Source organism: Nonomuraea sp. NPDC050227 (genome assembly GCF_044459705.1).
Taxonomy (GTDB): domain Bacteria; phylum Actinomycetota; class Actinomycetes; order Streptosporangiales; family Streptosporangiaceae; genus Nonomuraea.
Genome location: NZ_JBITJF010000001.1, coordinates 54,034 through 105,558, shown reverse-complemented (window position 1 = coordinate 105,558; position 51,525 = coordinate 54,034). Strand labels below are relative to the sequence as shown.

65 protein-coding genes and 1 tRNA gene (2 of these 66 cut by a window edge) are annotated in these 51,525 nt (G+C 69.0%); 29 read left to right on the top strand and 37 right to left on the bottom strand.

Annotation, left to right across the window (positions count from 1 at the left end):
* Positions 1-9: the beginning of a DUF2207 domain-containing protein gene (locus tag ACIBK9_RS00640; RefSeq protein WP_387679371.1), read on the bottom strand. Its footprint begins 1,596 nt before the window's first position; the window shows 9 of its 1,605 coding nt (coding positions 1-9); it begins with the start codon at positions 7-9; the stop codon falls past the left edge of the window.
* 27 nt (positions 10-36) lie between these two features.
* Positions 37-1,125: an FAD-dependent monooxygenase gene (locus ACIBK9_RS00635; RefSeq protein WP_397154086.1), complete on the bottom strand. Its 1,089-nt coding sequence runs from the start codon at positions 1,123-1,125 to the stop codon at positions 37-39.
* Between the two features lie 110 nt (positions 1,126-1,235).
* Here ACIBK9_RS00635 and ACIBK9_RS00630 point away from each other — a divergent pair, with 110 nt between their 5' ends.
* Positions 1,236-2,153, top strand: coding sequence for a TetR/AcrR family transcriptional regulator C-terminal domain-containing protein (locus ACIBK9_RS00630; RefSeq protein WP_397154084.1), 918 nt, complete (start codon positions 1,236-1,238; stop codon positions 2,151-2,153).
* Here the strand turns inward: ACIBK9_RS00630 and ACIBK9_RS00625 are convergent.
* Entirely contained in the window at positions 2,150-2,884 is a 735-nt protein-coding gene (locus ACIBK9_RS00625) for an alanyl-tRNA editing protein (RefSeq protein ID WP_397154082.1), read from the bottom strand. The two genes, ACIBK9_RS00630 and ACIBK9_RS00625, sit on opposite strands and share 4 nt — an antisense overlap.
* 115 nt (positions 2,885-2,999) lie before the next feature.
* On the opposite strand from ACIBK9_RS00625, the gene ACIBK9_RS00620 reads away from it, so the two are divergent.
* Positions 3,000-3,608, top strand: a complete 609-nt coding sequence (locus ACIBK9_RS00620) for an SGNH/GDSL hydrolase family protein (RefSeq protein ID WP_387679360.1) — start codon at positions 3,000-3,002, stop codon at positions 3,606-3,608.
* Positions 3,609-3,624: 16 nt separating this feature from the next.
* On the opposite strand, the gene ACIBK9_RS00615 is transcribed toward ACIBK9_RS00620, so the two are convergent.
* The 5 genes from ACIBK9_RS00615 to ACIBK9_RS00595 all read right to left on the bottom strand — a co-directional run bounded on the left by ACIBK9_RS00615 (position 3,625) and on the right by ACIBK9_RS00595 (position 6,337).
* Positions 3,625-3,984 carry a DUF2516 family protein gene (locus ACIBK9_RS00615; protein ID WP_352319719.1) on the bottom strand — a complete coding sequence of 120 codons (360 nt, stop codon included), beginning with the start codon at positions 3,982-3,984 and terminating at the stop codon, positions 3,625-3,627.
* 124 nt (positions 3,985-4,108) lie between these two features.
* Positions 4,109-4,519 carry a hypothetical protein gene (locus tag ACIBK9_RS00610; protein ID WP_357967190.1) on the bottom strand — a complete coding sequence of 137 codons (411 nt, stop codon included), beginning with the start codon at positions 4,517-4,519 and terminating at the stop codon, positions 4,109-4,111.
* A gap of 3 nt (positions 4,520-4,522) precedes the next feature.
* Positions 4,523-5,017 carry a helix-turn-helix transcriptional regulator gene (locus ACIBK9_RS00605; RefSeq protein ID WP_352355473.1) on the bottom strand — a complete coding sequence of 165 codons (495 nt, stop codon included), beginning with the start codon at positions 5,015-5,017 and terminating at the stop codon, positions 4,523-4,525.
* A 61-nt stretch (positions 5,018-5,078) separates the two neighbouring features.
* Positions 5,079-5,984: a M56 family metallopeptidase gene (locus tag ACIBK9_RS00600; protein ID WP_397154079.1), complete on the bottom strand. Its 906-nt coding sequence runs from the start codon at positions 5,982-5,984 to the stop codon at positions 5,079-5,081.
* A complete protein-coding gene (locus tag ACIBK9_RS00595; protein WP_352319711.1) occupies positions 5,981-6,337 on the bottom strand; it encodes a BlaI/MecI/CopY family transcriptional regulator in 357 nt (118 codons plus the stop codon). The genes ACIBK9_RS00600 and ACIBK9_RS00595 overlap by 4 nt, the downstream gene beginning before the upstream one ends.
* Before the next feature lie 88 nt (positions 6,338-6,425).
* On the opposite strand from ACIBK9_RS00595, the gene ACIBK9_RS00590 reads away from it, so the two are divergent.
* Positions 6,426-6,935, top strand: coding sequence for an O-acetyl-ADP-ribose deacetylase (locus ACIBK9_RS00590; protein ID WP_397154076.1), 510 nt, complete (start codon positions 6,426-6,428; stop codon positions 6,933-6,935).
* An 11-nt stretch (positions 6,936-6,946) separates the two neighbouring features.
* Here the strand turns inward: ACIBK9_RS00590 and ACIBK9_RS00585 are convergent, their stop codons facing one another.
* Positions 6,947-7,738, bottom strand: a complete 792-nt coding sequence (locus ACIBK9_RS00585) for a class I SAM-dependent methyltransferase (protein WP_397154074.1) — start codon at positions 7,736-7,738, stop codon at positions 6,947-6,949.
* 5 nt (positions 7,739-7,743) lie between these two features.
* Positions 7,744-8,490, bottom strand: a complete 747-nt coding sequence (locus tag ACIBK9_RS00580; protein WP_358289304.1) for an SDR family NAD(P)-dependent oxidoreductase — start codon at positions 8,488-8,490, stop codon at positions 7,744-7,746.
* A 94-nt stretch (positions 8,491-8,584) separates the two neighbouring features.
* Between ACIBK9_RS00580 and mshA the strand changes: the two genes are divergently transcribed.
* The 6 genes from mshA (at position 8,585) to ACIBK9_RS00550 (ending at position 13,081) form a co-directional block, all read left to right on the top strand.
* A complete protein-coding gene (gene mshA / locus ACIBK9_RS00575) occupies positions 8,585-9,862 on the top strand; it encodes a D-inositol-3-phosphate glycosyltransferase (RefSeq protein WP_358289301.1) in 1,278 nt (425 codons plus the stop codon).
* A 42-nt stretch (positions 9,863-9,904) separates the two neighbouring features.
* Positions 9,905-10,384, top strand: a complete 480-nt coding sequence (locus ACIBK9_RS00570; RefSeq protein ID WP_357967206.1) for a YbjN domain-containing protein — start codon at positions 9,905-9,907, stop codon at positions 10,382-10,384.
* 39 nt (positions 10,385-10,423) lie between these two features.
* Positions 10,424-11,167, top strand: a complete 744-nt coding sequence (locus ACIBK9_RS00565) for a phosphoglyceromutase (RefSeq protein ID WP_352355458.1) — start codon at positions 10,424-10,426, stop codon at positions 11,165-11,167.
* A gap of 196 nt (positions 11,168-11,363) precedes the next feature.
* The gene (locus ACIBK9_RS00560) at positions 11,364-12,089 is read left to right on the top strand and encodes a DUF433 domain-containing protein (RefSeq protein ID WP_397154071.1); all 726 of its coding nucleotides are present in this window, start codon (positions 11,364-11,366) and stop codon (positions 12,087-12,089) included.
* Between the two features lie 9 nt (positions 12,090-12,098).
* Complete coding sequence (locus ACIBK9_RS00555) at positions 12,099-12,536, top strand: hypothetical protein (protein ID WP_397154069.1); 438 nt, start codon at positions 12,099-12,101, stop codon at positions 12,534-12,536.
* 338 nt (positions 12,537-12,874) lie between these two features.
* Complete coding sequence (locus tag ACIBK9_RS00550) at positions 12,875-13,081, top strand: hypothetical protein (RefSeq protein ID WP_352319699.1); 207 nt, start codon at positions 12,875-12,877, stop codon at positions 13,079-13,081.
* Positions 13,082-13,106: 25 nt separating this feature from the next.
* Here ACIBK9_RS00550 and ACIBK9_RS00545 read toward each other — a convergent pair whose 3' ends face one another.
* The gene (locus ACIBK9_RS00545; protein ID WP_397154067.1) at positions 13,107-13,844 is read right to left on the bottom strand and encodes an SAM-dependent methyltransferase; all 738 of its coding nucleotides are present in this window, start codon (positions 13,842-13,844) and stop codon (positions 13,107-13,109) included.
* A gap of 201 nt (positions 13,845-14,045) precedes the next feature.
* The gene (gene phoU / locus ACIBK9_RS00540) at positions 14,046-14,690 is read right to left on the bottom strand and encodes a phosphate signaling complex protein PhoU (protein ID WP_352355448.1); all 645 of its coding nucleotides are present in this window, start codon (positions 14,688-14,690) and stop codon (positions 14,046-14,048) included.
* 132 nt (positions 14,691-14,822) lie between these two features.
* Between phoU and ACIBK9_RS00535 the strand changes: the two genes are divergently transcribed.
* On the top strand, positions 14,823-15,995 hold the full coding sequence (locus tag ACIBK9_RS00535; protein WP_387679874.1) for a sensor histidine kinase: 1,173 nt from the start codon (positions 14,823-14,825) through the stop codon (positions 15,993-15,995).
* Positions 15,992-16,684, top strand: coding sequence for a response regulator transcription factor (locus ACIBK9_RS00530; protein WP_352355444.1), 693 nt, complete (start codon positions 15,992-15,994; stop codon positions 16,682-16,684). Before ACIBK9_RS00535 ends, ACIBK9_RS00530 begins: the two co-directional genes overlap by 4 nt.
* Before the next feature lie 55 nt (positions 16,685-16,739).
* On the opposite strand, the gene ACIBK9_RS00525 is transcribed toward ACIBK9_RS00530, so the two are convergent.
* Entirely contained in the window at positions 16,740-17,321 is a 582-nt protein-coding gene (locus ACIBK9_RS00525) for a copper chaperone PCu(A)C (RefSeq protein ID WP_397154064.1), read from the bottom strand.
* A gap of 251 nt (positions 17,322-17,572) precedes the next feature.
* Between ACIBK9_RS00525 and ACIBK9_RS00520 the strand changes: the two genes are divergently transcribed.
* The 4 genes from ACIBK9_RS00520 to ACIBK9_RS00505 all read left to right on the top strand — a co-directional run bounded on the left by ACIBK9_RS00520 (position 17,573) and on the right by ACIBK9_RS00505 (position 19,389).
* Positions 17,573-18,055, top strand: coding sequence for a CarD family transcriptional regulator (locus tag ACIBK9_RS00520; RefSeq protein WP_043624891.1), 483 nt, complete (start codon positions 17,573-17,575; stop codon positions 18,053-18,055).
* 17 nt (positions 18,056-18,072) lie between these two features.
* Positions 18,073-18,543: a 2-C-methyl-D-erythritol 2,4-cyclodiphosphate synthase gene (gene ispF / locus ACIBK9_RS00515; protein WP_358289293.1), complete on the top strand. Its 471-nt coding sequence runs from the start codon at positions 18,073-18,075 to the stop codon at positions 18,541-18,543.
* 187 nt (positions 18,544-18,730) lie between these two features.
* Positions 18,731-19,021, top strand: coding sequence for a GlsB/YeaQ/YmgE family stress response membrane protein (locus ACIBK9_RS00510; RefSeq protein WP_352322343.1), 291 nt, complete (start codon positions 18,731-18,733; stop codon positions 19,019-19,021).
* A gap of 98 nt (positions 19,022-19,119) precedes the next feature.
* The gene (locus ACIBK9_RS00505) at positions 19,120-19,389 is read left to right on the top strand and encodes a GlsB/YeaQ/YmgE family stress response membrane protein (protein ID WP_352322341.1); all 270 of its coding nucleotides are present in this window, start codon (positions 19,120-19,122) and stop codon (positions 19,387-19,389) included.
* A gap of 105 nt (positions 19,390-19,494) precedes the next feature.
* On the opposite strand, the gene ACIBK9_RS00500 is transcribed toward ACIBK9_RS00505, so the two are convergent.
* On the bottom strand, positions 19,495-20,487 hold the full coding sequence (locus ACIBK9_RS00500; RefSeq protein WP_397154061.1) for a DUF2637 domain-containing protein: 993 nt from the start codon (positions 20,485-20,487) through the stop codon (positions 19,495-19,497).
* 29 nt (positions 20,488-20,516) lie between these two features.
* Here ACIBK9_RS00500 and ACIBK9_RS00495 point away from each other — a divergent pair, with 29 nt between their 5' ends.
* Both ACIBK9_RS00495 and cysS read left to right on the top strand, forming a co-directional pair.
* Positions 20,517-20,933 carry a PPOX class F420-dependent oxidoreductase gene (locus tag ACIBK9_RS00495; RefSeq protein WP_397154059.1) on the top strand — a complete coding sequence of 139 codons (417 nt, stop codon included), beginning with the start codon at positions 20,517-20,519 and terminating at the stop codon, positions 20,931-20,933.
* Between the two features lie 43 nt (positions 20,934-20,976).
* Complete coding sequence (cysS, locus tag ACIBK9_RS00490) at positions 20,977-22,368, top strand: cysteine--tRNA ligase (protein ID WP_397154057.1); 1,392 nt, start codon at positions 20,977-20,979, stop codon at positions 22,366-22,368.
* A 128-nt stretch (positions 22,369-22,496) separates the two neighbouring features.
* Here cysS and ACIBK9_RS00485 read toward each other — a convergent pair whose 3' ends face one another.
* Together ACIBK9_RS00485 and ACIBK9_RS00480 are read right to left on the bottom strand one after the other, a co-directional pair.
* Positions 22,497-22,748, bottom strand: coding sequence for a hypothetical protein (locus tag ACIBK9_RS00485; protein ID WP_397154055.1), 252 nt, complete (start codon positions 22,746-22,748; stop codon positions 22,497-22,499).
* A 76-nt stretch (positions 22,749-22,824) separates the two neighbouring features.
* Positions 22,825-23,589 carry a methyltransferase domain-containing protein gene (locus ACIBK9_RS00480; protein ID WP_397154053.1) on the bottom strand — a complete coding sequence of 255 codons (765 nt, stop codon included), beginning with the start codon at positions 23,587-23,589 and terminating at the stop codon, positions 22,825-22,827.
* Between the two features lie 428 nt (positions 23,590-24,017).
* Here ACIBK9_RS00480 and rlmB point away from each other — a divergent pair, with 428 nt between their 5' ends.
* Together rlmB and ACIBK9_RS00470 are read left to right on the top strand one after the other, a co-directional pair.
* Positions 24,018-24,989, top strand: a complete 972-nt coding sequence (gene rlmB / locus ACIBK9_RS00475; protein WP_397154051.1) for a 23S rRNA (guanosine(2251)-2'-O)-methyltransferase RlmB — start codon at positions 24,018-24,020, stop codon at positions 24,987-24,989.
* 20 nt (positions 24,990-25,009) lie between these two features.
* Positions 25,010-25,082 (top strand) — tRNA-Thr (locus ACIBK9_RS00470).
* 61 nt (positions 25,083-25,143) lie between these two features.
* Here the strand turns inward: ACIBK9_RS00470 and ACIBK9_RS00465 are convergent.
* The 8 genes from ACIBK9_RS00465 to ACIBK9_RS00430 form a co-directional block, all read right to left on the bottom strand.
* Positions 25,144-26,358, bottom strand: coding sequence for a tyrosine-type recombinase/integrase (locus ACIBK9_RS00465; RefSeq protein WP_397154049.1), 1,215 nt, complete (start codon positions 26,356-26,358; stop codon positions 25,144-25,146).
* Positions 26,355-26,546: a helix-turn-helix domain-containing protein gene (locus ACIBK9_RS00460; RefSeq protein ID WP_397154047.1), complete on the bottom strand. Its 192-nt coding sequence runs from the start codon at positions 26,544-26,546 to the stop codon at positions 26,355-26,357. Before ACIBK9_RS00460 ends, ACIBK9_RS00465 begins: the two co-directional genes overlap by 4 nt.
* The gene (locus ACIBK9_RS00455; RefSeq protein ID WP_397154045.1) at positions 26,543-28,147 is read right to left on the bottom strand and encodes a replication initiator; all 1,605 of its coding nucleotides are present in this window, start codon (positions 28,145-28,147) and stop codon (positions 26,543-26,545) included. The genes ACIBK9_RS00460 and ACIBK9_RS00455 overlap by 4 nt, the downstream gene beginning before the upstream one ends.
* Positions 28,144-28,299 carry a hypothetical protein gene (locus ACIBK9_RS00450; protein ID WP_397154043.1) on the bottom strand — a complete coding sequence of 52 codons (156 nt, stop codon included), beginning with the start codon at positions 28,297-28,299 and terminating at the stop codon, positions 28,144-28,146. The genes ACIBK9_RS00455 and ACIBK9_RS00450 overlap by 4 nt, the downstream gene beginning before the upstream one ends.
* Positions 28,296-29,714 carry an FtsK/SpoIIIE domain-containing protein gene (locus ACIBK9_RS00445; RefSeq protein WP_397154041.1) on the bottom strand — a complete coding sequence of 473 codons (1,419 nt, stop codon included), beginning with the start codon at positions 29,712-29,714 and terminating at the stop codon, positions 28,296-28,298. Before ACIBK9_RS00445 ends, ACIBK9_RS00450 begins: the two co-directional genes overlap by 4 nt.
* 84 nt (positions 29,715-29,798) lie before the next feature.
* Positions 29,799-30,113 (bottom strand): hypothetical protein, encoded by a 315-nt coding sequence (locus tag ACIBK9_RS00440; RefSeq protein WP_397154039.1) that lies wholly within the window; start codon positions 30,111-30,113, stop codon positions 29,799-29,801.
* Positions 30,110-30,376: a hypothetical protein gene (locus ACIBK9_RS00435; protein WP_397154037.1), complete on the bottom strand. Its 267-nt coding sequence runs from the start codon at positions 30,374-30,376 to the stop codon at positions 30,110-30,112. Before ACIBK9_RS00435 ends, ACIBK9_RS00440 begins: the two co-directional genes overlap by 4 nt.
* Positions 30,377-30,802 carry a plasmid replication, integration and excision activator gene (locus ACIBK9_RS00430; protein ID WP_397154035.1) on the bottom strand — a complete coding sequence of 142 codons (426 nt, stop codon included), beginning with the start codon at positions 30,800-30,802 and terminating at the stop codon, positions 30,377-30,379.
* Between the two features lie 201 nt (positions 30,803-31,003).
* Here ACIBK9_RS00430 and ACIBK9_RS00425 point away from each other — a divergent pair, with 201 nt between their 5' ends.
* Entirely contained in the window at positions 31,004-31,309 is a 306-nt protein-coding gene (locus tag ACIBK9_RS00425; RefSeq protein ID WP_397154033.1) for a hypothetical protein, read from the top strand.
* A 13-nt stretch (positions 31,310-31,322) separates the two neighbouring features.
* Here the strand turns inward: ACIBK9_RS00425 and ACIBK9_RS00420 are convergent, their stop codons facing one another.
* Positions 31,323-32,054, bottom strand: coding sequence for a GntR family transcriptional regulator (locus ACIBK9_RS00420; protein WP_397154031.1), 732 nt, complete (start codon positions 32,052-32,054; stop codon positions 31,323-31,325).
* Between the two features lie 249 nt (positions 32,055-32,303).
* The gene (locus ACIBK9_RS00415) at positions 32,304-32,588 is read right to left on the bottom strand and encodes a hypothetical protein (protein ID WP_397154029.1); all 285 of its coding nucleotides are present in this window, start codon (positions 32,586-32,588) and stop codon (positions 32,304-32,306) included.
* 345 nt (positions 32,589-32,933) lie between these two features.
* Here ACIBK9_RS00415 and ACIBK9_RS00410 point away from each other — a divergent pair, with 345 nt between their 5' ends.
* Entirely contained in the window at positions 32,934-34,223 is a 1,290-nt protein-coding gene (locus tag ACIBK9_RS00410; protein WP_397154027.1) for a hypothetical protein, read from the top strand.
* 396 nt (positions 34,224-34,619) lie between these two features.
* On the opposite strand, the gene ACIBK9_RS00405 is transcribed toward ACIBK9_RS00410, so the two are convergent.
* From ACIBK9_RS00405 to ACIBK9_RS00390, 4 genes are all read right to left on the bottom strand, one after another.
* Entirely contained in the window at positions 34,620-35,066 is a 447-nt protein-coding gene (locus tag ACIBK9_RS00405) for a hypothetical protein (RefSeq protein WP_397154025.1), read from the bottom strand.
* Positions 35,067-35,304: 238 nt separating this feature from the next.
* Positions 35,305-35,928, bottom strand: a complete 624-nt coding sequence (locus ACIBK9_RS00400; protein ID WP_397154024.1) for a hypothetical protein — start codon at positions 35,926-35,928, stop codon at positions 35,305-35,307.
* 317 nt (positions 35,929-36,245) lie between these two features.
* Entirely contained in the window at positions 36,246-36,572 is a 327-nt protein-coding gene (locus tag ACIBK9_RS00395; RefSeq protein ID WP_397154022.1) for a hypothetical protein, read from the bottom strand.
* Positions 36,573-36,932: 360 nt separating this feature from the next.
* Positions 36,933-37,397, bottom strand: a complete 465-nt coding sequence (locus tag ACIBK9_RS00390) for a hypothetical protein (protein ID WP_397154020.1) — start codon at positions 37,395-37,397, stop codon at positions 36,933-36,935.
* Positions 37,398-37,629: 232 nt separating this feature from the next.
* Between ACIBK9_RS00390 and ACIBK9_RS00385 the strand changes: the two genes are divergently transcribed.
* Positions 37,630-38,094: an RNA polymerase sigma factor gene (locus ACIBK9_RS00385; protein WP_387679871.1), complete on the top strand. Its 465-nt coding sequence runs from the start codon at positions 37,630-37,632 to the stop codon at positions 38,092-38,094.
* Positions 38,087-39,007 carry a hypothetical protein gene (locus ACIBK9_RS00380; RefSeq protein ID WP_397154018.1) on the top strand — a complete coding sequence of 307 codons (921 nt, stop codon included), beginning with the start codon at positions 38,087-38,089 and terminating at the stop codon, positions 39,005-39,007. Before ACIBK9_RS00385 ends, ACIBK9_RS00380 begins: the two co-directional genes overlap by 8 nt.
* A 716-nt stretch (positions 39,008-39,723) precedes the next feature.
* Here ACIBK9_RS00380 and ACIBK9_RS00375 read toward each other — a convergent pair.
* On the bottom strand, positions 39,724-40,473 hold the full coding sequence (locus tag ACIBK9_RS00375) for a DUF3027 domain-containing protein (RefSeq protein ID WP_397154016.1): 750 nt from the start codon (positions 40,471-40,473) through the stop codon (positions 39,724-39,726).
* Between the two features lie 791 nt (positions 40,474-41,264).
* On the opposite strand from ACIBK9_RS00375, the gene ACIBK9_RS00370 reads away from it, so the two are divergent.
* Entirely contained in the window at positions 41,265-41,414 is a 150-nt protein-coding gene (locus ACIBK9_RS00370; RefSeq protein WP_397154014.1) for a hypothetical protein, read from the top strand.
* 73 nt (positions 41,415-41,487) lie between these two features.
* Here the strand turns inward: ACIBK9_RS00370 and ACIBK9_RS00365 are convergent, their stop codons facing one another.
* Complete coding sequence (locus ACIBK9_RS00365) at positions 41,488-42,156, bottom strand: hypothetical protein (protein WP_397154012.1); 669 nt, start codon at positions 42,154-42,156, stop codon at positions 41,488-41,490.
* 406 nt (positions 42,157-42,562) lie between these two features.
* Between ACIBK9_RS00365 and ACIBK9_RS00360 the strand changes: the two genes are divergently transcribed.
* Positions 42,563-43,006 (top strand): hypothetical protein, encoded by a 444-nt coding sequence (locus tag ACIBK9_RS00360; protein WP_397154010.1) that lies wholly within the window; start codon positions 42,563-42,565, stop codon positions 43,004-43,006.
* A gap of 24 nt (positions 43,007-43,030) precedes the next feature.
* On the opposite strand, the gene ACIBK9_RS00355 is transcribed toward ACIBK9_RS00360, so the two are convergent.
* The 3 genes from ACIBK9_RS00355 to ACIBK9_RS00345 are packed head-to-tail and all read right to left on the bottom strand — an operon-like array spanning position 43,031 to position 45,350.
* Positions 43,031-43,735, bottom strand: coding sequence for a class I SAM-dependent methyltransferase (locus ACIBK9_RS00355; RefSeq protein ID WP_397154008.1), 705 nt, complete (start codon positions 43,733-43,735; stop codon positions 43,031-43,033).
* Positions 43,736-43,775: 40 nt separating this feature from the next.
* Positions 43,776-44,546: an arylamine N-acetyltransferase gene (locus ACIBK9_RS00350; protein ID WP_358289250.1), complete on the bottom strand. Its 771-nt coding sequence runs from the start codon at positions 44,544-44,546 to the stop codon at positions 43,776-43,778.
* A gap of 54 nt (positions 44,547-44,600) precedes the next feature.
* Positions 44,601-45,350 (bottom strand): class I SAM-dependent methyltransferase, encoded by a 750-nt coding sequence (locus tag ACIBK9_RS00345; RefSeq protein ID WP_358289247.1) that lies wholly within the window; start codon positions 45,348-45,350, stop codon positions 44,601-44,603.
* Positions 45,351-45,421: 71 nt separating this feature from the next.
* On the opposite strand from ACIBK9_RS00345, the gene ACIBK9_RS00340 reads away from it, so the two are divergent.
* Positions 45,422-45,991 carry a CGNR zinc finger domain-containing protein gene (locus ACIBK9_RS00340; protein ID WP_397154006.1) on the top strand — a complete coding sequence of 190 codons (570 nt, stop codon included), beginning with the start codon at positions 45,422-45,424 and terminating at the stop codon, positions 45,989-45,991.
* Between the two features lie 16 nt (positions 45,992-46,007).
* Here ACIBK9_RS00340 and ACIBK9_RS00335 read toward each other — a convergent pair whose 3' ends face one another.
* Positions 46,008-46,949, bottom strand: coding sequence for a D-2-hydroxyacid dehydrogenase family protein (locus ACIBK9_RS00335; protein ID WP_397154004.1), 942 nt, complete (start codon positions 46,947-46,949; stop codon positions 46,008-46,010).
* A 313-nt stretch (positions 46,950-47,262) separates the two neighbouring features.
* Positions 47,263-47,634 (bottom strand): hypothetical protein, encoded by a 372-nt coding sequence (locus ACIBK9_RS00330; RefSeq protein WP_358289241.1) that lies wholly within the window; start codon positions 47,632-47,634, stop codon positions 47,263-47,265.
* A gap of 292 nt (positions 47,635-47,926) precedes the next feature.
* Here ACIBK9_RS00330 and ACIBK9_RS00325 point away from each other — a divergent pair, with 292 nt between their 5' ends.
* The 3 genes from ACIBK9_RS00325 to cbiQ form a co-directional block, all read left to right on the top strand.
* Positions 47,927-49,783, top strand: a complete 1,857-nt coding sequence (locus ACIBK9_RS00325; RefSeq protein ID WP_397154002.1) for a glycosyltransferase family 2 protein — start codon at positions 47,927-47,929, stop codon at positions 49,781-49,783.
* Between the two features lie 74 nt (positions 49,784-49,857).
* A complete protein-coding gene (locus ACIBK9_RS00320) occupies positions 49,858-50,865 on the top strand; it encodes an energy-coupling factor ABC transporter permease (RefSeq protein WP_397154000.1) in 1,008 nt (335 codons plus the stop codon).
* A gap of 23 nt (positions 50,866-50,888) precedes the next feature.
* A protein-coding gene (gene cbiQ / locus ACIBK9_RS00315; RefSeq protein WP_358289233.1) for a cobalt ECF transporter T component CbiQ crosses the window boundary here: on the top strand, positions 50,889-51,525 show its 5' portion. It continues 119 nt past the right edge of the window; only the first 637 of its 756 coding nucleotides appear in the window; it begins with the start codon at positions 50,889-50,891; its stop codon lies beyond the right edge, outside the window.

The following is a 51,525-nucleotide window of genomic DNA, read 5'->3' as shown; positions in this document are numbered from 1 at the left end:
ACCCGTCATGGCGGGACATCGTAGCGGTTGCGGGTGTCAATCCAGGGTGATGGCGTCGGCCGCCCGGCGTACGCTCTCGGGCGAGGCGGCCATGCCCGGGTTCTCCAGGGCCAGAGCCTGGTTCAGGGCGACGTAGGGCCGCATGCGCCGCTCGTACCTGTCGAACGCCCCCTCGGCGGCCTGGCCCAGCTCCTCGGCCAGCACGTACGCCCCCACCAGGGCCAGGCTGGTGCCCTGCCCCGACAGTGGCGAGGGGCAGTGGGCGGCGTCGCCGATCAGCGCGACCCGGCCCTGCGACCAGCGGTCCATCTCCACCTGGGCCATGGCGTCGAAGTAGAAGTCGTCGGCCTGCCACATGGCCGCGAGCAGCTTGGGCGCCTCCCAGCGCAGCCCCGAGCAGTGCTCCTGGACCAGGCGCTTCTGCTGCTCGACGTCGCGGTGGTCGTAGTCGATCGGGCCCGCGGCGAAGCCCATGTTCACCTTCATCACCGCCGGCTCCCGGTCGCTGAACAGGCCGAACCCGGCCTCCCCCTCGCGGTGCCAGAGCTGCCAGTGGTCCAGGCCGAGGAAGTTGTCGGCGGTGTAGATGGAGACGTACATGCCGAGGTGCCGCAGGAAGCGCTGCTCCGGGCCGAACACCAGACGCCTGACGTTGGAGTGCAGGCCGTCGGCGCCGATCACGTGGTCGTAGCGTTCCCGGACGCCGCTGTCGAAGGTCACGTCCACGCCGTCGCCGTCTTGGGCGAGGGCGGCGATGGAGTCGCCGTAGCGGAAGGGGGCGTCGGTGACGGCGCCGACGATCGCGGTGAGGTCGTCGCGGGCGATCTCGACGTCCGGGCTGTCGAGCCGGCCGCCGCTGATCGTCTCCTCGGTGCTGCGCATGATCTCGTTGCCGTCGCCGTCGACCATGGACATGCCGCGCATGGTCGTCCGCGCGGCCCTGACCTGCTCCAGGATGCCCATACGGTCGGCCACGACCAGGGCGGCGCCGCGGAGGTCGACGGCCTGGCCGCCCTTGCGCGGGCGCGGCGCGCGCTCGACCAGCGTGACCTCGAAGCCGCGCCGCCGCAGCCAGTGAGCCAGGACGGGCCCACCGACGCTCGCTCCCGAGACCAGAACCTTCATGACGCGCTCCTTGCTGTTGACGTTGTACGCGGACTGAATGTACGTCGTACATACAGCAGCTCACAAGGGTTCACTGGTACGATCTGTACTAGTACAGAGAAAGGGTTGTGATGACCGCTCCGCCCTACGCGCGCATCGTCGAGGACATCAGGCGGCGCATCGCCGACGGCCGGCTCCGCCCCGGCGACCGGGTGCCCTCCACCAGGCAGCTCGCCCGCGACTGGGAGGTCGCGCTCGCCACGGCCGCCAAGGCGCTCACGGTCCTGGCCCAGGAGGGCGTGGTGGTCGCCGAGCCGCGCGTCGGCACGATCGTGGCCGAGATCCGCGGCGGCAGGGCGCGGCGGGCCCCCGTCCCGTCCGGCGACGACCTGACCCGCGACCGCATCGTGGCCGCGGCCGTCGAGATCGCCGACGCCGACGGCCTCGCCGAGCTGACCATGCGCGGCGTCGCGGGCCGCCTCGGCGTGGCCACCATGTCCCTCTACCGGCACGTCGGCGGCAAGGACGACCTGGTCATGCTCATGATCGACCACGTGATCAGGGAGTTCCCGCTGCCCGACCCGCCGCCCGACGGATGGCGGGCCAGGCTGGAGACCGCCGCCCGGGTGCAGTGGGCGGGCTACCGCACCCACCCGTGGATGGCCAGGGTCACGTCACTGACCAGGCCGCTGCCCTCGGCCAGCCTGATCGCCCACACCGAGTGGGTCATGCGCACGCTGGAGGGCTCGCCCCTCGATCCCGTCAGCAAGATGCACGTGCACACCCTGCTGTTCAGCTTCGTCCAGGGCCTGGCCGCCAACATCGAGATGGAGCAGCAGGCCCAGGCCGCGACCGGGCTGACCGCCGACGAGTGGATGACCAGCCGGGAGGGAGAGCTCCAGGCGCTGGCGGAGTCGGGGCGGCTGACCGCCTTCACCGGCGTCATCGAGGAGCTGGGCGGCGAGTTCGACCTCGACCTCGACCGGCTGTTCGCCTTCGGCCTCGACGCGCTGCTCGACGGGCTCGCCGGGCTGGTCGAGGGGCGCTAGTCGGAGATCGCGATGCGCAGCCGGCGGAAGCCGCGGCCCTTGCTCTCGATCTTGGCCACCCTGATGCGGCCGATCTGCTTGGTCGAGGCCACGTGGGTGCCGCCGTCGGCCTGCGTGTCGAGGCCCACGATGTCGACGATGCGCACGTCCTGGACGGCCTCGGGCACCAGGTTGCTGGCCGTGCGGATGATGTCGGGGATCTCGAACGCCTCCCGCCGCGGCAGCACGCGCACGTCGATGCGGCGGTCGGCGGCGATCTCGGCGTTGCACGCGTCCTCGACGGCCTCCTTGAAGCCGGGCGGCACCTCGGGCAGGTCGAAGTCCATGCGGGCGCTCAGCTCGTCCATGTTGCCGCCGGTGACCAGGCAGCCGTAGTCCCTGAACACCACGCCGCACAACACGTGCAGGCCCGAGTGCGTACGCATGAGCGCCGAACGCCGGGCGTCGGCCACCGCTGCCTCGACGACCGTGTCGGCGGGCGGGATCGGGTCGCCTTCGGCGGGGATCAGGTAGAGATCGTCGCCTTTGCGCACCCCGACGATGCGCGTCTCCACGCCCTGCCAGACCAGAACTCCGTGATCGGCAGGCTGGCCGCCGCCGCCTGGATAGAATGCCGACCTGCTCAGCACGATCCCCTCAGGCGTCGCGTCCAGCACGACGGCTTCGAAATCCCGCAGGCTCTGGTCGGACAGTTCGAGCCGCTGCGTGCGTCCGTGGAGGTCGGCGGTCATATCGGCAGCCTAGTGCCCCGGGGTGATTATGCGTGGCCTGATGCTTCGAGGAAGAATCGCCCCGGTCGTCGCACTAATGGGGATATTTGCTGGAATTTCGGCATGTACGAGTGCGGTGGCCCGGACGCCGCCGCAGCGGGCGCCCGAGGCCGTCCCTCCCGCCCGTCCGGCGGTTCCCGTGATGATGTTCGTGGGCGACAGCTTCACCGTCGGATCCGGCCCGGTGCCGCCCTGGCGGACCTACGCCTCGGAGTCGGCGCGGCTGCTCGGCTGGCAGCCGGTCATCGCCGGCGCCGGCGGCACCGGCTATCTCAACGAGGGCAAGGTGGGCCGCACGTTCCGGCGGTCGTTCGAGGAGGAGCTGGCCTGGCGGCCGGCCCCCGACGTGCTGGTCATCTCCGGCGGCCACAACGACCAGCGCTGGAGCACCGGGCAGGTGCGCGCGGCCGCCGCCGCCCTGCTCGCCGAGGTGCGCCGCCGCTGGCCGGTCACCAAGGTCGTGATGGTCGGCCCGATCTGGCTGGAGGACACCCCGGCCAAGGCCTACCGGGTGCGCGACGCCCTGGCGGAGGTGGCCGACGCCGCGGGCGTGCCGTTCCTCGACCCGATGCGCCGGAAATGGGTGACCGGCAGGCCGTCGGAGACGGTGCTGCCCGACGGCGTGCATCCCACGTTCGCCGGGCACGAGCGCATCGCCGCGTGGCTGGCGGCGGAGCTGGCCTGATCCGGGCGGCGCCGGCCTACCAGGGGCCGTAGGGGCCGCTGTTGCCGCGGCCCATGCCCTTGACCGCGGGCTTGACGTCGACGATGTAGATCGTGGCGGCGATGACGGCCAGGATGGAGAACAGGCCGAGCCCGTTGAGGCCGATGAACCGGAAGCCGCCGATCAGCATGAAGTCGTTGAAGTAGCCCAGCGCGCCGCCGCCGGACAGCAGGGTCGCCAGCGCGAGGATGAGCACCCAGATCTTCTTCTGCAGCTTGCCCGCCGAGACGAACGCGTTGGTCGGCACGCGCGCCGCGTGCACCAGCGCGTAGACCGACATGCCGAAGATGACGGCGGCGAGCACCAGGAAAAGGAAGTTGAAAACGCCGTTGATCATATTCATGTTGCTGGCTCCACCCAACGCCGCGATGAAATCGGCCCCAGCCTAATAGGCGTCCCTGACAAGCGGGCACCGGAACAGGAACGGGCCCGCCTCCGAAGAGGCGGGCCCGCTCGCTCACTCAGGCCTTGGCCCGAGGCGTGCGCGTGGTCTTCTTGACGGGCTCGGCGACGGGCGGCTCGGCGGCCTCCGACACCTCCTCCAGCTCAAGGGCGGCCTCGCCGGTCGTCTTGCTGACGACCTTGCGGCCACGGGTGGCGAAGTCCTCGTAGACCTCGGTGGCCTTGTTGCTCAGCTGGTCGGCGTACTCGCGGGCCTTGTCCGGGAACTCGCGGACGAAGCCCTCGGCCTTGTCGGCGTACGCGCGGGTCTTCTCCGGCAGGTCCCTGGCCAGCTCCGAGCGGCGGGACTGGAGCTGACGCAGCTGCTCGGGCAGCTCGCGCAGCTTCTCGACGGCGAAGTCGCCGGCGCCGGCGAAGGCGTAGAACGGCTTGGAGTCGGTGAGCTTCTTGACCTCGGTGGCAAGCGTCATGGGTTAACCTTCCTTGGTTTCCTGGGTGACGGTCCCGTTGCCGGGGGAGGCCGCGTAGGGCTCAAGCGCGGCGAGATACTCCTCGGGCAGCGGCGGCTCGTCGTCCGCGGTGGAGTCGTGCTGAGGGCGGGCGTTCTGGGAGGTCTGCTCGCCCTCGGTGCGGTTCTCCTTGCGGAACGATTCATAGATGTCGATCAGCACCTGGCGCTGCCGCTCGGTGAGCAGCGTGTCGGCGTTGACCGCGGTGATCACGTCGCTCGGCGGCTCCCGGTCCTCGATGAGGCCGGCCTGCACGTAGAGCGCCTGCGAGGAGATCCGCAGACCCTTGGCGATCTGGTTCAGGATCTCCGCGCTCGGCTTGCGCAGCCCGCGCTCGATCTGGCTCAGGTAGGGGTTGGAGACCCCTGCCGCCTGCGCGAGCTGGCGCAGCGAGATCTTCGCCTGCTGCCGTTGCTCGCGGATGTACTCGCCGATCGAGCCGACCTTCGGTAGTGCCATACCCACAGTCTGCCGTCCCGTGCTTGCAATTGCAAACGGAACGGCTAACACCTGCAAGCAGTCAGAGCTGGTAGACCCACAGGAAGGGGGTGGTGGTGAGCAAGCTCACAGAGAGGGCGAGATAGCCGTACCGGACAAATGCTGACAATTCCGGCCCTGGCTTGATCAGGCGGTCCACCCTGGCCATGACGTTGTGCGCGTGCACGCCGAGCATGCCCTGCGGGGTCGGCATGGCGCCGGCCGTCCCGAACCTGAGCAGCGCGGTCGCAAGCCTGCGCGGCGAGCAGTAGCGGCGGGCGCGGTCGTCGGCGGCCATCTCGATCAGCAGCTCCACCTGTGCCTGCGCGTCGGCCACCACCTTCGACCAGGGCAGCGCCCGGCGCAGCGCGGCGAACGGCAGCAGCACCAGATCGTGCCGCTCGCGCACGTGGGCGGCCTCGTGCGCCAGCACGGCCGCCATCTCGTCCGGCGACAGCAGCTCAAGCGCGCCCGCGCTGACCACGACCTGCGAGCGCAGCCCCGGCACGCAGTACGCCGCCGCGCTGGGATGGTCGAGCACCCGCACCCCCGGCACGCCCGGATCGTCGCGGGAGATCAGCGCGAGCAGCACGCGATGCCGCCGCCGCGCGCGCAACGCCTGCACGCCGGCCGTCAGCAGCACCACGACCAGCACCGCCAGCGACGTGAGACCGGCGATCATGGCCAGCACGTGCAGCGGGTCCCACGCCTCGACCGGCGTCTCGCCGCGGGCGAAGGCGATCAGCCCCGGCAGCACGCCCACGTTGTAGGGCAGGACCGCGTAGGCCAGCATGGCGCCGGTGGTGGCCAGGCCCCAGGCCACGCCCAGGGACTGCCAGACGATGATGGCGAGCCTCGGGGCACGGGAGGTCCACCGGGCCGTCGTGAAACGCCAGGAGCCGAGCGCGCACGCCGTCGCGAGCGCCGCTAGCACCGCTGCCGTGATCACTCTTCCTCCAGCTCCGTGAGAGCTCTCCGCAGGATCTCCGCCTCCGGGCCCGACACGGCCTGGGCGAAGCGGGTCAGGGCGGCCGATCGGTCGCCCGTCAGGTCCAACGCCTCAAGCATAAGCTCGGCGATGTAGGCGTCACGGCTCGCGGCCGGTTCGTAACGCCACGCGCGGCCGTCCCTGGTGCGCTCCAGGAAGCCCTTGCGCGTGAGGCGGTCGAGTACGGTCATCACCGTCGTGGGGGCGAGGTCGCGATCGGCAATGAGCCTGCCGACCTCGCGGGCGGTCAGCGGGTTGTGCTCCGCCCAGAGGATGTCCATGATGCTGCGCTCAAGCTCGCCAAGACCCTTCACGCCCTTCAGGGTAGCTCTACAGAGCGTCGAGCTGGCATCCGGGAGCGGCAAGTGGCGGCGCGGAACCCCGCCTGGCAGGCTCGGTGAGATGAATGTCACGTTGGTGCAGGGCGACATCACCGAGCAGCGGGCCGACGCGATCGTGAACGCGGCCAACTCCTCGTTGCTCGGCGGCGGGGGCGTCGACGGCGCCATCCACCGCCGCGGCGGGCCGGCGATCCTGGAGGAGTGCAGGCGGCTGCGCGCCGGACATTACGGCAAGGGCCTGCCGACCGGCCGGGCCGTCGCCACCACCGCCGGGCTGCTGCCGGCCCGCTGGGTGATCCACACGGTCGGGCCCGTCTACTCCAGGTCGCAGGACCGCTCCGACCTGCTGGCCTCCTGCCACCAGGAGTCGCTGCGGGTGGCGGACGAGCTGGGCGCGCGGACGGTGGCCTTCCCCGCGATCTCCACGGGCGTCTACGGCTGGCCGCTCGACGACGCCGCCCGCATCGCCGTCGCCGCCGTGCGCGCGGCCGGGACGTCGGTGGAGGAGGTCAGGTTCGTGCTGTTCGACACCGCCGCCTACGAGGTGTTCCTCGCACAGATCTCCCGATAGCCCGGATCCCGTCAGCGCGGGTCAACCGCCGACCAGGGCAGCGTCAGCTCGCCGAGCCGCCAGCGGGCCGGGCCGCCGAGCGGCGGGCGCACCGCCACCGGCCACTGCCCGGCCAGCAGCCGCACGGACGCCAGCCAGCGCTGCCGCAGCCCGTGCACCCCGTAAGGGGCGCTGACCGCCCACGCGTGGTCGAAGTCGCGCAGGAACGCATGGATGCGCTCACCCGGCACGTTCCGGTGGATGAGGGTCTTCGGCAGCCGGTCGGCCAGGTCGGAAGGCCGCTCGAAGGCGTCGAACCGGGCGGAGAACGTCAGCGTGCGCGGGCCGTCGGGGGACAGGCCCACCCAGACCGCTCGCCGTCCGGTCTCGGAGCAGGTGCCCTCGACCAGCACGCCGCCGGGGGCCAGCTTGCCGCACAGCACGTCCCAGTAGTGCCACGCCTCCGCCTCGCCGTACTGGCGCAGCACGTTGAAGGCGCGGACCAGCGTCGGCGGGCGCGGGACGGGCAGCTCGAAGCCGCCGAGCGCGAAGCTCAGCCCCTCCCGCTCGTACGGCTTGGCCAGGGCCACCCTGGCCGGGTCGATCTCGATGCCGACCACCTCGACGTCGGGCGCGACCGCGCGCAGCCGGGTGAACAGCTCAAGCGTGGTCGTGTGCGAGGCGCCGTAGCCGAGGTCGACGACGAGCGGGCGGACGGCGGCGCGCAGGGCCGGGCCGTGCACGGCGGCCGTCCAGCGGTCGACCCGGCGCAGCCGGTTGTGCCACGTCGTGCCGCGGGTGATCGCGCCGACCGGTCTGGCCATCGGGCTCAGCCGCCGCTGACGCGGTGCACCTTGTGCTGGGCGGCCTGGGCGCGCGGCCTGATCACCAGGCGGTCGATGTTGACGTGCGACGGGCGCGTCACGCACCAGGCGATGGCGTCGGCCACGTCGTCGGCGGACAGCGGGTCGGGGACGCCCTCGTACACGCGGGCGGCGGCCGTCTCGTCGCCGCGGAAGCGGGTGACCGCGAAGCCCTCGCTCTTGACCATGCCCGGCGCGATCTCGACCACCCGGACCGGCTGCCCGACCAGCTCCAGGCGGAGGGTCTCGGCCATCGCGGACTGGGCGTGCTTGGCCGCGCAGTAGCCGCCGCCGCCCTCGTAGGAGACCAGGGCGGCGGTCGAGGTCAGCATCACCAGCACGCCGTCGCCCGACTCCACGAGTTTGGGGATCAGCGCCTGGGTCATGCGTAGGGAGCCGAGTACGTTCGTGTCGTACATCTGCTGCCAGTCGTCCAGAAGGCCGTCCGTGACCGATTCCATGCCGAGCGCGCCACCGGCGTTGTTGACCAGCACGTCGCAGCGGTCGAGCGAGCCGACCAGCGCGTCAACCGACTCCTGAGAGGTCACGTCGAGCGTCACCGGCCTGATCGAGGGCACCTCCGCGGCCAGCTTGTCCAGCCGGTCGCGGCGTCGTGCGCCCGCCACCACCACGTAACCTTCAGCGGCGAGCCGCCGCGCGGTCGCCTCGCCGATCCCGCCGCTCGCGCCGGTCACCACTGCCGTTCTCTGCATGCCCCTCATCCTGCCAGGGCGGACGCGGTGCGAACCGCGGCAGGGAATGTCGAAAAAATTCGGATAGTTGTATTCCGCTTGGAGGTGATGTCGAGTGAGGCGACGACGGGTCAGCCGGGTCGCGACCATCAGCATGCACACATCGCCATTGGACCAGCCCGGCACGGGCGACGCCGGTGGGATGAACGTGTACATCGTCGAGTCGGCCAGGAGGCTGGCGCAACTCGGCGTGGAGGTGGAGATCTTCACCAGGGCCACCGCCCGCGACCAGCCACCCGTGGCCGAACTCGCCCCAGGCGTCCTGGTACGTCACCTGACGGCAGGGCCGTACGAGGAGATGGACCGCGCGGACCTTCCCGGGCAGCTGTGCGCCTTCCTGTCCGAGGTGCTGCGCACCGAGGCCATGTACGACCCCGGCCGCTACGACGTCATCCACTCCCACTACTGGCTGTCCGGGCAGGTCGGCTGGCTGGCCAAGGAGCGCTGGGGCGTGCCGCTCGTGCACACCATGCACACCATGGCCAAGGTCAAGAACCTGCTGCTCGCCCAGGACGACAAGCCGGAGCCGCAGGCCCGCGTGGTGGGCGAGGAACAGGTCGTGGAGATCGCCGACCGCCTCGTGGCCAACACCGCCGACGAGGCCCGCGAGCTCATCGACCTGTACGGCGCCGCCCCACAGCGCGTGGCCGTCGTGAACCCCGGCGTCAACCTCACCGTCTTCCAGCCCGCCTCGCAGGGCGCCGCCCGGCAGCGGCTCGGCCTGCCACAGGACGCCCGCGTGCTGCTGTTCGTCGGCCGCATCCAGCCGCTCAAGGCCCCCGACGTGCTGCTGCGCGCGGCCTCGCGCATGCTCATCGACGACCCCTCGCTGCGCGGCCGGCTGGTCGTCGCCTGCGTCGGCGGGCCGTCGGGCAACGGGCTCGCCCGGCCGTCCATCCTCACCGAACTGGCCGGTGAGCTGGGCATCTCCGACGTCGTCCGGCTCGTGCCGCCGGCCCCGCAGGAGGAACTGGCCGACTGGTACCGGGCGGCGGACGTGACGGTCGTGCCGTCCTACAGCGAGTCGTTCGGGCTCGTGGCCCTGGAGTCGCAGGCCTGCGGGACGCCGGTCGCCGCCGCGGCCGTGGGTGGGCTGCGCACCGCCGTCCACGACGGGGTCTCCGGCGTGCTGGTGGACGGGCACGACCCGGACGAATGGGCCCGCGTCCTGCACCGCCTGGTCACCCTGCCGGACTGGCGTGAGCAGTTGTCGCGGGGGGCGCGCACGCACGCGGCCGCCTTCGGCTGGCAGGCGACGGCGGGCCGGCTCATGGAGGTGTACGCGGGCGCCGTCGCGAACCTGCACAAGGTGCCCGTGGCGCTCAACTTCTAGCGGCTGGACGGCCTCACGTCGCGCGCTCCTAAGCTGTATCCCATGCGCGATGTCGTCGAAGCCGCGCTCAAGGCCGCGGACGTCTCCTACGACGAGCCGCGGCCCGGGGCGTTCCTGGTCAAGCTGCCCGGACAGCACAAGCTCGCCACCATGACCTGGCTGATCGTCGGCGAGCGGGTGCTGCACGTCGAGGCGTTCTTCTGCCGCCAGCCGGACGAGAACCACGAGGAGTTCTACCGCTGGCTCCTCGGCAAGAACGGCGCCATGTACGGCGTGCACTTCTCCCTCGACCCCGTCGGCGACGTCTACCTGGTCGGCCGGGTGCCGCTGGCCGCCGTCAGCGAGGAGGAGGTCGACCGGCTGCTCGGCTGCGTGCTGACGTACGCCGACGACTGGTTCGACCGGGCGCTGGAGCTGGGCTTCGCCTCCTCCATCAGGCGGGAGTGGGAGTGGCGTGCCAAACGCGGCGAATCCCTGGCCAACCTGCAGGCTTTCGCCCGATTCGCCGACCCCGGGCAGTGACCTGCCGGCGCTCCGGGCGGCGGCCATAGGATTGGCCGCATGGCGACTTTGGTGCTGCTACGGCACGGTGAGAGCGACTGGAACGCGAAGGGCCTGTTCACCGGTTGGGTGGACGTCAGCCTGTCGGCCAAGGGCGAGGACGAGGCCCGGCGCGGCGGCCGGCTCCTGCAGGAGGCCGGTCTGCGGCCCGACGTCCTGCACACCAGCCTCCTGACCCGGGCCATCCAGACGGCCCAGCTCGCCCTGGGCGAGGCCGACCTGCTCTGGCTCCCGGTCAAGCGCAGCTGGCGGCTGAACGAACGCCACTACGGGGCCCTGCAGGGCAAGAACAAGGCCCAGACGCGTGAGGAGTTCGGCGACGAGCAGTTCATGCTCTGGCGCCGCTCGTACGACGTGCCGCCGCCGCCCATCGCCGACGACGACGAGTACTCCCAGGCCGGCGACCCCCGTTACGCCCTCCTGCCGCCGGAGCTCATGCCACGCACGGAGTGCCTGAAGGACGTCGTCGACCGCATGCTCCCGTACTGGTACGACGAGATCGTCCCCGACCTGGCCGCGGGGCGCACGGTCCTGGTGACCGCGCACGGCAACTCGCTGAGGGCCCTGGTCAAGCACCTCGACGGCATCGGCGACGACGACATCGCCGGGCTCAACATCCCCACGGGGATCCCGCTGGCGTACGAGCTGGACGCCGACTTCAAGCCGCAGGTGCGCGGCGGGCGCTACCTCGACCCGGAGGCCGCCAAGGCCGCCATCGAAGCAGTGGCCAACCAGGGCCGCTGACCCCACAGCCCTTCGGGCGCGCGAGGGGACTCTCCCGTCCCCTCGTGCTCTCCCGGCCTGGGCCTGCGTGCGCCCTCGTGACGTGTCGGGACGACGGTGCCTGCGCCGGAGCGTGGATGATCGATCTGAAGGACGGGAGATTGCGAGCATCCGGTCGCGGATTTCCCTAGGCTGAGCCTGAAGGGAGAGGACTCTGATGGAACCGCGCGACCACGTTCCACGTAGTGGGCTGATCAGCGACTTCCGCTATGTCACCCCCCTGTACAGCAAGAGCCAGGCGGCAGACCTGATCGGCGTTCCGCGTGAATCCTTCCGCAACTGGTCCGTCGGCTACGCGTACAAGCGGATGGACGGCGTCACGGTGGCGGTCGAGCCCCTGGTGACGACCGCCGGCGCACAGGGGCCGACCGTGCCGTTCGTCGGTCTGGCCGAGGCGTACATGCTGGCCGCCTTCCGCAGGGCAGACGTTCCGATGCGGCGCATCAGGCCGGCCATTCGCTGGCTTGAGGAGAACATCGGGCTGGAGCAGGCGCTGGCCAGCGAGCGGCTGATGACCGACGGCGCTGAGGTGCTGTGGGACTTCAGGGAGCACACCGACGATCCCGTGGAGCGCGAGGCGGTCGACGGGCTGGTCGTGGTACGCAGCGGTCAGCAGGTGTTCCGGCCGATCGTCCGTGACTACCTGCGACGCGTCACTTACGTGGACGGTTGGATGAAAGTGATCCAGCTTCCGGGCTACGACCGCGTGGCGGTCACGGTCGACTCCTGGATCAACGGCGGTCAGCCGACCGTCGCCCGACGAGGCGTCCGTGTCGCCGACGTGCTCAACCGCCTGCGGGCCGGTGAGGACAGCCGAGAAGTGGCCGAGGACTACGACCTCCAAGTGGACGAGGTCGAAGGTCTTCTGCCGCAGGCGGCGTGAGAGGAAGGCATGACGGACGATGCGCGCGCCTCCGGGTTCACCTTCTTCCTGGACCGCGGATTAGGCTCCCGCATCGTCCCCCAAGCCCTGCGCGAGGCCGGCTGGGTCCTGGAAACGATGGATGAGCGCTACGGGGCGGACGCCTCCCAACGCATCGCTGACGTTCAGTGGATCGAAGAAGCCACGATTCGCGGCGACATCCTGTTGTGCAAGGACCTTGCAATCACCCGGAACCTGGTGGAAGCGCGCGTCATCTACACGAGCGGCGCGCGCATATTCGCGCTGGCGAACGCCAGGATGGTCGGGAAGGAGATGGCAGCGGCCTTCCTCGGCAACGAGGCTCAGATCGTCCATGTCGTGAGGCGGGTGATCGAGCCGTTCGTTTTCGCGGTCGGTCACGAGGGGCTGCGGCGAGCCCGATTGCGCTATCCCGTCGATGGGGCGTGACCACGAAAACTGTCAGGTGCCGGTCTCGATGCTGTGTCGAGATGCAGCCGTGCAGCGGCCGACGCCGCCCTTCTTGAGGGCGGATCGGCGCTGTCATACCAGCGTCACCTGCCTGGACGTCCGCGATGGGCGAGGGCTTGGGGCTGGGGGGCGGGGGCGAGGAAGGTATGTCACTGATGCCGGACACTGAAATGTGTGGGCCGGTTTGGGGCGAGGTGCCTATGCTTTCGGGGATGTGAGCACCTCTGCCAGAGCTGAGCGCTCCTGCCCCCTTCCGTCCGCCGGGGAAGCCCGCGTTCCGGGCGGGACGGTCTGACGTGCCGACGTGGGAGCCCCATGTGTCGCGCGGGCTCGTACGCGTGGTCGAAGCGTCCTGTTGCGAGGAGTACGTCCTGTGCTTCGAGGCGGCGCAGTTCTTCGTGCGGCGGGTCACCGAGCGCGGGGACCACGAGGAGACCGCCAGGGGCCCGTACGCCCGTGCCGCCGCGGTCTGGGCCGAGCTGGCGCGGCGGCATGTGTGCAGGAGCCGGCAGGCGGCCTCCTGACGTCGACCGAGGGGCGGGCGGCCCGTCAGTCGGACGTCGGGCGCAGGACGAGGGTGACGAACCCGAAGACGTCCCGGTAGACGCGCAGCCACTCGGCGCGGTGGGTGTCGGCCGTCGTGAGGGCCTCGCACCTGTCCGGATGGTCGGGGTTGTCCAGAGCCCAGGACGCCAGCGAGCCCGTCCAGGCCCATTCGTAGTCGTCGAGCTCCTGGCGGGTGCTGATGTGGCCGTGCACCGGCGTCCAGCCGTCGGCGGTGACGCGGTCCATCAGGGCCGGCAGGCCGGTGAGCTCGCCCAGCATCTCCACCGCCTCGGCGGACGGCTCCCCGGCCCAGAAACCGTCGCCGACCAGGACGCGCCCGCCGGGGGCCAAGTGCTCGCGCGCCGCCGCGAGCGTGGGCGGCAGGCCGCCGAACGCGTGCGTCGCCCCGACGCTGATCACCAGGTCGAACGCGTGCGGCGAGGTGAACTCGGCGGCGTCCGCACGATGGAGGACGAGCCGGTCGTGGACGCCGAGCGCCTCCGCGCTCTCGCGGGCGTGCGCCAGCGAGCCCTCGGCGATGTCCACGCCCTCCGCCTGCAGCTTGGGACGCGTGCCCAGCGCGCGCAGCAGCCACTCCCCGCCGCCGCAGCCGAGGTCGAGCACGCGGGAGCCGCCCTGGGGGAGGGCGCGGTCGAGAAGGCGGCGCACCGAGTCGTCGTCGAGCGGAGCCGCGATCGGATGGTCCGCGTGGGCGAGTCGGGAGATCTGTTCACGATTCACCGGCGGAGCCTGCCACATGCGCAGACGTCACCGCATCCGCTTTTGGCCAGGAGACAGGGCGCTTGGCGGGCGTCTGTCGCTGCTTGCCGCTGTTCGTCCCGCCGGATCGCCCCATGCCCGGCCGGGGACGTGCGAAGCGGGCGGCCCCCCGACAGGTGCCGCCCGCTGCGTCCGGGTGAAGAGCTCGCCTCCGGGAGGCCGTCAGCTGGGACGGGAGCCGGTGACCAGGTAGACGACGTCCCGCGCCACCCGCACCGCGTGGTCGGCGTACCGCTCGTAGTACCGGCCGATCAGTGTGATGTCGATCGCCGGCTCCACGCCGTGCTGCCAGTCCTTGGCCAGGATGTTGCGGAACAGCCGGCGGTGCAGCCGGTCCATCGCGTCGTCGTCCTCCTCCAGCTCAAGGGCCGACTCAACGTCCCTGGAGGCCACGCAGCTGCCGGCCTTGGTGACCAGGTTCTCGGCGATCTGCCCCATTTCCACGATGGTCGAGCGAGTCTCGGGCGGAATCGCCGAGTCGGGGTGCCGCAGCCGGGCCACCTTGGCCACGTGGACGGCGAGGTCGCCCATGCGTTCGAGGTCGGTGCCCATGCGCAGCGCCGTGATGACCATTCGCAGGTCCACCGCGACCGGCTGCTGCCTGGCCATCAGCTCGAAGATCGACGTCTCGATGTCGGCGAAGAGGGCGTTCACCTCCTGGTCGCGGGAGATGACGCTCTCGGCGAGCTGGAGGTCGGCGTCGAGGAGGGCCGTGGTGGCACGGGAGATGGCCGAGCGGACCAGCCTCGTCATCTCGACCAGCTTGCCCGTCAGGAGATCAAGTTCTTCATGGTACGCGTCGCGCATGTCGTCACCGTACGTGCCACTCGATGAACGAACCTCTACTGCGAGATGAACTTTCCAGGAAAGGGCGGTTCATCCGCAGGTGAGAGGTCTGTCCCTTGGGCTTCGCCACCTACCATCGGAGGCATGAGTGAGATGGCCATGAGCTTCGCGGCCCTGGCCGGGTTCGTCGTGGGAGCCCTGGCGGTCCTGTTCTACCGGAACCAGATCGAGGCTCCGAAGAGGACCGATTCAGCCGACGGCGTCGAGACCGGAGCGGCGCTGCCGCAGGGCGTGGCCTCCGTGCTCGCCGTGCTCCCCTCGTCCGCCGTCGTGCTCGACGCGCACGACCGCGTGCTGCGCGCCAGCTCGGCCGCGCGCGCGTTCGGGCTGGTCAAGGGCGACAGGCTGATGGCCGCGGAGCTGCTCGCACTGGCAAGACAGGTACGCCGCGACGGCGAGATCCGCGAGAGCGAGATCGACGTCGCCGGCCACAAGTTCGGCCAGGAGACGACGAACTTCGCCGTCCGCGTCGCCCCCCTCGGCTCCTACGGCCAGGTGCTGGTGCTGGCCGAGGACCAGACCGAGCGGCGCAGGGTCGAGGCGGTGCGCCGCGATTTCGTCGCCAACGTCAGCCACGAGCTGAAGACCCCCGTGGGCGCGCTGAGCCTGCTGGCCGAGACCATCCAGGACGCCGCCGACGACCCCGAGGCGGTCACCCGCTTCGCCGGGCGCATGCAGCACGAGGCCGCCCGGCTCACCTACCTGGTCCAGGACCTGATCACGCTGAGCAGGATCCAGGGCGCCGAGCCCATCCCCACCCCGGGCCAGGTCGCCATCGACGAGGCCGTCCATGACGCCATCGACCACTGCAACACCAAGGCGGTGGCCAAGGACATCACGCTGGTCACCGGCGGCACCGAGGGCCTGCGCATCTGGGGCGACGACGAGCTGCTCGTCACCGCCCTGCGCAACCTCATCGACAACGCCGTCGCCTACAGCCCCGAGCACACGCGGGTCGTGGTCAGCGTCCGTCCGGCCGGCGACTCCGTCGAGATCAGCGTCAGCGACCAGGGCATCGGCATCCCCGAGGAGTCTCTGGAGCGCATCTTCGAGCGCTTCTTCCGCGTCGACGCGGCCAGGTCACGGGCGACCGGCGGCACCGGGCTCGGCCTGGCCATCGTCAAGCACGTCGCCGCGGCCCACGCGGGCGAGGTGTCCGTCTGGAGCAAGGAAGGCTCCGGCTCCACCTTCACCCTCCGTCTGCCCGCCTTCGGCGGCACGGCGGTGGCAGTACCACCCTCGATTCCCCTGGAGACCGCAAAATGACCAGAGTTCTAGTGGTTGAGGATGAGGAGTCCTTCTCCGACGCCTTGTCCTACATGCTGCGCAAGGAGGGCTTCGAGGTGTCGGTCGCGGCGACCGGGCCCGAGGCGCTCGACACGTTCGACCGCAACGGCGCGGACCTCGTGCTGCTCGACCTGATGCTGCCCGGCCTGCCGGGCACCGAGGTGTGCCGCTCGCTGCGGCAGCGCTCGAAGGTGCCGGTCATCATGCTGACCGCCAAGGACAGCGAGATCGACAAGGTCGTGGGCCTGGAGCTGGGCGCCGACGACTACGTGACCAAGCCGTTCTCCTCGCGGGAGCTGGTGGCCCGCATCCGCGCGGTGCTGCGCCGTCAGGGCGACGTGGTGGAGGAGCTGGAGACGGCCGTCCTGGCCGTGGGCCCGGTGCGCATGGACGTCGACCGCCACGTCGTCGCGGTGCGCGGCGCGCAGGTGCAGCTGCCGCTGAAGGAGTTCGAGCTGCTGGAGGTGCTGCTGCGCAACGCCGGCCGGGTGCTCACCCGCGGCCAGCTCATCGACCGCGTCTGGGGCGCCGACTACGTGGGCGACACCAAGACGCTCGACGTCCACGTCAAGCGCCTGCGGGCCAAGATCGAGGCGGACCCGTCGAACCCGCGCTGCATCCTCACCGTGCGCGGCCTGGGCTACAAGTTCGACGCCGCCGAGGAGTGAACGACCCTTGTTCTGGTACGTGGGTTCGTACCAGAACAAGGGTTCTCTCATGCCGTCAGTGGGCCTCTTCGGTGGCCGTCGGGGTGGGCGACGCCGAGGGCGTCGCGACCGGGGTGGCGTTGGGGGCGGCGGGGTAGTCCTTGAACTCACGGCTGCGCGTGACCACAGGGACGGTCAGGGTCACTGTCCCGGCGTTGGCGAACTGGAGGTCCAGACGCACGCTCTCGCCGCCTCTGAGGCTCGTGGAGATGCTCTCCAGCATCAGCTGGGGCTGCGGCTTGCCGGTGTTGACGAGCTGGTTGGGGGGAAGCTGGATCGGCGCGGCGACCTTCACGGACCCCACCGAGCCCGCGGAGACGGCCTGGAGCGTGTCGGCGGCGCCCGCGGTGTTGAGGATGTTCAGGTAGATCGGGGCTGAACCGCGCCACGGGAGCTGGGCGCCGGAGTCGGGGCCGAGGATGAACGCCTGCGGGATGTGAATGCCGCGCGTGCCATAAGCACCCTGGTCGATGAGTGCGACCGCCTCGTTCGGGGCGTACGGCTTGTTGGTGTTGGCGTCGAATCCTGCCCCGCAGCCCGCGAGCACGGGGGCTGCCAAGAACGCGGCGGCTACGACAATCCAGCGACGGCTGGTCACGTGCGGGTTCTCCTTGCTCTTGCGCGGTATGGCGCATGGGGTGTTGGGCAGCGCCTACCATATCCACCTGAATCCATGGTCATATCCGCACCCCTGCAGGTCATTCGCTATGTCCGGAAATGCGATTCATACGGTCGAGGACTTGTCAAGCCCCAATATGCGGCTTTGACCTGCAGTTATGAGGATTTCACTGTTCCGGGAGCCTGTGGATGCGTGGTACCCTGGAGTACAGCGGAAGGGGTACTTGTCACATGACTTTCCAGGTCGGCGACACTGTCGTCTACCCCCACCATGGGGCTGCTCGGATCGAAGCAATCACGAAGCGATCCATCAAGGGTGAGGAAAAGACCTACCTGGTGCTCAAGGTCGACAAGGGCGACCTTACCGTCCAGGTGCCAGCAGAAAACGCGGAACTCGTCGGTGTGCGCGACGTCGTCGGCCAGGAAGGCCTTGAGCGGGTTTTCGATGTTCTTCGGATGCCGCACACGGAAGAGCCGACCAACTGGTCGCGCCGTTACAAGGCCAATCTGGAGAAGCTCGCCTCCGGCGATGTGAACAAGGTTGCGGAGGTGGTTCGCGACCTGTGGCGTCGCGACCGCGAGCGCGGCCTGTCAGCGGGCGAGAAGCGCATGCTCGCGAAGGCTCGTCAGATCCTCGTCAGCGAGCTCGCGCTCGCCGAGAAGACCAATGAGGACAAGGCTGAGGCCCTGCTCGACGAGGTTCTCAACTCCTGAACACGAATCTTCCACGGGTGGGCGTCGGAGTCGACGTCCACCCGTTCGCTTCGGCGGACTCGGGGCGTGAGCTCAGCCTCGCCGGCCTGCACTGGCCGGCCGAGATCGGGCTCGACGGCCACTCCGACGGCGACGTCGCCGCGCATGCCGCCTGCGACGCGCTGCTGTCCGCGGCCGGCCTGGGCGACCTGGGCGGGCTGTTCGGCACGTCCGATCCCCGCTGGGCCGGGGCTTCCGGGGTCACCCTGCTGGAGGAGACCGCCCGCCAGGTGCGCGCGGCGGGCTTCGAGATCGGCAATGTGGCCGTCCAGGTGATCGGCAACCGTCCCAAGATGGCTCCGCGGCGTACCGAGGCCGAGCTGGCGCTCGGCGGCGCCGTGGGGGCGCCGGTGAGCGTCTCGGCCACCACCACCGACGGGCTCGGGCTCACCGGGCGCGGCGAGGGGATCGCCGCCATCGCCACGGCCCTCGTGGTCAACCTTTCCTAGGCATTCAGCGTCTTATGTGTGGGATGCGTGAGGGTGTCCCGGCGGGTCGTCGCCGAACCCGCCAACTGTGGGGGCGGCGGTTCGTCACTGGCGCGGTACGGACCGCCGCCTTCCTCAGGGGGTAGTTTCCCCAGGTGTCGGGTATGTCCCCATCTAAGACATGTGAACGTCTCGGGGGGAGCTACACATGATCGGCGCGATCGTTTCCGCAGTAGTCATCGGCGCCATCGTCGGTGCGCTGGCCCGGCTGATAGTGCCTGGCAGGCAGAACATGTCCATCGGCCTGACGCTCATCGTGGGCATCGTGGCCGCCCTGATCGGCACCCTGATCGCCCAGGCGTTCGGCTGGGCCGACACCAAGGGCATCGACTGGCTCGAACACATACTCCAGCTCGTCCTGGCTGTGGTCGGCGTGCTCCTCGTGACGCGGATGGGCTGGGGAGGACGCGGTGGACGCACCGGCCGAACCACGACCTGACCTGCTCGTTCGTAAAGCCGGCGCATAATCGCCGGCGATCGGGTAGCGAAGCTCCCCGTGAGAGTGAACGGCTCACTCTCACGGGGAGGTTTCGTGTCATGACCATTCAGTCCATCCTTGGCGCCATCGTGATTGGCGCCGTCATTGGCGCAATCGGTCGCCTGCTGCTGCCCGGCAGGCAGGCCATCGGGTGGATCCTCACCATCGTCGTCGGCATCGTCGCCGCCCTGCTGGGCACCCTCATCGCCCAGGTGCTCGGCGTCGAGACGACCCCCGGCATCGACTGGATCGAGCTCGTGATGCAGGTCGTCCTGGCGATCGTCGGTGTCGGCCTGGTCGCCGGCCTACGCCGCGGCTCCAGGGTCTAGCGGGCGCCAGGGATGTAGACGAGATAGACGCACACGAAACGGCCCGTCCGGGATCATCCCGGACGGGCCTCTCGTGCTTCTCGCGTTTCTTCGTGGCTTGGCCCGCTATTCCTCGGGGTCCGGCGGGCGCGGAGTGCTGCGCAGGCGGCCGGAGGGGGCCTGGGTGTCCTCGTGGATCACCGGGTGGGGCGCGGTGGCCTCAGAGTCGCTCTGGGGCGTCCGGGGCTCGTCGGCGGCGGGGCGGGTCCGGCGGTCGTCCTCGATGACGGGGACGGGCTGGGTGTCGACGTCGCGCGTGTCGGTGGCCCGGGTGTCGGTGCGGGGGTGGACCAGGACGTCGGTCGGCTTCACCCGGTCGCCCCACCGGACCGGCCGCCTCAACGGCTCGGGTTCGGGTTCGGGTTCCGGTTCCGGCTCGGGTTCCGGTTCCGGGTCGGGCTCGGGTTCCGGTTCGGGCTCAGGGGCTCGTACAGGCTCGGGTTCGGGCTCTTGCACGGCCCGCCACTCGGACACCTGGGCCGGGACCGGCGGCGTCTCCGGCGCGGCCGTGGGCCCCACCAGCGGCGTGGACTCCAGCACCGGCGGGGGCGCCTCGGTCACGAGCGGCGGCGGCGTGTCGGCCGCGCGGCCCGGGTGGAAGGGGACGAAGTCGTCGTCGTCCGCCTCCTCGCGTGCCGCGCCCCGGTGAGCCTGGACGTGCTTGATCAGCAGCAGCCAGAGCCACAGGGCCACGGCCAGCATGACCCAGGGCGCCAGGGCCACGCCCACGGCCACCTGGCGCGCGTCGAAGGTGAACCGCAGCGCGGTCGCCACGTTGGCCGCCGCGGCGGCCACGATGAGCAGGACCAGCACGGTGGCGGCCTGCGCCCGCACCAGCGGCCGGGCGGGGCGCAGCAGCAGCACCCCGAGCAGCGCGACCACGAGCAGCGCGTCGAAGGCGGCCGGATAGAGGAAGGCGAGGTCCTGCCGCGCCTCGCCGGTGACGGCCAGCGCGCGCAGATCGTCGAAGGACAGCGCGCAGGCGGCTCCGGTCAGAGCGGCCACCGCGAGCCCGGCCAGGGCGATGCCCAGGCGACGGAGCGTAGAGGGGGGAGTCACGTCCATGGCGCCTTCGAGACTACAGAAGAATGGGGATCACGACCGATCGAGGGAGACACATGCCCGAGCTGCCGGAAGAAGCGCGCGAACTCCTGGATGCCCCGAATCATGCGACGGTGACCAGCCTCAACCCCGACGGCGGACCGCAGTCGACCGTGGTGTGGGTGCGCACGGACGGCGACGACGTCCTGTTCTCGACCGTCCGGGGGCGGGTGAAGCCGCGCAACTTCGAGCGCGACCCGCGGACGAGTCTGCTGGTCATCGACCCTGGCAATCCCTATCGCTACCTGGAGGTGCGCGGCCGGGTGACGATCGAGGAGGACCCCGAGGGCGCGTTGATCCAGGAGCTGGCCCACAAGTACACGGGCGAGCCGTGGAAGGACAAGCCGGGCACTGAGCGCCTGATCATCCGGATCCGTCCCGACAAGGTCACGGTACGAGGCTGAGTAATCGGCCTACGAGAGCCCCCGAGGCGTTAGCCTTGCCTTCGTGAGCCTGCACATCTACGACACCAGCACGCGCGCCATCCGTGAATTCGTTCCGGTCGAAGCCGGCCGGGCGTCGATTTACCTGTGTGGGGCCACCGTGCAGGCTCCTCCGCACATCGGGCACATCCGCTCAGGCGTGAACTTCGACGTGCTCAGGCGCTGGCTCACGCGTTCCGGATACGACGTGACGTTCTGCCGCAACGTCACCGACATCGATGACAAGATCATCAGAGTGTCGGCCGCGGAGGACGTGCCCTGGTTCGTGATCGCCGAGCGCAACCAGCGGGCCTTCACCTGGGCCTACGACACGCTCGGCTGCCTGCCGCCCACCGTCGAGCCGCGGGCCACCGGCCACGTGCCCGAGATGATCACGCTGATGGAGCGGCTGATCGAGCGCGGCCACGCCTACGCCTCGGGCGGCGACGTCTACTTCAGCGTCCAGTCCTACGCCGACCACTACGGCAAGCTCTCCAACCAGAAGCTGGAGAACATGCGGGCCGCGGCCGACACCGACGACGAGTCGCTCAAGCGCGACGCGCGCGACTTCGCCCTGTGGAAGGGCGCCAAGCCGGGCGAGCCGACCTGGCCCACGCCGTGGGGGCTCGGGCGTCCCGGCTGGCACCTGGAGTGCTCGGCGATGGCCACCAAGTACCTCGGGCCGACGTTCGACATCCACGGCGGCGGCATCGACCTGATCTTCCCTCACCACGAGAACGAGATCGCCCAGTCGCAGGCCGCCGGCGACGGCTTCGCCCGCTACTGGATGCACAACGGCATGCTCAAGATCGGCGCCGAGAAGATGAGCAAGTCGCTCGGCAACTCGCTGCTGATCCCCGAGATGGTGCAGAAGGTGCGTCCGGTGGAGCTGCGCTACTACCTGGCCGCGCCGCACTACCGTTCCTCGATCGAGTACTCCGAGGAGGCGCTGCTGGAGGCGGCGGCGGCCTACCAGCGGATCGAGGGCTTCGTCACGCGCGCCGCCGAGGTGATCCACGACGTCGACGCCGACGCGCCCCTTCCGCAGGCGTTCGCCGACGCGCTCGACGACGACCTCGGCACGCCGCAGGCGCTCGCCGTGGTGCACGAGGTGGTGCGCGAGGGCAACGTGGCGCTGTCGCGGGGCGACAAGGAGGCCATCGCGCGCCTCCTCGCCGAGACCCAGAACATGCTCGACGTGCTCGGCCTCGACCCTCGCTCGCCGCAGTGGCGCGGGAGCGGCTCCGACCTGTCGCCGGTGGTCGACGCGCTGGTGGCGGTGGCCCTGGAGCAGCGCAAGGCCGCGCGGGCCCGTAAGGACTACGCGGCGGCCGACGCGATCCGCGACCAGCTCGCCGCGGCGGGCATCACGGTCGAGGACACGCCGCACGGCGCCCGCTGGGAGCTGGCCCGCTGACCTTCCGCCGCTCCTGAGTGACGGCGGGCGCCTTTCGCGTCCGCCGTCAGCCGCGGAGGGCCGTGACGGCGGCGTCGGTGGTCTCGATCACGATCGTGTGGTAGCCGTCGATGCGCGAGACGATGCCCTCACGCGGGCCCTGGTGCCATGCCGGGCTGGTGTAGAAGGCGTCCTCCTGCTCGTCGCGGGTCTGTTTCGAGGGGAACGCGCGGATGAGGTACGCCTCCCTCGTGGCCGTCCTCGTCCACGAGGGAGGCGCCGCTGCTCACCACGTCGATGCCGGCCTTCGCCAGGAGGGGGAGGGCTTCTTCGTGCATGATCTGGAGGAAGTCTGCGCGGGTGCCGGGTTTGAGGCGGTAGGTGCGGATCTCCAGGATCATGCGGCTGCTCCTTGGGGGATGGTCGGGGTGGTGCTGGGTGGCGGGCACGTTAGTCGGTGGTCGCTGACATCTTCCGTCAGTGTTCTCGGGGCTCGTGCTCGGGGGGTTGGCTGATGGAGTTTGGGGTTTCCGGCTTGTCTATCGGCTTGGCGGTCGGTTCGTCGGTCGGCTTGGCGGTTGGTTTGTCGGTTGGTTTGTGGGCCAGGAAGAAGGCCTGCGGGCCTGAGCGGGGTCTTTCGCTCTCGTCGGGTTCGCGGATGAGCTGGGCGTCCAGGGACAGGCCGGCCTTGGCGAGGAGGTCGGCGATGTGCTCCGGGGGAGTCCAGTAGACGTCCAGGGACAGCTTGTGGCCGTAGCCCTGGCTGAGGTGTCGGCGTTCGTCGCCGACCTTGAACGCGATCAGCAGGTGGCCGCCCGGCGCCAGCACGCGGTGGATCTCGGCGAACACGGTCGGCAGGAGCTCCGGCGGGGTGTGGACGGTGGAGTACCACGCGACGGCCCCGGCCAGGGACGCGTCCGCCAGGTCCAGCGCGGTCATGGAACCCACTTCGAAGCGAAGGCCGGGGTGGCTCCGGCGGGCGACGTCGATCATCCCTGGCGACAGGTCGATGCCGAAGGCGTTCACCCCGAGGGCGTGGAGGTGGGCGGTGACGCGGCCCGGTCCGCAGCCCAGGTCGGCCACCTCTCCGGCGTCCGGGCCCTGCACGAGCTCGGCGAACGCTCCCAGCATGGCCCGGTCCAGGGGCTTGGCGTCGAGTTCGTTCCTCAGCAGGTCGGCGTATTCGGGGGCGACGGTGTCGTAGGCCGCTCGGGTGGCTTGGAGGTAGGCGGACTCAGTCATGGCCAAGGACCATAACCGGCCTTTGGGGTGGGGGTGGGCGCTTTCGGAGTCGTCCGGGGCCGGTTCGAGGTGGGCGCCTTTTGCACTGTGCGGGGGGCTGTGCGGGGGCGGTTTGGGGACGCTTTGGGTGCTCTGCTGGGAGAGGGCGGGCGGGCCTGCGGTCGTCGCGATGTGCGGTCACGGCGTCGCGTGCGGCCCGATCTCGCGTGCGGCCCGATGAGGCGATTTGTGGCGATGTGCTGACGCAAGACGCTCAGTGAGGTGGTGAGCGGCGCGCTATGTGCACCCTGAGGGCAGGCGGCTCGCCGGGTGTGCCGCGGCCGGTCGTGTGCGGACGTCAGTGTGCGGACGCCGTCCTTCTCGGCGAGATCGGATGGGGGCTTGCCCGGCGGGATCGGGTGGGTCGACGGGCCGATACCCTTGATGGCATGGCAGCAGGCGGTAGGGCATCGGGCAGGCCCGCGAAGAAGAAGGGCCCCTCCAGAGGCACCGGGGGCCAGAAGCGCCGGTCGCTCGAGGGCAGGGGCGCGACGCCGCCTGCCGAGATGCGCCACTGGTACAAGGACAAGGCCAGGTCCGAGCGCATCGCCAGGGAGGACCGCGGCGGCGAGACGCGCCGTCCGGGCAGCGGCCCGGCCCGGCAGAAGCGTTCCGAGGACGCCCCCGAATACATCGGCGGCCGTAACCCGGTGCTGGAGGCGCTGCAGGCCGGGGTGCCCGCCAACGCCCTCTACGTGGCCCAGCGCGTCGAGAACGACGACCGCGTACGCGACTCCATCAAGATCGCGGCAGAGCGCGGGATCGCGCTGCTCGAAGTCACCCGCGACAAGCTCGACCGGATGACGGAGGGCGTCGTCCACCAGGGCATCGCGCTCCAGATCCCCGCCTACGACTATGCGCATCCGTCCGAGCTGGTCGAACTGGCCCAGGACGCGGCCGAGGTCCCGCTGATCGTGGCGCTCGACTCGGTCACCGACCCGCGCAACCTGGGCGCCATCGCCCGTTCCGCCACCGCGTTCGGCGCGCATGGCCTGCTCATCCCGTCCCGCCGCTCGGCCGGGGTGACGGGTGGCGCCTGGAAGACCTCGGCCGGCACGCTCGCCACGCTGCGGGTCGCCCGCGCCTCCAACCTGACGGCCGCCCTCCGCGAATACCGCGAAGCCGGCCTCTTCATCGTCGGCCTCGACGGCGCCGGAAAGATCGACATCGGCGACGCCGACCTCCTCGCCGAGCCGCTCGTGGTCGTGGTGGGCTCCGAGGGGAAGGGGCTCGGCCGGTTGGTCCGGGAGCAGTGCGACGTGGTCGTCCGCATCCCCATGCAGGCCGCCGCGGAATCCCTCAACGCGGGAGTCGCCGCCGGTGTGGCACTGTACGAGGTCGCTCGTCACAGGCGCCGCTAGCGTCTACACTGGTAGGCCGTGCCGACGTAGCTCAATCGGCAGAGCATCTGTCTTGTAAACAGAAGGTCAGGGGTTCGATTCCCCTCGTCGGCTCTGCAAGCGAAAGGCCCCTGAGCAGGCTTTATGCCGTCAGGGGCCTTTTGTATTCCGACCTTCAACCGGTGTCTTCGGCGCCTTTGGGAGCCACCTTGGGAGCCACCGGATCCTGTCCGCCCAGGAGGGCGCTGGAGATGGCTTCCGTGGCCGCGCGCCGGTCGCCCTCCAGTAGATGGCCGTAGACATCCTTCGTGATCGAGATGCTGGCGTGGCCGAGGACTTCGGACACGACGTGCAGCGGCGTGCCCTGGGCCAGCATGAGCGATGCGCCGGAGTGGCGGAGCTCGTGGGGGTGCCAGTGGCCAAGGCCCGCCTTCTTGGCCAGGCGGGAGAACAGGTGCGAGAAGGTGTCTGGGTCGGATGGATTGCCGAAAGCCGTCGGGAACATCAGCCCGTGCTCCGTCCACCCCTCGCCGGCCTTGAGACGTTCCTGGTTGTGCGCGGCCTTGTGTCGTTTGATCGCCTCGATCAGCTCGGGAGTAAGGCAGAGGATACGGCGTGATCGCTTGGTCTTGAGCTCACTGATCACGATGCGGGTCTTGGTCGTGGTGTTCGGGTCGCGGTTCTTGAGTCGCTTGACGGAGTGGGTGACACGGAGGGTGCGGGCGTCCGGGTCGAAGGCGTTCCACATGAGTCCGAGTGCTTCGCCGCGACGCAGTCCGAAGACGAGGGCCAGGAGGACCAGGACGCCCATACGATGATCGGCTGCTGTGCTGAGGAGCATCTTGCCCTCATCGACAGTGAGTGTCCGGCCCTCCTCGACCGGGACGCGCGGAGGCATGGACAGGGCCGCGACGTTCCGCATGACCAGCCCCTCCCGCTCAGCCTGGCCCATGGCCTTGCGCAGCACGGCACGCATGTTGCGGACGCTGTTCGCCTTGTATCCCGCCGTGCGCTTGGCCTGCCACAGGGCATCGACTTGGGCCACGGTGAGCTTGGTCAGCTTGTGACGGCCCAGACCGGGCTTCAGGTGCAGCCGTACTGTGTCCTCGTAGTCGTCCAGGGTCCCATCGGCGATGTGGCCGGGGAGGTTGAGCAGCCAGCGATCGAGGAACGCGCCGACCGTCAGCCGGTCATCCGGTACCGGAGCGCCCTTAGCCAGGGTCTCCTTGAGCTTGCGAACCTTCTCGACGACTTCGGCTCGGGTCTTGCCGGAAACCTTCTTGCGGGTGCGCTTGCCATCCGGGCCGTAGCCGAGTGAGACCGCCCCGCGCCAGCGGTCGCCGTCCTTGTAGATCGAGTCTTCGTTCTGGCCGCGCTTCCTGGTGCTCATGCGGTTTCCTCTTCGAGGTGGGTGACGAATTCGGTGAGTGCTGTTGCCGGGACGCGGCGCAGGGTGCCGATGCGTACCGATCGGAGCGCGCCGGAGCGGATCAGTTCGTAGACCTTGGTGCGGCCGATGCCGAGGTGTTCGGCCGCCTCTTCGGGACGGAGGAGCAGAGGGGCGACATTCGTGGTCATGCGGCCCTCCCCATGTCCTCGGTTGCCGAAAGATCTTGTCCGGTTGCTCTGGCTTCCAGTTCGCGAAGGTGGGTCCGCCAGCGTTGGCGTTCGGCCACGGTGCGCAGGAGCCGGATGGCGAGTGGTGGCACGTTGGCGTCTCCGGCTGGGACGGGTCTCCAGACGTAGCGGTGTGGGTCTGGTGTCTCGTCGGTCTGGCCGAGGGCTTCCAGGACCCAGGTGCGGCGGTCCTGCTTGTGTTCGGCCAGGGTCTTGTTGCTCCACTTGCGGGAGACGAGGATGCGGCGTCCTGCGTAGCCGAGGTGGTCGGGCTTGTGGGCCTTGCTGCGGCAGCGGCCGGGGAGCATGCCCGGTTTGGCGTTCTTGGGCTGGACGCCGTAGCGGAGCCAGTTCGGGCAGATGGGTGAGCAGGGTTCGTAGCGGAGGGCGTCCAGCATGCGGGTGGCGTGCTGGTGCTGGGCCTGGCCGCCGTCCAGGGCGTCGCCGATGGACTTGGTGAGGTACTTGGACAGGTAGCGGATGCACTGGTCGGCGTCTGGGGTGCCGGCGAGCACGCCTTGGACGTCTACTTGGTCGCCGAAGCGGATGACGTGGAGGGGGGCGGCGTCCTCGTCGAGGGCGTCGTCCCAGGTGGGCAGAACCTCGCCGGTAGCCGAGTTGAGGTAGCCGGTGCCGTCTTCCCAGATCGGTAGGTGGTCGCCGTCGAAGATGACTTCGTCGGCCTGTGGCCACCAGACCTGGTGGTAGGTGGCGGCGGCGATCTGCTTGATCTCGGCGCGTGGGAGCGTTCCACGGATGGCCATGTGCAGGTGCGGCGCGAGCCGCTCTTGAGGCTCCACGGAGGCGAAATACTGCACGTCGTAGCCCGCGACGCGGCGAAGGTTCTGCACGAAGCGATCGATGAGCTTGGAGAAGTGCAGGGCGTCTCGTGCGGCGCGGCGGTAGTCGTAGGTGTCGGGGTCGATGGGGGCGCCGTCGCGGACCTTGCCGTACGAGGGCAAGGTGAGCGTGACGAACAGAGACGGGCGGTAGGTCTTGCCGTCCGTGCCTTGGAAGGTGCGTCCGAGGGTCGTGTTGGTCATCTTGCGCTTGGGCAAGTCGGGCGCGTCCTGGCGGCGTCTGGTGGAGCGGGAGCGCTTGGTGGTCGTACGGCCGAGGATGTTGCCGCGCATGCCTGCGGCGTTGATCTCCTCGTCGAGGCCGGTGATGATCGCGTCGAGTTCGGTGGTGTCGTCGCCGGCCTGTTCGGCGGCATCCCGTCTGGCCTGCATGTCGGCGCGGAACTCGATCAGCCAGCGCTGCTCTTCGTTCGGGTCGTCGGGTGTGATGGCAGGTTCGGTCTCCAGGTGCCAGCCTTCGCGGCATTGGGCCTTGCGGAGCTGCTTGTTGCGTGTGGCGCAGGGCGGGCACTTGCTGTCGAGGGTGGCGCCGCACGGTACGTCGATGATCTCGGATTTGCCGGTGACGGTGTCGAGGCGCTTGAGCGGGATGGGGCGGATGCAGACGCCGTGTTGCTTGGCGACTTCTACCAGTACGTCGCGGGCCATCGGCATGGCCTGGCGGATGGTTCGGGGGAGTGCGCGGTCGTGCGCATGGGTCATGCGGTCCTCCCTTCGTCGGGGTCGGGGACGATGAGCGCGGTCTGGCCGCACTCGGTGCACTCGACCAGGGCGCGGACCGGGTCGAGGCGGAGAACGTTCAGGGCGAGGCAGGTGGCACAGCGCAGGCCGTCGAGCAGGTGAGAGAGCGTCATGCGGCCTGCCGGTAGTAGGCGACCATGTCGCGGATGTCGGCGTCGGAGACGTAGGCGGCGCGGACGCGGATCGGTTCTGGTGAGGTCTCCAGCCGCATGTAGGCGATGCCGGCCCCTTGTTCGGGGATGGGTGAGATGTGGTCGGCGAGTGCGCCTCGGTCGCGGGAGCCGTCGCCGAGGACCATGTCCACCTGTTCGGACTCGTCCAGGCGGAGGGCGATCTTGTCGGGGAACAGGTTGCGGATGTTCATGACTTCCTTGCGTGGGTCTTGGAGGGCGGCCATGACGCCAACACCGACTGACCGGCCTTGGGTCGCCAGGGTGGCCAGGGCGGCGGAGATGCGTTGCCGGAGATGCTTGTCGGGCTGGTAGGCGGTCAGGAACGCGACCTCGTCGACGAGCACCAGGACGAACGGGTCCTCAACGGTCGGGACGTGGGAGCGCTGGAGGCCGGCGAAGCGAGCGGCCCGCTTCTGCATGATGGAGACGGCCTCGTCGAGCAAATCGGCGCAGTCGGACGGGTCGGCGGCGTAGCGGCCTTGGAACAGTTCACGCCCGAAGGACAGCTCCATCAGCTTCGGATCGAGCGCCCAGACTTCGGCCAGGCCCGCCCGCATCGCGGGGAGCAAGCCGCGGATCGTGTCCCACAGGAACGAGCCTTTGCCGGCCCCGGTCGCGCCCGCGATCAGGACGTGGGTGCCGTGGACCTTGAGCCGGAGCGGTCGGCCGTCCTCTTGCTTGCCGATCTCGACCGGGCCGACTGATGGTTCGTTCGGGATGGGAAGGGCGGGCATGGGAGCGGCCAGGGGATCACTGCGTGGGAACGTCAGCAGCAACCGGCCGCCTTTGATGAGCGCGACCCGGCACGAGGTGGTGCCGAAGCCTTGGGCGAGGTTGTCGATGCGGTCGGACCAGTCCTTGACCGCCTGACCGGCGAGCATCCGGACGGTGACGCGGTCGGCCCAGCCGTCGCACTGGACCTTCATCAGGCGGGGCATGTAGGCCCGGCCGTTGATGCGCTTGGCCAGCCCGGAGACCTCCATGACGGCTTGCCAGTGTCGGCGGTAGACCGACATCAGCCGCCACCAGGCCAGCAGGCGGAAGCCGACGAGGCGCGAGAAGGAGTCGGGCTCGGTGAAGGCCCAGGCGAGCAGGGACAGGACGGCGAAGCCGAGCGTGGATGCCGTGGCGGGCCAGCCGTACCAGTACCAGGCGACACCTAGGGCGACGGGCAGGGCGGCGGCGATCGGATGCCGCCACGTCGTGCGGACGAGGGCGGACAGGAAGCGCCAGATGTAGATGATGAAGGTGATGATGGCGGGTGTCTTGACGACGGCCGGGCGGAAGACGACGGCCGTGTCGGGCGTGGTGGAGACGAGGTTGCGCGCCTCGTCGCCAGGCAGCCGCTTGAACATAAGCTTGGAACCTCTCGTGATGTGGAGTCAGGGGAGAACCGAGGGGCCGCCGGAAGTTGCCGCTTCCAGCGGCCCCGCCTCATGTCAGGTCGCAGGGTCGGTGGCGTCCTTGTCGGCCTGTTCGGCGTGCAACTGCTCACAGTCGGCCAGGTAGCGGGCAGCGGCGGTGAAGATCTCGCGGGCGGTGCTCAGGTCGGCGTCGGTGACCGGCCCGGCTCCGGTGGTGGAGATGTGCACGTTCGCCTCGGGCGAGGCGAAGTCCAGGTACGGGCGCGGGTTGCTGAGCAGCAGCCCGGCACGGACCTTCAGACGCGAGGTGTGGAACGAGACACCGACATGCGGTGCCGAGTCGGCGTCCATGGACAAGGTGACGTAGGTGTAGGGCTTGCGCTCGCTCATGCCGCCACCCCCTTGCCGTCGGGCAGGCCGTAGAAGCTGCGCTCGATGGAGCGGGCGAAGCGGTTGGCCGCGTGGGCGAGCTGGCGGGCGAACTCCAGGTCTTCGACGGTCACGGGTCCGTTGGTGGTGACCAGGACGGAGGTGGCGCCGAAGTCGAGCGCCAACACGGGCTCACGACGCGGGAACGGGTGGTTGAGGGTACGGGCGGCGTGCCCGGTGGTCAGCCGGATCACGCTGTTGCGCGGGGTACGGCGTCGGGTCATTTAGGCGGCGTCCTTTCCGGCCGAAGCCTTGTTCTGAGCGGGCTGGGCAGTCTGGCGAGGCGCGTACATCTCGCGAACCTTGATCGAGTAGGCGAGGCGTCCGGCTGCGTTGACGTAGGGCGTGACGGACATACCGTTGAACTCGACCGGCGTGAACGGCAGCCCCGGCATCGGCTGCGGGGGCACCGGCTGGACCGGCGCGAGGATCTTGACCGCGACGGTCTTCTGGGCGGGCTTGAGAGTCGGGTCACCGTCCATGACCGCGACCTGCCAGACCAGCTCAGAGGTCTGCTTGTCGCGGGCCTGCACGAACCGGCCGTTGGACGAAGCGTCGAAGTCCTTGACGGGCTCGACTTCGCCGACGATGTAGCAGCCGTGCGGGAAGACCATGGCGAAGGTGACGGGGATAGGGCCTTGCAGAGCCATGACGGCTCCTCTCTTGAATGTCTGACACTTGACCTATCAAGTGATGCTCTGAGAGTAGGCCGATCAAACTTGGTAGGTCAAGTGTCGAGGAGAAAGGTGACGGCGATCTGACCAAAGAGAGAGATCGCGATGTCATATTGTGTCCCTGCTGGTACTGAAAGTCGCTGGCCGACCGGAAGCCTCAGGGGAAGAATCCAGATCATGGAACCGGGCCCGCCGCCCAAGGATGCCGCCTGGCCATGGCTGCTGTTCCTCTTATGGATCCTGGGCACACCCCTCTTGGGAGTGCTGTGGTTCAGCTACGGCTTTGCCCTCGTCGGAGGGCAGGCAACGAACCGGCAGCTCTCTCAAATCTGCGGAAACGCCATGGTGATCGTCGGAGTCGGCGCACCCATGTTGGGGCTCGTCCTCGCCCTCGTCTCCCGACGGCGCAGCGCCGCCATTGTCTTCACCCTGGCCCTACTCGCGGTGACCGTTCTCTGGGCGGGGCTGGCGCTGCACAAGTAGCCGGAAGCGCCGGTCAGTCGATCGGGTAGGCGTCGTCCAGCTCGTGGCGATCCGCCGGAAGCAGCACCTCCACCACGACCAACGGCCGGCCGGAGGCATCCCGAACGGCACCGAAGACCGCCAGCAGCGGTACGTTCTTCGGCATGCCGAGCTGCTTTGCCTCCTGGGCCGTGGGCATGCGGGCGGTGATCTGCTCCATGATGTGATCGAAGCGCACCCCCTTGCGCGACTGGAGATGCTGCCGGACGCCCTGCGGCAGCGCCTCACCGCTGGTCAGGTCGGTGCCCTCGGACAGCTCCAGAGGCAGCCACAGCGACACCAACTCACTCGGCTTACCATCGCGCACGACCAGCCGCCGACGTAGGAACGCCTTGCTCTTAGGCTGCGCATCCAACAGCACCGCTACCCGGTTGGGCAGCGCCACCGCGCCGGCCTCGACCAACTCACCCGAGGTGTCCGTCTCCGGGTTGGTCAGGTACGCCTGTCCAGGACGATTGGACTCCACCGACGCCATCGCCGGACGGCCCCGCACGAACCGCCCCTTGCCCTGCTGAGACTCGATCCAGCCCTGCTCACGCAGCACCCGAAGCGCCGCCACAACCGTAGGGCGGGAGACGCTGAACTCCTGGATGAGCTGGTGCTCACTGGGGAGCATGGAACCGGGCGGATAGGTCCCCGACTCGATACGCCGTTGAAGGGCCTGCACAAGCTGCGCATACTTCGGCGGTACGGACTCTAGCGACATTCTGACCGTCCAACACCCGACAGGTTGTTTTACCAAGTTTGAGCGTATCCGGCTTGCCGCCGCCTGTCCATGTGCTTCGCGGAAGCGGGAGCCGGACATGAAGAACCGGCAGGCAGCGCAGCGACCGGGCTGGGAAGGGTGCCGCGGGGGACGCCACTGCAACTGCCTGCCGGGGAAGGCACGGCGAGACCGGACGATGACCCTCACCCCCCTTTGGAAGGGATCACCTCTGCCTCGCCGTGCCCGTCATCACCTGGCGACGTACTCAGCCAGGACGTTCGCCGCGCCCTCCGGGTCGCTGGTCGGGTGCCGCTTCTCGGCGCTCTGCCAGGAGTAGTAGGCGCCGCCGTACCCCACGAACACCCACACCGGCAGCCCCTCCACCGGCCTGTGCACCAGCAGCACGCTGTTGTTGTCGCGCAGCTCGGCGTTCACGCCGAGGCCCGTGAGACGGTCACGCAGCCGGACGAGCATGATGCCCTCGTTTTGACTCTGCGCGAAGCCCGCGTTCACCGCCTGAATGATCGAATTCATTTCACGCTCCCTTCGGCCCGGCCGCTTCCGAGGCAGTCGAGACACTCCCGCTCCTCACCCAAGGTCTGATCTCCGTCGTCGTCGCCGATGAGGAGCGCACGGCGTGAGTCACGCAGCTTGATCCCGCGTCCCCGGCAGGCGGGGCAGCACGACGTCTTGCTTGTCTCGTCTGGCCGGGTCACCGTCGCCATCTCCTCGTTCATCCGGCGTTCCCTGTGGCGGGAGGCCGCGTGACGTACCGTGGTTGCTTGATGACAAGTCCACCGGCAACCGCGTTTCTGCAGGACCCCTGAACGGCCCCCTTGTTTCCCCTTTCGAGCCCCCAGCCGGGAGGAAGACCCGCAGATGCCCGACTACATCCCGAACGTGCGGCTACGTGCCTGGCGCAACGAGCACAGGCTCACTCGCGCGGACATGGCCGACCGCATCAATGCCACGCCGGTAGGTATCGCCGAACGCCTGACGTGTGACGAGGAACGGGTCCGCCGCTGGGAGGCCGGCGAAGTCCGATGGCCTCGCACGCCCTACCGACTCGCGCTGACGCAACTGACCGGACTGGAACCGGAAGCACTCGGGTTCTTCCAGGGAAGGCAGAACGACAGCCGCATCATCGAGGCTCGCGTCATCCCAGCCGACGCGCTGCGAGCCGAAGCCGATCTCTACGGGACGATGGAACTCGCCCAGCAACTCCAGGCATCCGACGTCGGAACCGGCACCCTGGAGGCCCTTGCCGAGGCCGTCGACCTGTTGTGCCGCGCCTATCCGGTCGTGCCCGCAGGCACGCTCCGCGACCGCACCCAAAAGCGCCTCGCCCAGATCAACCACCTACTGTCTGGGCGCCTCACTCTCGATCAGCATCGCGAACTGCTCGTGATCACTGGATGGCTGACCGCGCTACTGGGATGCGTGCACTATGACCTGGGTGAGAGGGAAGAAGCCGAGACAGCTCGACGGGCCGCGTTCGAGATGGGCCGCCAGGTCGGACACGGCGAACTCATGGGCTGGGCACACGAGATGTCCGCGTGGTTCGCCCTCGTTGAAGGCCGCTATGAAGACGTCGTCACCTCCGCCCGCATGGGCCAGGCAGTCGCCGGCACCAGCAGTGCCATGGTCCAACTCACTCTCCAAGAAGCCCGTGGCTTGGCCCGCATCGGAGAGCGCCGGGAAGCCGACCGTGCCCTGACCCGCGGAGCCGAAGTCCTCAGCAGCCTGCCTATGCCCGACCACCCAGACCACCACTTCGTCTTCGACCACGCCAAGTGGGTCTTCTACGCCGCCACCTGCTACACCTGGCTCGCCGACGACGACCGCGCCGAAGAACACGCCCGCGAAACCATCCAGATGCACACCCGCCCAGACGGCACCTCAAACGCCCCCATGCGAGTCGCCGACGCACACATCGATCTCGGTATCGTCCACGCCCGCCGAGGAGAACTCGACGCAGCAGTTGACGAGGGCCTGGCCGCATTCGACATCGACCGCCGATCGCTCACAGACCTCGTGAACCGCGCCGGAGATCTCGACCGCGTACTACGGCAACGCTACCGACGCGAGGCACTTGCCGAAGAGTTCCACGAACGCTTCGTAACCGCCCGGAGAGCCTTGACCAGCCGCCGTCCTGACCTGCTCGATTGAGAGCAACGAGGGCGTACTTGCGGGTCTGCCGAATTGCCGAGTTGTTCTTTTAGGTATCAAGCGGCGGCGCGGCGCGCCGCCGTACCCCCGGCCCTCCGCCCGCCCGCCGTCCGGGCGTGCGGCCTGGGGGCCGGTCCCGGACGGCGGCGGGACACCGGGCCGGCCACCGCACGCCGGCCCCGCCGGACCAACCAAACGCACCGGCCGGGGTTGCCACGCCGCCGCACAGGTGCAGCCCTACGATCGCCACGGCATGGCCGGTCGTCGTAGATGGCTGGGGGCGATCGACGATCCGTGCTTCGTTCCTCAGCACGGCTCACTGAGCAGGGTCGTTGCGGTCCAGCTCCATGCCGAGGGGGCTCCCCGGCGTCTGGGAGCTACACGGTGAGCTTGTGGTCAAGACAGCTTCGGGGAGGCGGCGGTTCTGCGGAGAGCCGTCTCGTACTGCTGTCTGTCGAAGACGAAAGGACCCAGCGCTCTGAGGTTCCAATTGCGACGGTGGCCGTTACGGAACCCAGACCAAGTGACGATCTGCTCGGTCACCTCGACCTGCGCGGTCAACGGCCAGCATTCCCACTCGCCGCATTCGCAGCCCAGCAGCACCGTCTCTCCTTCGGAAAACCATTGGAGATGGGGTGCCCCGAGGAAATGAGTGCTTGGCCAGCAGATCAAGTCCCGCTCCAATAGCCCCGCATAGGCACCCGCGATGCTTGGGTTGGAGGCCAGTGGTAGTTCGACGACGCGTGCGAGTTCGATGAGATTGATGCCATCGATCAGGATGTCCATGTGCAGATAGACGCTGGGGGCGACCGGCCCTTCAACGCGGAACTCGATCACATTCACGGAGACACCTTATGTCCTCAATTTAAGATGCCTCGCCACTTTCGACGGTCACGAACGCCCTCTGGGACACCAGGACAGGGCCGAGCCCCAAGATCCGGGAGCAGGCCGTGATCGATGATGTTCCCAGGCTGACAGTGTGGGTTCGATTCCTGTCACCCGCTCTCAGCGTGATGGCCCAGATCGTGGGGGGAAGCGCCCCTCCTGAGCCGGGCCTCGCGCTCTTTACGAAGCCAACCCGTCAGTCATTCGGACGTATGACGGCGCTCCCAGAGACGTCGGCCTTCCTGCCCTTCACCCATACAGACGGCGACCACCTGCACGGTTCCTCCTCTTCTCCGATGGGGCTCATCGCGTTCTCTACCGCCTCTTGCGGCGAGACCTCGAAGTAACCGTCATAGAACGGTTCGTCGAAATCGCGGCCGATCGACTCGGCGAGCCACGACGCGAAGGTGATGTCCTGCGGAAAGAGCGCGTGATCCAAGCAGCACAAATTGGGGTCCCATCCCCACATCGCCCCTTGGGGATCACTGCAATCCAGCAGTGACGCGATCGCACATCCCCAGTCCAACAACTGGATCATGCCCGGCCGTGGTTCGCAAGGATCAGTACGAAACGCAAGAGCCGACTCAGTGATGTCCGCGTAGATGTCGCTTCGCCAGAAGTCATAGCCCCGTACACCGATGATGCCACCGCGAGGACCGAAACCTCCGTTTCCCACCTCCAGATACAACCGTCGCAGCAGCGAAGGGAGCGGGTAACCGATGGCGTCTTCAGCCTCGGCGACAGCCTCGGGCGAGGCCACCGGTAGGACATCGGGCCCAGCGTCTGACCGTATCGCTTCGAAGATTTCATCCTCGGTCATGATCTGCACTCCGCGTGCGGGGGCCGGCCGCTGGAGGAGGGCCTGAAGTCGTCCACGTCCATGATGCTGCCAGCTTCGACCGACAATGCCACAACACAGAGGCATCGATCGCGCGCCAGATCCATGCCAGAACGAGCGGCGCTCGGCGGTAAATTACGGAGACTCACGGTCACCTGACCCGCCTTCACCTGCACCCTTGTCCCCCCAGCTCAGGACCGCAAGATGAGTAGCCTATTCCCAAGCTGACAGCACGAGTTCGATTCCCGTCACCCGCTCAATCAGGCGGGCGGGGTGCCGCTGGACGCGCAGGTCAAGACCTACTCCTCCTCGTAGTACCACTCCTCAACCACCCATGGCTCATCTTTCGAGGTTCTGCGTGCGGCATACCCACACGGGAGAGACGCGGTTTCGGCCACGCTCGGATCGAGGTCCACGACATGAGCGACGTGACAGATTGCCGAAGCATCCGGGTCGCTGGCGTCGGTGACGTCGTCGCCAATGAGCCAATCGTTCTCGTCGTCGTGAATCACGATGAGCGCGGGCAACTCGCCGGAGATCACCGTCCTCTGTACGACGGCCACGAGGCCGGGCGGGAAAGTGTCATCGGGAAACGGGAAGGGGACGTGCCGCAGGACCTCGCTCATATCGCGCAGTCTGTCAGCCGTGTCGACGATCACAACGGCTGGGTGGGAACTCACCGGCTGGTGGTCGAGATGGGCAGAGGCGTACAAGTAAGCCATGGTCGCGGGGCGATTTCTGGGAGCCACCTTGGGAGCCACCCGAACGGACGAGCATGAACTGCGGCGGACGGAGACGAACGGCGAGGGTGCCGGTAGACGAGGTGGCGGACGCCTATGAACGCCCACGAAGATCCTTTGGGGACCTTGTAAACAGAAGGTCAGGGGTTCGATTCCCCTCGTCGGCTCTGCACGTAGAAGGCCCTTTCCCGTGATCGGGGGAGGGCCTTTTCGATCTCGTGCAGCAGGGTTGTACAGCAACCGTCTCTAGCCGAAGATGTCCTGCCCGTCGCGCCCTGAGGGGTCCATGGTGAGCAGGCTCTCATGAAGACCTTGTACGGCCCTGCCAGTGAGTTCGCCTGACGGTGTGGTTTCCATGAGGCGCCAGCCAGGGGTGTCCGTGGGTGCGTCGTCGTCGCGGCCGTGGGCGGTGAGGCTGTGAAGGAGACTGAACGCTGTTTCGTAGGCGGCCACCTGGGCGACCCGCGCAAGGTCGGCGGGGTCCGCGCCGTCGGCGAGCAGTCGAGCAGCCGCGGGAATGCCTTCCAGCGCTCCCGGCGTGGTCCAGCCATTGATCAAGTCTGGCCATATGCGCCGCAGCGCCAAGAAGCCGGCCAGCTGAGGTATGTCCTCTGAGATCTCTGAGGCAGCCCACTCCTGAGGGGCATCGGCGCCCAGCGTCGCGAAGAGATTCTGCAAGGCGAGCACCGCAGCGCGATCGGCTTCGTTCACTCCGCCATCTCAGCATGGCACGCGATGAGAAGGGGCCCTGGAATCCGCCCACAGCATGTCCGTTCACCTGATGCACCGTTGACGGCGCTCATGCCGGCACTCGGTCGCGGGGGCGGCCTTGGTTCTGCTGCGACGTCATGCTTCCGGCACATTGATCGGCAACCCGTGTGACCATTCTCGCCGCGGTGGCGTCTGTATGTGACGTGACAATCGAAACCGTTCGGGGGGCGACATCATCGAGGAGCTGTATCGCGAGCACTGGCCGCTCGTGTGCGGGTTCCTCTTGCGCAGGATCCGCGATCCGCATCTCGCCGAGGACCTGGCGCAGGAGACGTTCGTCAAAGCGACCAGAGCTCTGCTCGGTTGGCGGGGTGATAACGCGGCGGCGTGGCTGCTTACGATCGCGCGCAACGTCCTGGTCGATCACGTACGTAAGAGCCGCCGCGAGATGGCCCTACCGAACCCTGACGAGTTGGGTGTGCCGCCGCTGCACGTGGAGTCGCTGGACGTGCGCGACGCGCTCGAACGGTTGCCCGAGCAGCAACGCCGGCTGCTCACGCTGGTCTACTTCGAGGGGTTCTCGATGGTGGAGGTGGCTGCGATGACCGGCAGGTCGCACAACTCGATCAAGACCGCGGTGTGGCGGGCGAGGGCCGCCTTCGCCGACCTTTACGAGGAGAGCCATGAACATGCCTGAAATGCCAGACCTGCCGGACTTCGACCCCAAGCGCACCCGGCGCGCGGTCCGGCGGGGGTTGTTCAGGACGGTCACCATCGTGCTGGCCGTGCTGGCGCTGCTCGCGGTGGCCGCGACCGAGGGGTCGTCCCTGGTGCAGACCCGCGGCGACCGGGAACGCCGTATGCAGGCCGTGCTCGGCACCGCATTCAAGATCTACAACCCGGCGTATACGGTGACGATCGGCTCCTGTTGCCAGACCACGCCCGTCTCGATGTCGTTCGAGGTGGCCGCGCGTCCCATCGCGCCGACCGGAGACTGGCCGGCCGGGAGCGAGTCGTACGCGATCAGTCAGGACTTCTTCGGCCGCGTGGGTCGCCTGCCGTTGGGCAGCACCGCCCACACCAGGCTTTCCCAGACTCTGTTCGACATGGGCACCACGCTGGCGACCAAGGACGACGTGCGCGCGGTGCTCGCCCGGCTGCCCGCCGACCTCAGCTCGCTGGCGGTGGTGGAGTTCGAGCAGCCGCTCGGCGAGGCCGAGATGAAGTCGGTCGTGAAGCAGTACGGCACCTGCGCCGAACGGATCGTGTACGAGCGCAGACCCGGCTCCCTCCCTGTCACCTGGGGCTTCGACTACTGGAACGACGCGATGGACCTCGGCAAGGGCGGCGACAGGACCGAGGACATGTGCGGTGGCAACCTGCCGCAGTTCCGCGACTGGGTTGCCCTGCTGCGAGACTACGACAACGCCAACCTGCGATCCTTCGACCTGTCCTTGGCTCGGCTGCGCAAGTCAGCCGAGGCCGGGCTCGCCTACGGCTATGTGGACCAGCTCAGCTCTGTCCGCGAGCTGCGGGAGCTGCTCAAGGACCCGAGGGTGCGGACGATCCGCCTGGCCGGTGTGGCGTTCGACCTGGACCGGCCCCGCTGAGGGCCATCGCCGTCGACCACGTCTTGGCCCGGTCGGACTTCCGGCGGCTTCGCCAGACGCGTGCCCTGACCCGGCCACTACCGACGACGCGGCGACCCGCTCCCACGAAATCTACGAATGTAGTACGGGATGGAATCTGATGATCAGGAACGGCTTCTCTCGCCCGGGTCCGCATCGAAGTGGTGCAGGCCGTGACGATCGCTGACTTCGGTTCCGGTCTCTTAGAATGCGTTACGTGAGCTGACGCCCTTTTCGTCGTTGCGATTGGATGAGGTCTGCTGGTCGATGGGTCGCCGCTCGGTCTGTCGTCACGGGGTTCGATTCCCCTCGTCGGCTCTGCAACAGGAAGCCCCTGAACAGGCGTTATGCCGTCAGGGGCTTCGTTATTTGTCAGGACAACGTTGCGATCTTGCTAACACTCTCGCTGCGCGGCTAGGGCGTGAGTTCGTTCATCCCGCCTGCCGTCGGCCCAGGACGAACAGAGTGGGCCTGCGTGACGGGGGCAATGTCCTTCGTCTGGTGGAGCACTTCGCCTCGGCCTCGTGGTCAGGACCGCTTCCCTCGCGGACTGGATGATCAGCAGAGATGCCCGCGCCGAGCGTTCTCGTTGCGTGCTGAACGCCCCGGCAGGGAGCCACGAAGACATCGAAGTCGGTGTCGGTGCTCTTGACGATGCCGGGGAGCAGGTAGTCGTACAAGTGCTGGGTGATTCGTCCTCAGGTGGCGGGTGGGGGGCCGGGGTCGTGCATCGCCCACCTGCGTTCTGTGGCCAGGCGCCTGACGCGTTTCGTGCGCCCCGCCCGGGTGAGGGTTTCGAGGGTCGCCGGATCGGAGGTGGTCGCCGCGAGCCTGAGCTGCATCCACTCCGACCACTCGCCGGGTTGACCGGCCGGCCCGCCCGCCAGGAGTTCGAGGTCTTTCGCGCGGGCCTCGGCTCGCTCCCGATCCTGTCCGGCAGGGGCCAGATCGATCCACTCTCGCCGCTCCTCCGCGGTCACCGCCTCCAGCGCACGCAGGATCACGGCCAGTGCCAGCTCCCGGTCGGGCTCTTCGGTCAGCGCGTCGCGCAGCAGCGACAAGCCACGCTCGTCCGTGTTGTTCAGCGTGTCGAGGTACAGCCTTCGCCGTCGATACGTCTCGTGGTCCTCCGGAACGGACCAGGTTCCCGACTCCTGGAAGGCGTCACACCCGTCATGCTCGAAACGGATCCGCCCGTCGAAGGGGGAGGCCGCATTCGCGCACGCACCGTAATCGTTGCCCAGCGCGCCGGCCAGTGGGAACCAGAATCGGCAGGCGCCGCACTGCTCGGGGTACCACTCTTCTCGATAATCGGGATCCTCGGTACGGCGATGACGCTCCGCAAGCCACCGTTCGTGAATTGCGGAGCGCTCGGCGTCGCTATAGCCAGCATGGTCGGGAGTATTCGTCATTTGCCAGTGATGATCCTCCGGGTTATATGTGACCATCGCCAGTTGGCCGGATCCTGGCCCTGGCGGTCGAACTGTTCCCGCGTGATCGTCATGTCGACCCAATCGACCGGTGACCGTCTGTCGGAGTATCCGTGGACCAGCGCCAGCCTCGGCTTGAGAGCCGCCACGCTGTCGGCGGAGGAGTTGACGTCGCTGGTGCTGACAGCCAGACGGCCGCGCTCTGCCCCGTCCAGAGACGGTGCGATGAAGTGCAGGTCGTCTCTGACGCCGGTGGACCCTGCTATGGGAGGCGAGTCATCGATGCAGAGGGGCATCCGATCATCGTCCTGGCATGGTGCGATCACGCATAAGCGGCGCATATTGCCGGTCCGCCGGTCGTAGTTCACCAGGATCGGCCGGTGCTCGTTCGTGGTCGGCCATCAGCACCTCGTGCCTGCTGAGCATCGCCAGTGGCCGAACGTCGCGGGTGTCGCTGAACCAGCGTGGCACCGAGAAGAACGCCTCGGGCCAGACGTCCTCGGCCGCAGGCAAGTCCGGTACCGGAGGAAGGGCAGCCGGTCGTGACGCCGATTGCGAGACATGCGTCGAGCAACCGCCTGTACCGGCGGCGAGCAGGGCCCCTAATGCGGTAATCAGCAGCCTCGAATATGCCGAACGTCTCACCTCTTCTCAGATGTCGGGGCCGAAAAGTGAGTTCCCGTTCGTGGGCCGTGAAAGGTGCGTCAATGAACGCGGGAGATGTCACCGAAACGACCGTCGGGGGAGCGCTGGGTAACTGATTCGCCACTTCGCGAACGCGTGGCGCCCATGCCTGTGAACTCCTGGAAATGTATGTCGGCCCTCAGGGGGAGCCCGGCGAGGAACAATTTCAACTCACCGGCTGCACTCCGTCGGCTCGCGCGGAGCAACTCGAACAGCGTCCCTTTTTTTCATGGGCCGGCACTGGCACTTCGTCGCCGACCTGGCGGAGAAGATAGGCGGGGCTGCGGCGGCAGCCCCGCCTCGGCGTGCGGGCGGCGGGCCGGTGACGCCGGGCCCTGTGCCAGGTGGTCAGAAGGGGCCGGGCTCCGGGTAGCCGGCCTTGATGACGGCCCTGCGGGTCTTCGGGGTGAGCTTCTTCTCGTCGATGACCTTGCCGGCCGCCGGTGCGGTGATCTGCACCTTGGCGCCCCAGCCCGAGAAGCTGGTGTCGGTGTGGAAGGCCATCTGGCCGTAGTCGTCCTCGTCCGAGGACGGGGTCGAGTCGACGACTGTGCGGGTGAGCAGGTTGTTCTTGTCGAAGTACAGGTGGAACTCGACGCTGCCTTCGGCCGCCTTGTTGTGCCGGTAGGCGGCGAGGGTGGAGGTGCCCTGGTATTCGCCGGGCGCCACCTCGGAGGAGTGATCCAGCATGAACTTCAGGTCGGCCGGGGTGGCGCCCATGTCGAGGATGGAGTTCTCGCGAGCACTGGTCCGCGAGCCGATCCAGGAGCGGCCGGCGGGCAACGCCTTGGCGATGCCGGGGTTGGTCACGTAGGCGTTTCTGCCTTCGGCCACGACCCGGTAGGGAGGTTCGAACTCCTTCTGGCGGGACGACATGCGGACGCGGAGGTCGGCGGCCGCCACCTTGCCCTTGCCGAACGCCAGCGTGCCGGTGGTGCGGGTCTTCACCTCCACCTGCATGTCCTGGCCGTCGACGGTGAAATCGAGGGTGATGCTGCTTAATTCGGTGATCTTCACGCCCTTGCCTGGTAGTAGTTGGGCTTTCAGGGCTTTCACCGCGTCCGCGGGGGCGGCCTGCGCGGTCGCCGGAGATGCGGCCTGAGCGGGCAAGGCTGCGGCGCACACGACTGCGGCCGTGGTCGCGAGGCCCGCGAAGAGAAGCTTCATCAGTGTCCTTAATTTTGTGGATATAGCAGGGAAAAGAGTAAGAGAAAGGTGTCGGCCGGACGGACGATATCTCGTAACGATCGGATGCCGACTGGTGATTTCGAGGATGGAAAAAGAGCGGCCCTCGCGTCCGCTCTCGTCACGTGCGGAGGATTCCTTGGGTGTCAGGGACAGGGCATGGGGAGCGATTGCCGTTGTACTGGCTCTGGGAACGGTTTATGCGACCAGCGTTCCCGGCTGGCATTTCATGTGGTTGATGGCCATCGGCGTCGGCTGGGTGTTGTTCGGGGTTCCTTGGCTTGTCGTGCTCGGTGGCGCTCTGCTCCGGAGGGACCGGGCGGTCGAGTTACGCCGTCACTGGCGGTTCTGGGTCGTGCCGCCCTTGGCCGCGGGTCTGGCAGGGGCACTGGTCTACGTCGGCGCGCCGGTCAGGGTGCGGTTCGAGTTGTCGCGGGGCAGTCTTGAGCACCTCGCGCAGACGGTGTCGGACGGGAAGCCGCCCGAGGAGCGGCGATGGGTCGGGCTGTATCCCGTCAAGTATCTGGAAGGCTCCCGCGGAGCCTTCGGGTTCATGATCGAGGACGCGGGATTCTTCGGCAGTTACGGATTCGCCTGGAGCTCGAACGGTGAGCCGGACATCGACGCGCCGGGTTCCTACCGCCACTTCGACGGACGCTGGTACGTCTGGAGCGACGACTGAGGCCCGCCCGGTGCGGCCGGGAGATCAGGCGCGTCGCCAGGCCAGGAGGCCGTCGGGGGCGGCGGCGCGGACGTAACCCGCGCCCACGAGTTCGTCCCGCAGGACCTCCCAGGCGGGACGGTAGGCGTGCCCGACGAGTTCTTCCTCGCTGAGCACTTCGTCGCCCCGGGTGATCCGGTAGAGGTAGCGGCACGTGGCGCGTTCGTCGTCCGACTCGATGATCTCGGACGAGACCGTGTACGTGTGGCGGCCCACCCGCCGGGAGTCCAGGTGCCGCATGGGCCGCGGCATCGGCGGACCGCCGTCGCGCCAGGTGAGCACGAGAAGCCCGCCGGGCTCCAGCCGGTCGGCCAGGACGGGCCAGAGCCGCCTGCGGTAACCGGGCTCCAGGGCGTACAACACGTTGATCATCACCATGGCCTCGACCGGCTCGTCGAGGTCGAGGCCCATGGCGTCGCAGGGCAGCACGGTGACCCGTTCGAGCAGGTCGGGCCGTTCGGCCAGGCGGGAGAGCAGCACCGCCCGCATCGTGGCCGAGGGTTCCAGCGCGAAGATCTCGGCGGGCGTCCACTCGGCCAGGGACGTGGTGATCAGGCCGGTTCCCGCGCCCACCTCCAGGACGCTGCGGCGAACCCCGGCCAGGAGGGACGGCAACTTCTCGCGCACGCCCGGTACGTGGCTGTGCACGGCGAGCAGGTCGCAGAAGATGGGAGAGATGTAGTCGGCCATGATCGGCCACCGTAGTGCAGCCGGTGTGACGTCCCCCGGGTCAGGCTCCCGCCGCCGGGGCCCGGTCGAGCGTCACGCCGAAGTGCTCCCGGTACGCCGGAAGCAGCTCGTTCTCGTTCAGGATGCGTTCGGCGCGCTCGCCCTGCCGGGTGACGATCAGCTTGCGCCCGCTGATCGTGGTGCGCCCCTCCGCCGTGCGGATCGAGCACACCGGCGACCTGGTGAAGTGCGAGTCCGGCGAGGTCGCCTGCCACCAGCAGGTCGGCACGAAGTCGGCCAGCTCGTACGGCCGCGCGGTGAGCCGGTAGGCGGGCTCGCCGTTGTGCGACACGTCGAGATCGCCGTGCTCTCCGGGAGCGGGGACGATCTGGAACACCCCCGCGCCGTCCTTCTGCTCGCCGCGCTCGTCGATCCGCAGCGGCTCGTCGGCGAAGTCGCCGAAGCCGACGTCCACCAGCCAGGGCTCGTCCAGGTCGACGCGGAGCGCGAGGTGGTCGAACAGCGGCCCCGGCCGGCCGCCGCCGAACACCCGCGCCGCGAGCAGGGTCACCCGGTAGCCGAGCGCGGTGAGCAGCGCGGCGAACAGGCCGTTCTGCTCGTAACAGAAGCCGCCGCGGCGGCGGGTGACGAGCTTGTCGAACAGGGCGTCGGGAGCGAGGGAGATCGGCTCGCCGAGGTGGATGCTCAGGTTCTCGAACGGTACCGCCCGCAGGTGCGCGAGCTGCAGGGCCCGCAGGCCGTGGACGTCCGGCGGCACCGGCCGGGACGCTCCGAATCTGTCCAGGTAGCGGGTGACTTGCGACTCGTCCATGACCTACAGGAAACCACGTCTCGCCCGCCTGCGCCCGCCGGATGGCGGCGCGGGTCAGCTTCGCACGGCGCACAGCAGGCGGTTGTTCCCGCGCTGCCACAACGTGCCGATCTCGCCGAACCCGGCCTTGGTCAGCGCGCCGACGTGCTGCTCGACCAGGTGGGACTCCGAGCCGTGATGGGATGCGCCGGCCGTGCTGCGCTCCTGGTTGAGGTCGGCGAAGGCCGGGTCGGCGGCGATGGCGTCCCACCAGGCGCGCCAGTCCTCGGGCCGGCGGTCGCCGAAGACGCGGTCGGTCTCCCGCTGGTGCACGGCGTGCTCCAGCCGGGCCAGGGTGGGGGAGGAGGAGTCCATGTGGTCGCCGTTGAGCAGGATCCCGCCGGGGCGCAGCACACCGGCCAGCTCGGCGTACGTCTCCTGAAGCTCCTCGGGCGAGATCCAGTGCAGCGCGGTGGTGCTGACGGCGGCGTCGGCCGGACGGTCGAGGCCGAGCGCCTGGGTCCACCCGCCGGTGCGCAGGTCGGCCGAGACGAACCGCAGCCCCGGGTAGGCGGCCCGGCCGAGCCCCAGCAGCAGCGGGTCGGCGTCGACGGCGATCACGGTGGCCGCGGGCAGGCGTTCGAGCAGCCGGGCGGACAACGACCCCGGCCCGCACCCCAGGTCGATGACCACGGGGTCCGGCCGGCCCAGCGCCTCGACCGCGTCGATCAGCGCGGTGAAGCGGGCCTCCCGGTCGGGCAGATAGCCCTCCTGCTGACGGTCCCAACGCTCGATCCATGCCAGCGCGGCTTCCTGAGTGAGCATCAGATCTCCCTGTAACTGTCGTCTAAGATTTGAGCAGTCACAACCTAGAACGCGAAGGTGTAACCGGTCAAGTGGATTACAACAGTCACACAGATGCGATCGTCCGGGTCGCGGTGGCGCTGGTCAACGCGCTGACGCCGGGCGAGCAGCGCGGGCGCGAGTTCCCTGTCCCCGACGACCTCGCCGCGGCCGCCTCCGGCGCGGTGGGCAGCGTCTATTCCGGCCATCACGGGGTCGGCGCGGCCGACGCCGCCGAGCTGGCCGAGGTCGCGGCCCGGCTGCGCGTGGTGTTCCGCGCGGTGGCGGACGGCGACGTCGACGCCGCCGCCATGGCCACGAACGCGCTGCTGGAGGAGAGCAGGGCCAGGCCGATGCTCGAACGCCACGACGGCGAGCCGTGGCACCTGCACTTCCACGGCCCCGGCGGCTCGGTGGCGGGCGACTGGGCGGCGAGCTGCTCGACCGGGCTCGCGATCGTGCTCGGCAGCGAGTTCAGCGACCGGCTCGGCGTCTGCACCGCCCCCCATTGCGACCGCGTCTACGTGGACGTCTCCCGCAACGGCACCCGCCGCTTCTGCTCCACGGCCTGCCAGAACCGCGTCAAGACCGCCGCCTTCCGGGCCAGGGCGAAGGCGGAGTGAGCCGTGGTGAGCCGGGTCAGCCCAGGACGCGGATCGGCGCGCCGGCCAGGAACGCGTCGATGTCCTGCACGGCGTCGCGGAAGTAGGTCTCGTAGTTGCCGCCGGTGACGTACCCGAGATGGGGGGTGGCCAGCACGTTGGGCAGTCTGCGCAGCTCGTGCCCGGCGGGCAGCGGCTCGGTCTCGAACACGTCGAGCCCGGCCCCCGCGATCAGCCCCTCGCGCAGCGCCGACGCCAGCGCGGCCTGGTCGACGATGGCCGCCCGCGAGGTGTTGACCAGGTAGGCGCTGGGCCGCATCAAGGCCAGCTCGCGCGCGCCGACCAGCCCGCGGGTGCGCTCGCTCAGCACGAGATGGACGGAGACGACGTCGGACTCGGCGAACAGCTCCTCCTTGGCGACCGCCCGCACGCTCAGCTCGTCGGCGCGCGCCGCGGTCAGGTTCTGGCTCCAGGCGATGACGTCCATGCCGAACGCCTGCCCGATGCGGGCCATCTGCGCCCCGATCTTGCCGAGGCCGAGCAGCCCGAGGGTGCCGCCGTGCAGGTCCATGCCGACGGTGCTCTGCCACGGGCCGTCGGAGCGCATCGCCGTCGCCTCGGGCACCAGGTGGCGGGCCAGGCCCAGGATGAGCGCCCAGGTCAGCTCGGCCGGCGGGGTGGAGGCGCTGCCGGTGCCGCACACCGTGACCCCGCGGGCGCGGGCGGCGTCGAGGTCGACGGAGGCGTTGCGCATGCCCGTGGTGATCAGCAGGCGCAGCCGGGGCAGCCGCTCGAACAGCTCCGCGCCGAACGGAGTGCGCTCCCGCATGACGACCACGATGTCGAAGTCCGCCAGGGCCGCCACCAGCTCGTCCTGGCTGGTGAAGTGGGCTCGGAAGCTCGTGGCCCGGACCCGCGACCAGTCGGCCAGCCCGAGGGCCACGCCCTGGTAGTCGTCGAGGACGGCGCAGCGCAGCATGATCCGTGATCCTACGCCGCGGCCCCCTGCTCCAGCTCCCCGGCGGGGCCGGGGAGCTGGAGCCCGTTCATTCGGCGGCTAGCCTTTCCGCCTCTTCGTGCAGCGCCGCGACCAGGATCAGCTCCAGGTTGAGCTCCTCCAGGTCCGGCGACGCCAGACCGTCAAGGACGCGCATGGTGGGCCTCCCTGAACAAAAGACGTCTCAGGTGTCACATAGGTTCACATCTATCTGAAACGTTCTCAGGGGAGGCGCGGACCGGAGGGAGGGGAGTTCATTCCGTCGAGGGTTCCGGGAATTGTCCCGGACAAATCGTCAAGCGACTCCCGACAGGCCGGAATCGCGGTTCAACTCGATGTCCATCTGCATCGCCAGAATCTCCTGCCGCTCCTGGTTGATCCTGCGGCAGATCGTGACATATGCGGTCAGCACCTTGGAGTAGGAAGCCCGGGCCTCCTCCAGCTGGCCGCGCAGACGTTCGATGCGGTCGGGGTCGGCGAACTCCTCGGCCTCGGCCTCGGCCAGCAGCGCGCGGGCCTCGTCGACGATCTCCTCGGCCCGCAGCCGCGTACGTCGCAGCATCGCCGAGCACTGGAAGAGCTCCGTCAGGCGCGCCGATGAACGAGCGAACTCGGCCTTGCCCATACCCGTGCCGCCCGCCCGATGCCAGCGAAGATTCGATGCCATTACCGCCACCTCCCCGGTCAAGGTTGCCTAACTGTAGACGTGTGTACCCCGCCGGAGGATGACCTGAGACGCCGACGGAGTACGTCCCTGATCCCGGCGGAGAGTTTTCTTCCTCTGACAGGTCGAGGATTTTCCCCTGAAACTCATTCGGTCCCTGGTGAATGTGCTGATTAGAGCCATCTGTGGGGTCTATCCGAAGAATGCAACGAATCGCCGGGGTCGGCAAATAGGTGACTCCAAGACGGCCGATCGCCCCCCGCGGCGACGGGCGTTCGTCACATACTGAAACGACATGGCGGCGCAACGTGACTCCGAGGTGACGGCAGTGGTGGCGATGTCGGCGGCGGGTAACAACGACGAGACGGTCGACGTCAGCGTCGTCATCCCGGTGCACAACTGCCGTCCCTATCTGGACAGGTGCCTCACCTCGGCGCTGGTGCAGCGGGTGAAGAAGGAGATCATCGTCGTCGACGACGGCTCCACCGACGGCGGCGCCGAGCTCCTCGACCTCTATGCCACCTACCACCAGTCCAGCGTCAAGGTCGTGCACATCGAGGGGTCGGGCGGCGCCGGCCGGCCGCGCAACGTCGGCCTCGCCCACGCCACCGGCCGGTACGTCTTCTTCTGCGACGCCGACGACCACCTCGGCCCCGAGGCGCTGGAACGCATGGTCGCCATGGCCGACAGGAACGGCTCCGACATCGTGCTCGGCAAGATCGTGGGCCACGGCAGGCGGGCCCCGGCCTCGATGTTCCAGCAGAACGCCGAGCGCCTGACCCTGGCCGACAGCAACGTCTACAACAGCCTGAGCTGCTTCAAGCTGTTCAGGCGGGAGATGGTCGAGCGTCACGGCATCCGCTTCGCCGAGGACATGCTGGTCGGCGAGGACATCATGTTCACCGTGCACGCCTACTGCCACGCCGGCGTGATCTCGGTGGTCGCCGACTACGACTGCTACCACCTGGTCTCCAGGTCCGACGGCAGCAGCATCATGCAGCGGGCGGGCAGCCGCGACCCGATCGCCTGGCTGACCATGATCCGGCGGCCCATCCGGCTCATGGCCCGGCACGTCGAGCCCGGCCCGCTGCGCGACCACCTGCTGCGCCGGCACTTCAGGCTCGACGCCTTCAGCCAGCTCGGCACGGTGTTCCTGGAGAGCGACGACGTGCGCCGCAAGGAGATCGCCCAGGAGGTCGCGGCGCTGTGCGACGAGTGGTTCACCCCCGGCGTGCACGCCCGGCTCAACACCATCGACAAGCAGCGCGTGGCCGCGCTCGGCGACGTCGACCGCCTGGTCCGGCTGGCCCGCATCGAGAGCGCCACCGTGCGGCGGCGGCTGACCGGGCTGCGCTGGGAGGAGGACCACCTGGTGGTGAGCGGCACGGCCGGGCTGGAGGGCATCAGCCAGGACGACGGCGTGGCCCTGGTGCTGCGCCCCCGCAACGACCCGCACGGCGAGCTCGTGGTCCCGGCCGAGCGGCGGGGCGCGGAGTTCACCGCCCGGGTGGAGGCCGCCGCGCTCGCCTCCGGCGTCTGGGACCTGCGGGTGGCGGTCGAGCTGGAGGGGGTGGTGCGCCACGGCCGGCTGGGCGCCGACCGGGACAACGGCGTCACCCGGCCGCAGCCCCGCCTGATCGGCGGCGTGGTGACCCTGCCGTACTTCACCAGGGACAACGGCAACCTGAGCATCGACGTCGGCGGCCATGTCGTCGCCGTGCCCGGCACCGTCCGGCTGGAGCGGACCAGGTGGGGGCTGGGCCACCGGCTGGTCGTGCACGGCGAGGTCAGCGTGGCCGGGCAGGTGCCCGAGTGCGCGGCGATCAGGCAGATCGTCTGGCGCGAACGGCGTACCGGCCGCGAGCGCGCCGAGCGCGTGACGGCGCTGCCCGGAGGCGGGTTCGCGGCCCGGCCGGCGGTGGGCCGGCTCCCGCCCGGCACCTGGGACGCCTACCTGGAGCTCGACCTCGGCGGGCCGCCCGCGCTGTTCAGGATCGAGACCGACGCCGACACGGTCGCCGGCCCGCGCAGGTGGCGGGGGGCGGCGTTGCTGCGCAGCGTGCGGCCGTACGCGACCTCGGGGAAGGGACGGCTGAGCACGGTCGTGCACCGGCTGACGCCGCGAACGATCCTCAGGAAGCTCCTTCAGTAATTGCCACCTATGTGCAGGTGCAAGGCGATGCTCTAAAGTGAGGAGGATTTGTTCGTCCTTCTGGAGGCGTTGCCGTGCACGTACCCGATGGCTTCTTCAACGCAGCTACATCCGTCTCCGCCGGAGCGGTGGCGGCCGCCGGGGTAGCGGTCTGCCTGCGGGGCGCCCGTCGCGAGCTGGACGACCGGACCGCGCCCATGGCGGGGCTCGTGGCGGCCTTCATCTTCGCGGTCCAGATGCTGAACTTCCCCGTCGCGGCGGGCACCAGCGGCCACCTGCTGGGCGGCGCGCTGGCGGCGATACTCGTGGGGCCCTACACAGGGGTGCTCTGCATGGCCGTGGTGCTCCTGGTGCAGGCCGTGTTCTTCGCCGACGGCGGGCTGACCGCGCTGGGCGTCAACATCACCATCATGGGCATCGTCACCGTGCTGGTCGGGTGGGGCGTCTTCCGGCTGGTCACCGCGATGGCCAGGGGCCGGGGCGGGGTGACGCTCGGGGCCTTCCTCGGGGCGCTGATCTCGGTGCCGGCCTCGGCGCTGGTGTTCTCCCTGCTGTTCTGGATCGGCGGCACCGCGCCCATCGAGGTGTCGGCCGTGGCCGCGGCCATGGGCGGCGTGCACGTGCTGATCGGCATCGGCGAGGCGCTGATCACCGCCACCACCGTCGCCGCCGTGCTGGCCGTCCGGCCCGACCTGGTGTACGGCGCCCGCGGGCTGGCCAAGCCGCTGGTGCTCAAGGGGGCCGACGGCGCCACCACGACCGTGGACGAGCCGGCGCCGGCGGCCCGGCCGGGCGCGCTCAAGCCGTTCCTGCTGGGCGGGATCGGGCTGACCCTGGTGCTGGCCGGCGTGGTGTCCTTCTTCGCCGCCTCCGACCCCGACGGGCTGGAGGCCGTGGCCGAGAACAAGGGCTTCAGCGGCCAGGCGGCCGACCACGCGTTCGGGTCGTGGGCGCTGGCCGACTACGGTGAGGTGGGCGGCATCCCGGTCGGCGTGGCCGGGATCGTCGGCGTCGGGCTCGTGCTGCTCATCGCCGGGGCCGTGGCGTTCGCCGCGCGCAGCCGTACGAACGTAGGGGTCTGATCTGTGAGAGACGGTGAGTGACGGTGGGCGCGGGGCATCGGCACGATCTCTACCTGCCGGGTGACTCCCTCGTCCACCGGCTGCCGCCGCAGTGCAAGCTGCTCGCCGTCTTCGCCTTCGCTGTCGTCGTGGTGGCCACGCCGCGGGAGCGCTTCTGGGCGTTCGCGGTCTACGCGGCGCTGCTCGGGGGCGTCGCGCTGGCCGCGCGGGTGCCGGTCGGGCACGTGCTGCGGCGGATGGTGATCGAGCTGCCGTTCGTGCTGTTCGCGTTCCTGATCCCGGTGATCGGGATGGGCGAGCGCACGACGGTGCTCGGCGTCTCGCTGAGCGTGCCGGGGTTGTGGGCGGCCTGGAACATCCTGGTCAAGGCCACGCTCGGGGTGATCGCCTCGATCCTGCTCGCGGCCACCACCGAGCCGCGGATCATTCTCGTCGGGGCGCAGCGGCTGCGGCTGCCGAGCCTGCTGGTGCAGATCGCCATGTTCATGCTCAGGTACATGGACGTGATCCTGGAGGAGATGCGGCGGATGCGGGTGGCCCGCGAGTCGCGCGGGTTCGAGGCGCGCAACTTCCGGCAGATCCCGGTGATCGCGCGTTCGGCCGGGGCGCTGTTCATCCGTTCGTACGAGCGGGGCGAGCGGGTGCATCTGGCGATGCTGA

What these genes read in the sequence shown, in the direction of transcription:
- ACIBK9_RS00430 (WP_397154035.1), bottom strand. Translation starts at nt 30,802, where the DNA reads ATGGCTCTGCAAGGCCCTATCCCCGTCACCTTCGCCATGGTCTTCCCG.
- ACIBK9_RS00410 (WP_397154027.1), top strand. Translation starts at nt 32,934, where the DNA reads ATGCCCGACTACATCCCGAACGTGCGGCTACGTGCCTGGCGCAACGAG.
- ACIBK9_RS00565 (WP_352355458.1), top strand. Translation starts at nt 10,424, where the DNA reads ATGGCGACTTTGGTGCTGCTACGGCACGGTGAGAGCGACTGGAACGCG.
- ACIBK9_RS00465 (WP_397154049.1), bottom strand. Translation starts at nt 26,358, where the DNA reads ATGAGCACCAGGAAGCGCGGCCAGAACGAAGACTCGATCTACAAGGAC.
- ACIBK9_RS00505 (WP_352322341.1), top strand. Translation starts at nt 19,120, where the DNA reads ATGACCATTCAGTCCATCCTTGGCGCCATCGTGATTGGCGCCGTCATT.
- ACIBK9_RS00330 (WP_358289241.1), bottom strand. Translation starts at nt 47,634, where the DNA reads ATGGCATCGAATCTTCGCTGGCATCGGGCGGGCGGCACGGGTATGGGC.
- ACIBK9_RS00440 (WP_397154039.1), bottom strand. Translation starts at nt 30,113, where the DNA reads ATGAGCGAGCGCAAGCCCTACACCTACGTCACCTTGTCCATGGACGCC.
- ACIBK9_RS00425 (WP_397154033.1), top strand. Translation starts at nt 31,004, where the DNA reads ATGGAACCGGGCCCGCCGCCCAAGGATGCCGCCTGGCCATGGCTGCTG.
- ACIBK9_RS00395 (WP_397154022.1), bottom strand. Translation starts at nt 36,572, where the DNA reads ATGAGCGAGGTCCTGCGGCACGTCCCCTTCCCGTTTCCCGATGACACT.
- ACIBK9_RS00480 (WP_397154053.1), bottom strand. Translation starts at nt 23,589, where the DNA reads ATGACTGAGTCCGCCTACCTCCAAGCCACCCGAGCGGCCTACGACACC.
- ACIBK9_RS00455 (WP_397154045.1), bottom strand. Translation starts at nt 28,147, where the DNA reads ATGACCCATGCGCACGACCGCGCACTCCCCCGAACCATCCGCCAGGCC.
- ACIBK9_RS00415 (WP_397154029.1), bottom strand. Translation starts at nt 32,588, where the DNA reads ATGAATTCGATCATTCAGGCGGTGAACGCGGGCTTCGCGCAGAGTCAA.
- ACIBK9_RS00580 (WP_358289304.1), bottom strand. Translation starts at nt 8,490, where the DNA reads ATGCAGAGAACGGCAGTGGTGACCGGCGCGAGCGGCGGGATCGGCGAG.
- ACIBK9_RS00450 (WP_397154043.1), bottom strand. Translation starts at nt 28,299, where the DNA reads ATGACGCTCTCTCACCTGCTCGACGGCCTGCGCTGTGCCACCTGCCTC.
- ACIBK9_RS00445 (WP_397154041.1), bottom strand. Translation starts at nt 29,714, where the DNA reads ATGTTCAAGCGGCTGCCTGGCGACGAGGCGCGCAACCTCGTCTCCACC.
- ACIBK9_RS00605 (WP_352355473.1), bottom strand. Translation starts at nt 5,017, where the DNA reads ATGGCACTACCGAAGGTCGGCTCGATCGGCGAGTACATCCGCGAGCAA.
- ACIBK9_RS00510 (WP_352322343.1), top strand. Translation starts at nt 18,731, where the DNA reads ATGATCGGCGCGATCGTTTCCGCAGTAGTCATCGGCGCCATCGTCGGT.
- ACIBK9_RS00615 (WP_352319719.1), bottom strand. Translation starts at nt 3,984, where the DNA reads ATGATCAACGGCGTTTTCAACTTCCTTTTCCTGGTGCTCGCCGCCGTC.
- ACIBK9_RS00355 (WP_397154008.1), bottom strand. Translation starts at nt 43,735, where the DNA reads ATGGCCGACTACATCTCTCCCATCTTCTGCGACCTGCTCGCCGTGCAC.
- ACIBK9_RS00520 (WP_043624891.1), top strand. Translation starts at nt 17,573, where the DNA reads ATGACTTTCCAGGTCGGCGACACTGTCGTCTACCCCCACCATGGGGCT.
- ACIBK9_RS00360 (WP_397154010.1), top strand. Translation starts at nt 42,563, where the DNA reads ATGGCCATCGGCGTCGGCTGGGTGTTGTTCGGGGTTCCTTGGCTTGTC.
- ACIBK9_RS00350 (WP_358289250.1), bottom strand. Translation starts at nt 44,546, where the DNA reads ATGGACGAGTCGCAAGTCACCCGCTACCTGGACAGATTCGGAGCGTCC.
- ACIBK9_RS00370 (WP_397154014.1), top strand. Translation starts at nt 41,265, where the DNA reads ATGTATGTCGGCCCTCAGGGGGAGCCCGGCGAGGAACAATTTCAACTC.
- ACIBK9_RS00375 (WP_397154016.1), bottom strand. Translation starts at nt 40,473, where the DNA reads ATGGTCACATATAACCCGGAGGATCATCACTGGCAAATGACGAATACT.
- ACIBK9_RS00485 (WP_397154055.1), bottom strand. Translation starts at nt 22,748, where the DNA reads ATGATCCTGGAGATCCGCACCTACCGCCTCAAACCCGGCACCCGCGCA.
- phoU (WP_352355448.1), bottom strand. Translation starts at nt 14,690, where the DNA reads ATGCGCGACGCGTACCATGAAGAACTTGATCTCCTGACGGGCAAGCTG.
- ACIBK9_RS00555 (WP_397154069.1), top strand. Translation starts at nt 12,099, where the DNA reads ATGACGGACGATGCGCGCGCCTCCGGGTTCACCTTCTTCCTGGACCGC.
- ACIBK9_RS00400 (WP_397154024.1), bottom strand. Translation starts at nt 35,928, where the DNA reads ATGACCGAGGATGAAATCTTCGAAGCGATACGGTCAGACGCTGGGCCC.
- ACIBK9_RS00635 (WP_397154086.1), bottom strand. Translation starts at nt 1,125, where the DNA reads ATGAAGGTTCTGGTCTCGGGAGCGAGCGTCGGTGGGCCCGTCCTGGCT.
- ACIBK9_RS00570 (WP_357967206.1), top strand. Translation starts at nt 9,905, where the DNA reads ATGCGCGATGTCGTCGAAGCCGCGCTCAAGGCCGCGGACGTCTCCTAC.
- ACIBK9_RS00535 (WP_387679874.1), top strand. Translation starts at nt 14,823, where the DNA reads ATGGCCATGAGCTTCGCGGCCCTGGCCGGGTTCGTCGTGGGAGCCCTG.
- ACIBK9_RS00530 (WP_352355444.1), top strand. Translation starts at nt 15,992, where the DNA reads ATGACCAGAGTTCTAGTGGTTGAGGATGAGGAGTCCTTCTCCGACGCC.
- ACIBK9_RS00630 (WP_397154084.1), top strand. Translation starts at nt 1,236, where the DNA reads ATGACCGCTCCGCCCTACGCGCGCATCGTCGAGGACATCAGGCGGCGC.
- ACIBK9_RS00435 (WP_397154037.1), bottom strand. Translation starts at nt 30,376, where the DNA reads ATGACCCGACGCCGTACCCCGCGCAACAGCGTGATCCGGCTGACCACC.
- ACIBK9_RS00325 (WP_397154002.1), top strand. Translation starts at nt 47,927, where the DNA reads ATGGCGGCGCAACGTGACTCCGAGGTGACGGCAGTGGTGGCGATGTCG.
- ACIBK9_RS00590 (WP_397154076.1), top strand. Translation starts at nt 6,426, where the DNA reads ATGAATGTCACGTTGGTGCAGGGCGACATCACCGAGCAGCGGGCCGAC.
- ACIBK9_RS00420 (WP_397154031.1), bottom strand. Translation starts at nt 32,054, where the DNA reads ATGTCGCTAGAGTCCGTACCGCCGAAGTATGCGCAGCTTGTGCAGGCC.
- ACIBK9_RS00380 (WP_397154018.1), top strand. Translation starts at nt 38,087, where the DNA reads ATGCCTGAAATGCCAGACCTGCCGGACTTCGACCCCAAGCGCACCCGG.
- ACIBK9_RS00625 (WP_397154082.1), bottom strand. Translation starts at nt 2,884, where the DNA reads ATGACCGCCGACCTCCACGGACGCACGCAGCGGCTCGAACTGTCCGAC.
- ACIBK9_RS00495 (WP_397154059.1), top strand. Translation starts at nt 20,517, where the DNA reads ATGGGGATCACGACCGATCGAGGGAGACACATGCCCGAGCTGCCGGAA.
- ACIBK9_RS00460 (WP_397154047.1), bottom strand. Translation starts at nt 26,546, where the DNA reads ATGACCACGAATGTCGCCCCTCTGCTCCTCCGTCCCGAAGAGGCGGCC.
- ACIBK9_RS00560 (WP_397154071.1), top strand. Translation starts at nt 11,364, where the DNA reads ATGGAACCGCGCGACCACGTTCCACGTAGTGGGCTGATCAGCGACTTC.
- ACIBK9_RS00610 (WP_357967190.1), bottom strand. Translation starts at nt 4,519, where the DNA reads ATGACGCTTGCCACCGAGGTCAAGAAGCTCACCGACTCCAAGCCGTTC.
- ACIBK9_RS00585 (WP_397154074.1), bottom strand. Translation starts at nt 7,738, where the DNA reads ATGGCCAGACCGGTCGGCGCGATCACCCGCGGCACGACGTGGCACAAC.
- ACIBK9_RS00345 (WP_358289247.1), bottom strand. Translation starts at nt 45,350, where the DNA reads ATGCTCACTCAGGAAGCCGCGCTGGCATGGATCGAGCGTTGGGACCGT.
- rlmB (WP_397154051.1), top strand. Translation starts at nt 24,018, where the DNA reads ATGGCAGCAGGCGGTAGGGCATCGGGCAGGCCCGCGAAGAAGAAGGGC.
- ACIBK9_RS00335 (WP_397154004.1), bottom strand. Translation starts at nt 46,949, where the DNA reads ATGCTGCGCTGCGCCGTCCTCGACGACTACCAGGGCGTGGCCCTCGGG.